The sequence below is a fragment of the Acidimicrobiia bacterium genome, from assembly GCA_040881685.1.
Lineage (GTDB): Bacteria > Actinomycetota > Acidimicrobiia > IMCC26256 > PALSA-555 > SHVJ01.
Genome location: JBBECS010000009.1, coordinates 1 through 41,325, shown reverse-complemented (window position 1 = coordinate 41,325; position 41,325 = coordinate 1). Strand labels below are relative to the sequence as shown.

The window sequence follows — 41,325 nt, the reverse complement described above, 5'->3', positions numbered from 1 at the left end:
AGTGGTGGTGAGTCGGTCGTACGCCGGATTCTGTTCGGACACTTGCGTATCCGTGACGGCCATCCCTCTGGGCCGGCAGTTGCCTGACGGCTCTAGCGGTCTACCCGGGAGTGTCTGCGTGCGGGCCGCACTCTCCCTGTCTGACCTTGCTCCCGATGGGGTTTGCCGAGCCACCCGGGTCACCCCGGATGCTGGTGCGCTCTTACCGCACCGTTTCACCCTTGCCTGTGCGGATCACTCCGGAGACTGACCCGCCATCGGCGGTCTGTTCTCTGCGGCACTTTCCTGCGGGTCACCCCGACTGGGTGTTACCCAGCACCGTGCCCTGTGGAGTCCGGACGTTCCTCGGACCGCTTCACCTCCATGGAGGATCGCGGTACGCGGCCGCCTGGCCGACTCACCACCGCCACCAGTGTCCCATGTCCAGCGGCCGGGCGACACCGACAATGCGTCAGCGGTGCTGCGGGAAGCCGAGGTCGATCTGCGATGACGCGGGGTCGGGCCACCGGGCCGTCACGACCTTGCCGCGGGTATAGAAGTGGATGCCCTCAGGGCCGTAGATGTGGGTGTCGCCGAAGAGCGAGCTCTTCCAGCCGCCGAAGCTGTAGTAGCTGACCGGCACCGGGATCGGCACGTTCACGCCCACCATGCCGACCTGCACCTCGGACTGGAACCGACGGGCGGCACCGCCGTCGCGAGTGAAGATCGCCACGCCGTTGCCGTACGGGTTGTCGTTGACCATCCCGATCGCTTCGTCGTAGCTGTCGACCCGCACGACCGACAGCACCGGGCCGAAGATCTCGTCGTCGTACAGCTTCATGCCTGGCCGCACGTGATCGACGACTGAGCAGCCGATGAAGAACCCGTCGCCGCTCGGTCCGCTCGATCGCCCGTCGACCACCACGGTCGCGCCTTCGCCGGCAGCGCCCTCGACGTACGCGGCGGCGCGGTCCCGCAGCTCGCGCGTGACGAGCGGGCCCATCTCGGCCGACGGATCGTCACCGGCGCCGACCTTCACCTGCGAGATGCGCGCGGCGATCGCCGCGACGAGGTCGTCGGCGACCGCGCCGACAGCGACCACCACCGAGATCGCCATGCACCGCTGGCCCGCTGACCCGAACCCAGCCGAGATCGCCGCGTCGGCCGCCATGTCGATGTCGGCGTCGGGGAGCACCACCATGTGGTTCTTCGCGCCCCCGAGCGCCTGGACGCGTTTGTTGTGACGCGTGCCGGTCTCGTACACGTGGCGGGCGACGGGCGTGGAGCCCACGAAGGACACCGCGGCGATGTCGGGGTGCTCGAGGATGCGGTTCACGGCCACCGCGTCACCCATCACGACGTTGAGCACCCCGTCGGGCACACCCGCGCGCTTCACGAGATCGGCGATCACCAGGGACGCCGAAGGGTCCTTCTCCGACGGCTTGAGCACGAACGTGTTCCCACAGGCGATGGCGTTGGCCAGCATCCACAGCGGGACCATCGCCGGGAAGTTGAACGGTGTGATCCCGGCGACGACGCCGAGCGGCTGGCGGATCGAGTACACGTCGACGCCGGTGGCGGCTTGCTCGGAGAACCCGCCCTTCAGCAGCACCGGGATGCCGCAGGCAAACTCGACGTTCTCGATCCCGCGGGCGACCTCCCCCAGGGCGTCGGAGAGCACCTTCCCGTGCTCCGCGCTGACGGCCGACGCCAGCTCCTTCCGGTTGCCGTCGAGCAGCTCCCGGAGCCGGAACAACAACTCGGCGCGGGCCGACAGGGGCGTTGCTCCCCAGCCGGCAGACGCGGCCCTCGCCACGGCGACCGCTCGATCCACCTCTTCTGCCGAAGCGAGCGCGACTGCCGCGGTCTGCTCGCCGGTCGCCGGATTGAACACCGGTGCGGTGCGCTCCGACCCCTCGACCAGGCCCCCGTCGATCCAATGGCCGATGTGCCGCACCGCGCTCGCCATGCCGCGCAGTCTACGGACGAGTGGTGACGCGCGTTCCGGCCTCGTGACCTTTGAGATCCACCTCGAACCACACCGTCTTGCCGTCGTTCGGGATCGGATCGACACCCCAGCGGGCAGCCAGCTGATCGACGATCCGCAGACCATAGCCACCGACATCGGGCGTCTGCGTGAGCACCGGCATGGTCTTGCCGGTATCGGTGACCTCGACCCGGACCGTCCGGGCGTCGACCGCCACTCGCAGCATGATCTCGGTCGCGGCATGCCGAACTGCGTTGGTGACGAGCTCGCTGGTGAGCAACTCCGTGAGGCGAACCTCGTCGTCGGCGTCCCACACGGCCAGCATGCGGCGGACGATCGAGCGAGCTCGAGCCGGGCTGACGTCCACCGCGGCCAGCTCCTGGCTCACCTGCTGGGTCATCACCTGCTGCACCCTTCGGGCACCGATCGCATACGCGTCGTTATGCCCCATTCTCGCTTCCCGTGAACAGGCGATCGGGGCACCTAGGCGCCGGGGACGAGCACCTCTCCGGCGGCCCGTTCCCCTGATTGGGCCGCGCCGTCCATGTAGCCGTTCCACACCGACGCGGTCTCGGTTCCGGCCCAGTGCAATCGGCCCACGGGGGTGCGCAACGCGAGCCCGAACTGGGTCCACACCCCGGTCGGGAAGTGAGCCCCGTAGCAACCGCGTGTCCACTCTTCGGCCGACCAGTCGAGATCCACGTAGTCGATCGGCGTCGCGGCTCGCGGTCCGAAGAACTCCGCCAGCGAAGCAAGGACCGCCGCCCGACGTTCGTCAGCCGGCAGGCGGCCCAACGTTCGGGCGTGCGCGGCCTCGAGGAAGGCCAACAGCACTCCGGGGGCACCCGACGGGGGCGAGTTGTCGAACACGATCTTCACGGGGCCGCGATCGCCAGTGGCCTGGCCGGTGAGGCCGTCTGCCCGCCAGAACGGCTCGTCGTAGACCGCGTGACACTTGATGACCGACCCCATCGGCAGGCGTTGCGTGAGCTGATCGCGCCCCGGCGGCAGGGCGGGCTCGTACCAGATGCGGGCAGCAAGCGCGGGCGGCACGGCGACAATGGCATGTCGTGCGGCGACCTCGACGCTGTCGGCGTGCACCGTGACGTGGTCGACTGCGTGGTCGATCCGCCGCACCGGCTGGCCGAGCCTGACTCGTTCACCGAGCGCGGCGGCAAGCCCCAACGGGACCAGCTGCGAACCGCCGACGACGCGGTCCTGCTGCGCGCCACCGCGGGTGCCGGAGATCACGTCCACTCCCCCGCCCGAGCCGGTGTAGAAGAGCGCGTGCAGCAGCGAGAAGTCGGTGGGCTCGGCCGCGAAGACCCCCTGGCGTAGAGCGAGAACAGCTCGCGCGCGCCGCGGGTGGCCGTGTTGCGGCCGATCCACGAGTCGAACGTCTGGCCATCCCAGGCAGCGGCCCGCGCCGCGTTCCATGGGGTCTCGAGCGGTACACGCTTGGCCATGCGGTCGAACCGGGTCTGCGCCTGGGCCATGTCGGCCAGCACGACGGGGCTGATGCGGGGGATGGTCCCCTGGTAGCGAGACGATCGCCCGCCGAAGCGCAGGACGTGCTCGCCCTCGTCGTAGGTGGGGAACGTGGCGAGACCGAGGTCACGAACGAGACGCTCCATGCGCAGTTGCGTGGGCCCGAGCCACTGACCGCCCAGCTCCACGACCGTGCCGTCGGCAAGAGAGTGGTTCCACACCCGGCCGCCCACCCGGTCGCGCGCCTCGGGGACGATCACCTCGCGGCCGGCGGCCACGAGGTCGCGTGCCGCGATCAACCCGGCGATTCCTGCCCCCACCACACACACATCGGCGTCGACACGCTCAGCCATGGCGTGACCCTAGGTTTGGTCGCGCTCGCTCGTGGTCGGGGTACCCGACCCCGACCCTTCGGGCCCGCTCGCCTGCTCACCAGAGGGCGAACCCTCTACGCTGCGGCCGTGCCTGAAGCTGCCCTCGCGGTCGCCGAGCATGCGCTGCTGGACGAGCGCCGACGCCTCACGCGCGCCGAAGCCGGTGCGGTCGCGGCGATTCCTCTCGACCGGATGCCCGACGTGGTCGCACTGGCACACCGCGTCCGTCTCGAGTGGTGCGGTCCGGAGGTGGAGCTCGAGAGCCTCATCAATGCCAAGTCGGGCGCGTGTCCCGAGGACTGCGCGTTCTGCTCCCAGTCCGCTCGGTTCGCCACCGACGTGGACGTCTATCCGTTCCTCGATCTCGACGAGGTTCTCGGTGCGGCCCGAGCCACGCGCGCCGCGGGGGCCACGCAGTTCTGCATCGTGGTCGCAGTGCGCGGTCCTGAGGAGCGGCTGCTGCGCAAGGTGATCGACGCGGTGAATGCGGTGCACGACGAGACCGGACTCGAAGTGGCGTGCTCGCTGGGGCTGCTCAACAAAGAGCAGGCCGACCGGCTCGCCGCTGCCGGCGTCCGCCGCTACAACCACAACCTCGAGACGTGTCGCGAGGTGTTCCCGCGCATCTGCACGACGCATTCATATGACGACCGCGTCGAGACGGCCCGCCTGGCGATCGATGCGGGCATGGAGCTGTGCTGCGGCGGCATCCTCGGGATGGGCGAGACGCTCGAGCAACGGGTGGACTTCGCGTTCGAGCTCCGCGAGCTCGCCCCGTGCGAGGTTCCGATCAACCTGCTCGACCCGCGCCCAGGCACGCCGCTCGCCGACGAGTCGCTGCTGTCACCGCGCGAAGCGCTCCAGGCGATCGCACTGTTCCGACTGATCCTCCCCGACGCGTGGCTGCGCCTCGCCGGTGGCCGTGAGCGCGTGCTCGGCGAGCTCCAAGCGATGGGCCTGCTCGCGGGTGCCAACGCGCTGATCGTCGGCAACTACCTCACCACGACCGGCCGCGACGCCGAAGCCGACCTCGCGCTGCTCGACGCGCTCGGCATGCCGGTGGCCGATGGTCCCGGTGAAGGTCGGTTCATCGTGGACGCCAACGGCGCCCACGCCCGCCCAGCCCGCACCACCATCCCCGTCGCCGCTGAGTAGCGGGGGTTTGGAGGTGTTCAGCTCAGTCGGGCGGGTGTCGCTCTGGCTGGACGTCGGCAAGCTCGGGCCGCAGCGTGTGGGGCTCCCATCTTGTGGCCCACTTCTCCTCGAAGCGCTGCTGGTTGGCGTCCCAGAGCGCTTCGAGATCACCTGACGGGAGCAGCTGGAACGCAGCTTGTCCGACATGGTGGACGAACGCATCTTCGGCGCAGATCACCCGGTAGCCGGCGAGCCGCGTTCGGTGTGAGTAATCGTCGTCCTCGAACCACCCGACACCGAAGCGCTCGTCGAGGGGGCCGACGCCCTCGAACACATCACGGCGCAGGGCCACGCAATACATCGCCGCGACGCGGATGTCGAAGGATCGGCCGTCATGCGCACGTCGACGCTGCACCGCGAACTCCTCCATCTCATCGAGATCCGTGTACGACACCGGGATCCTCGATTCGTTGCCCGAGGAGTTGGTACTCGCTACGACAAGACCAACGTCTGTGTCCTCGAGATGTCGCAAGAGAGGTGCTTGCCAACCACTCGGCACCACGGTGTCGTTGTTGAGGATCACGATTACATCGCCGCGAGCGAGCGCGAGTCCTTGGTTCACCCCGGCCGCGAAGCCCACGTTGTCGTCATTGATCACGACACGAACCCGGTCGTCGTTGACTGCGCATTGCCGGAGGTACTCGGGAGTCGCGTCGCCCGATGCGTTGTCGACAACGATCAGCTCGAAGCTCGGATGGGTCGTGTTCACGAGCACGCTCTCGATGCACTGTCGATTGAGCTCGAAGTTGCCGTACGTGACCACGACGATGCTGAGCATTCCCAGTACCTCTGCGATCGCGCTCTCGATGACCTCGTAGCGCGCCTGCCAGTCGTTGGCCCGAGCGACGTCGATGCGACCGTCGCGCTTGGCAACATCGTCTTCGGTCACGGCAGCGTCTATAAAAGAGAGGAACTGGTCGCGATTCCGGGCCAGCGAGACGTGCTCTGCATAGGCCTCGAGCTCGGGCATCCAGGTCGACACGACCGGCTTCCCGCCACTGAGGTACTCGTAGAACTTCACCGGGTCGGTGGCTGCGGTGATGTCGTTAACGAGGAACGGGATGATACACACGTCGAAGCGAGCGAGGTGGGCGGGGATCTCCTCGTACGGGCGCTGACCCAACAGGCGCACGTTCGGGAGCTTCTTGACCGCGCGCACGTCGATCTCAGGCGCGCCGACGAGCACGAACGTGTACGCCGGTCGCTCACGCGCGGCCCAGGCCACCAGTCCGAGGTCAAGCCACTCGGAGATGGCACCGAAGTATCCGATTACGGGCCCATCGACGTCATCCAGCTCGGACGGCCCGGGGTCACTGGCGAAGCGGTCGAAGTCGGTCGCGTTCCGGGCGAGCACCACCGGTGGTCCGGCGGCAGCCCATTTCTCGAGCAGCCGCTTGCCACTCACGACCACGATGTCGGCGGAGGCCGCGAGGCTCGTCTCTTCGTCGATCACCGATTCGGAGATGCCCGGGAACCCGCTCCACTCGTCCATGCAGTCGTACACGACGTTCCAGCCGAATCGCTGGCGCACGAGGGCCGCGACCGGCCGCCACGTCGGGATCTGCACAAGTGCCACCGCGAGCGAGATGTCGTGCTCGGAACGGAGCGCGGCGAGCGAGTCGGCCACCGCGCTCGCGATCGTCGGATCGATCGGCTGCTCGTACACGCGCGGGTGCATGCGGGTGGTGACGGTGACGCCCCACACTTTCTCGCGCAGCTCAGCCAGCTCGTACGCGCGCTCCCCCGGCGGGAGGAAACCCGACATCCGCACGTAGAAGACGCGGTGGCCATTGTCGGCGAACTTCGAGGCGATCTGCTGGGGCCGCTGCCAGCGCGAGTCCCAGTCGATGATCGAGAGGCAGACCACATCATGCTTGGCAGCCCGATGTGTCCGCAGCGGTGAAGCCGATTGAAGTGGCGTGGGCGGTCGTGCGGGCTCGGTGAGCCGACGCCGTATGGCCCGGAACGCGCGTACACGGGCCCGCAGCAGCCGGTACCGGTCCACGGCCCGCCACGCGCGTGATCCCTTGATCTCCGTGAGCTCGGTCTCGATCGCCGCGAGGCCTCGAGCTTCGAGCTCGGCCTCCTTGCGTGCGGCCTCGACGCGGAGCGCCGCGATGTCATCCTCGCGGCGGCGGATGACCCCATCGCGGTCACGGATTGCCCGCCCGCGGCGCGCCAGCTCATGCTCGAGCTCCTGGTGGCGGAGCCACAGCTGGCGGTGCACGCTCGGACTCAGCCGCCCGACCAATGCGAGCGTCTCGGGAGACCGCGGCGTCGTCGCGTTGGACTCGGGTGCCAATGCGAGGTGCTTCGGCTCGCCGATGTGCACGGTGTCGGCTCTCGCTCCGAGCGCCTCGACGGCTGACCTCGACGCGTCGTCGACGACGCTCACGACTGTTGCCAGCTCGAAGACGGCCCGCGCGAGTCCACGGCTTGGCTCCGCAGACACGTCACCGATCGATGCGCCGAGAACCCAGAGCGGGCGGTCCACGATCGCGGCAACGCATGCGAGCCCGGCCGCAAACGCCACGCCCGACGCATCCTCACCGACTAGGTCGCCGTCGCCAGAGTTGTCGATCGACTCGTTCGTGAAGCACATCGGGCCGATGATCACCGCATCGGCTGCGAAGGCAGCGGCGATCAGTGAGCCTTTGTCGGTCGCGGCAATCACGCGCGCTGGGGTGTCGGCGAGCGCGTCAGCTGGATTGAACGACGCCACGACTTTCTCGACATCGGGCAGCAAGTCGTCGACGCGTCGTACGAAGTCGAGTGTTCGGCTGCGCCGATCGACATCGTCGGAGCGGGCGTCGAGTGCGGGTGCGACGAGCACCAGCCGGCGAGAAGTCGTGGGAGAACTCATCGTCTATGGGCGTGTCTGCCCGGCGCGAGACTACAGGCCGAGGTTGTCACCATGTGGTGACGGAGCACCAGGTGAGAGGGGTCAACAGTCGTGCGGGTTCGAGCGCTGTGTGTGCTGGGCACGCGACCCGAAGCGATCAAGCTCGGACCCGTCGTGCGGGCGCTCCAACAACGTCACGAGGAGAGCGACGACATCGAAGTGCGCGTCTGCGCTACCGCGCAGCACCGCGAACTGTTGGACGAAGGGCTCCGACCATTCGGCATCGTGCCCGATCATGATCTCGACGTCATGCGCCCAGACCAGCACCCGGCGAGCGTCGCCGCAGCTGTGCTCGAACGCCTCCCTGCCGTGCTCATGGCCGATGAGCCCACTTGGGTCGTGGTGCAGGGCGACACGGTGAGCGCAGCGGCGGCGGCGCTCGCCGCGTTCTACTGCGGGGTGAGGGTTGCCCACGTCGAAGCCGGGCTGCGCACCACCCACAAGTGGCGACCGTATCCCGAGGAGCTCAGCCGACGCGTCATCACGACGGTCGCCGATCTGCACTTCGCGCCCACGGAACGAGCACGCGGCGCATTGCTCCATGAGAACGTGAACGACGCCGACATCGTCGTGACAGGGAATCCGGTTGTCGACGCGGTGCGTTTCGTGCTCGAGCACCACCAACGACCTGAGCGGAGCACCGCCGCCGGTCACCGACAGGTGCTGGTGACGATGCACCGGCGCGAGAGCTTCGGCGATCCCTTGCAGCGAATGTGCGAAGCGGTGCGCACGATCGCTGAATCGGGAGGCGACGACGTCGCCGTACTGCTGCCCGTCCACCCGAACCCAATCGTTGGCGACACGGTTCGTCGTGTGCTCGCCGCCGTTCCGAACGTGACGCTCGTTGACCCACTCGACTATGTATCGATGGTGCACGCTTTGGCTGCGAGCGATCTCGTGCTCACCGACTCGGGCGGTGTCCAGGAAGAGGCGTGCGCGCTCGGCATCCCCACGTTGGTGCTGCGGGAGGAGACCGAGCGTCTCGAAGGCGTGGAGTCCGGAAGTCTCGAGCTGGTCGGCACCGACACCGCGTTGATCGTCGAGCGCGCGATCGCGAAGCTCGCCGCCGCGCCAACCACGGGTCAGCTCGCGGCGGAGACGCCGTTCGGCGACGGCAATGCCTCGACGCGAATCGTCGACGCGCTCATCAGTCGCGCGCAAATCTGGTCTCGTTGAAGGAGAGGATGCTCGGACCGGGGCCGATGCGCGTGATAGAGGCCAGGTCGAGCCGCATTCGCCATGCGATCTCCGGGCCGACGCCGAGTGCCCATGCCACCGCGGCTTTGATGGGTGACACGTGACTCACCGCGACGACCAGGCCGTCGCCCGCGCGTTCCAGCAGCGCTTCGGCGCACGTTCCCGCGCGCGCCAGCACCGAGGTCAGGCTCTCACCACCCGGCGGCGCGAACGACGGGTCGGCGCGCCACCTGCGCATCTCGTCTGCGGGCACATCGTCGAAGCCCCGCTCGTCCCACTCGCCGTAGTCGATCTCGATGAGTCGCTCGTCATGCTCGATCTCGAGGCCGAAGGGTTCGGCGATGGCCGTGGCGGTCTCGACGGCGCGACGAAGCGGGCTCGTGAGCACCGCAATCGGCGGCGACCCAGCAGCGAAGCCAGTCCCGAGCGCGGACGCCTGGGCGCGACCAGTCTCGGTGAGCGGAGGGTCAGCCCGCCCGAGAAGACGACCGGCGCGATTCGTGGCCGTCTCGCCGTGGCGTACGAACGCGATCACGGCTCGCGGCTCTCGCGCAGCCGGCCGCTGCGCGCGAACTCCGCACGCGGGCCGGGCCGAAACAAGTCGAACTGACCGACGACCCACCACAGCGCAAACAGCCCGATCAGCTCCTCGAGCACCACCGCCCACCACGCCGGGAGCAACGACTCGGCACCAAAGTTGGTGCCGAAGCCGGGCCACCAGAACACGTCGTCGGCGGTGAACGCGCCCGAGAGGACCAACCCGCAGAAGATGCCGATCGGCACACACAGGAGGCGGCGGCGCACCAGGCGCGAGCGACCGATCGTGCCAACCATCACGATGGCCAACAGCGCAACAGGGAAGACGAGCGTGTGTCCGAACGCCAGATGCCCGACCGGCAGGTCGACGACCAATGGCAGCAACGCGCCGAGCGCGACGAGGCGGTAGTCGATCCCGCTGCTGCGAAAGATGTTGGCGACGAGCAGCACCGAGACGCCCACGTACCAGAGGAGCATTTCGCTCTCCCCGATCAGTCCGCGGCGTCGAGCGCGGCGTTCACGAGCAGGTCGGCGTCGGTGTTCTCCTCTCGCGGCACGTGCGCGAGGTCGACCTCGTCGTACTCGGCCAGCAGGGCCAGCGCTTGCGCGTGAAGCGGGCGAAGGTGCGCTGTCTTCACCTTCCACTTGCCCTCGAGCTGGCGGATCACGAGCAACGAATCGGCCCGTACGCGAACGGCGCGTGCGGGGAACGCCTGAGCCGCCTCGAGCCCGGCGATGATTGCGCGGTACTCGGCCACGTTGCTGGTCGCCACACCGATGCGTTCGCTCACGGACGCGAGGCGCGTCGGCGGGTCCGTATCCCCGTCGAGCACGACCGCGCCGATCGCGGCTGGCCCCGGATTTCCGCGCGCCCCGCCGTCACTGTAGATCTGGATCGCGTCGCGACGGGTCACGGGATCAGGATCGAGCCGCAGTTGTCGCAATAGGTGACCGTTCCGGCTGGCGCTTTGCGGATCCGCTCGACTTCGGTCGCGGGGATCGTGAGGTGGCAGGCCTGGCACGTGTTGCCGACGAGCCGGGCCGCACCAACGCCGTTGGCCTTTGCCCGGCGCTGCTCGTAGTCAGCGAGCAGGTCGTTGTCGACGCCGGCGGCCAGCGCATCGCGTGCGCCGCGCTCCCCCGTCGCCTCGCCGTCGATCTCGGCCTCGGCCGCTGAAAGTGCGTCCAGCGCGGCAATCACCGCACCCTCGGTGCGCTCGATCTCTTGCTCGAGGCGTGCGACTTCGCCGTCGAGCGGCTCGCGACGCTCCATTGTCGCGAGCTGAAGGTCTTCGGTCTCCTGCTGACGGCGACGAAGCCCCTGCACGTCGGACTGGAGCGCCTGGAGGTCGCGAGGGGACGAGATCTCGCCTGAATAGAGGCGTCGTTCGTGGTCTTCGGCTTGTGTGGCGAAGGACTGGGCTTCTTGGTCGAGGCGACGCTCCTCCGCGAGCACTTCGTCGCGCGCCGCACGAGCGCGGTCGAGCTGGGCCTGGAGCGCAGCGACCTCGGCCTCGGCCGCGGCCAGCGCGGCGCGTTCGGGCAGCGTGTCGCGCCGGTGACGGAGTCGATCGAGCGCGAGGTCGCGCTCCTGGAGATCGAGCAGGGGTTCGAGCGACGTCACCGTGCCGACGCTATGCGCGCCGACGGCGACGGGTCACGGATCGCAGTCCGGATCGCTGGGATCGGAGTCCGGTGGAACACACTTCGGTGCAGTGGTCGACGTCGTCGGCGGGAGCGTCGGCAACGTGTTGATGATGACGGTGGGTGGGATCTGCGTCGGGATCGTGCTCTGGCCGGGGAAGAGTCCGTTGAACGTGGCCACGCGGCCGTTCTCGGTGATGAACGCGGCCGAGCGCGCGCAGAACGGGCCGGGCGGGGGGAACTGGAGCACCGGCTCACCGGTCAGCGCGGCATCCATGTACCGCTTGAAGATCCGCGCCGGGATGCCACCTCCGAAACCGGCACCAGGGATGCGGGCGAGCGGGCTGCCGTGCCAGATGAACGTGGCGAGTTGCGGCGTGAAGCCGAGGAAGTTGGCGTCGGCCAAATTGTCGGTGGTGCCGGTCTTGCCGGCCGTGGGGCGGTCGTTCAGGCGGGCCGCGGTACCGGTGCCACCGCTGACCACGCCGCGCATGAGGTCGGTCTCGCACGCCGCGGCGTTGGCCGAGATGGCACGGGAGGACACGAGGTTCTTGGCGTCGAACACCACTTCGCCGTCGGGCGCCACGATCTTGCTCACGAACGTGGGCGTGCGGTGGATGCCGCCGCTGGCGATCGTCGCCGTGACCGTGGCCATCTCGAGTGCGGTCGTCTCGATCGTGCCCAACGTGAGCGTGAGGATCGGCTTGAGCGTGTTTTGCGTGATCCCCATCTTCTGCGCGGTGTCCATCACCCTCTGGAAGCCGGCCGCCAGCTCCATCCGGGCGAACGCGCAGTTCACGGAACTCGCGGTCGCAGCGCGCATCGTCATCGGGCCACCGCCACCGCCCTCAGCGTTGATCGTGCGGCCGTACTGCTTGAACTCGCACGGCGAAGCCCCGTTGACGATGTCGGCGGGTGAGAAACCAGACTCGAGCCCGGCAGCGAGCGTGATGACCTTCCACGTCGACCCCGACTGACGACCCGGGTAGCTGGTCGCGATGTTGTACTCGCTGTTCTCGAAGCCCGGGCCGGCCACCATCGCCTTCACGTAGCCGTTGCGCGGGTCGATCGACACCAGGGAGGCAGTGAAGCCGTCGGCCCCGGTCGGGAGGATCGAGTCGACCGCGTTCTGCGCGTCGGCCTGGAGCTTCGGGTCCAACGTCGCGTAGATCTTCAGCCCACCCGTGAGCACCTTCTGCCTGCGTTCCTTTGGCGTGGAGCCGAGCACTTCGAAAATCGGGTCGGTGAAGAGTCGGTCTTGCACCTCCTCACCCCACGAGGTGCGCGGTCGCAGCTCGGGCGGCGGCTTGAGGGCTGGGTTCGGCAGCGGCTCGAGGTTCGCAGCGTCGGCCTGCGCCTGGGTGATGTACTCCTCCTCGACCATGTTCTCGAGCGCCAGCTCGCGCCGCAGCTTCGCCCGCTCGGGGTACAAGAACGGGTTGTTGCCCTCGGGGTTCGAGATGAGCCCGGCGAGCAACGCGGCCTGGCCGATGCTGACGTTCGCCAGATCGGTGGACGACACGGGGCCGAAGGGCGACGCGTTGAGGAAGAAGCGCTCGACGGCCGACTTCACGCCGTACGAGCCTTGCCCGAAGTAGACGGTGTTGAGGTACTGCTCGAGGATCTCGCGCTTCGAGAACTTCTCGTTGAGCTGGAGGGCGAGGATGATCTCGCGGATCTTGCGGTTGATATCTCGCTTGTTGGACAGGATCCGGTTCTTCACGAGCTGCTGGCTGATCGTGGAGCCACCTTGCACGATTCCGCCCTCGGTGAGGTTCTTGATGAAGGCGCGCAGGGTGCCGTTGAGGTCGACGCCGTTGTTCCGCCAGAACGTCTTGTCCTCCCCCGCGACCACCGCGTTCTGCAGGACCTCGGGGACCGCGTCGAGGTCGACCGGCTCACGGTTCTCGAGACCGAGCACGGCGAGCACCCGGTTGTCGGCGTCGTAGATCGTGGAGCGCTGGGCAAGGTCGGACAGCTCCCCGATCTTCGTGGACTCGTAGAAGCTGGCGCCCCCGAGCAGATCGGCCCCCGGGATCAGCGCCGCGAGGCACGCACCGACGGACACACCACCGATGACGACGGTGATGAAGAAGGCGCGAAGGGCTTGGGGCAGGCGACGCATGAGGCCCTCCATGGTGGCATACAAGAGAGGGGTTCCCGAGTCGGGGCCCATCGTCCGGAAGCGCGGCGCCGCAGCGGAGCGGGGGCGCTCGCCAGCGAGCGAACGCCCGCGGCCGGGGTATCCCCGGCCGCAGAAAGCGAGCGAAGAAGGCTGTCACACCTCGTCGGTAGCCTCCGGTGCGTGTCGGGCTCCGGTGGCCTCCTGCTCGTACCTCATGGTTTGGCCGCGCGCGAGGCGTTGGCCGTCGTTGTTGCCGAGCTCCAGAGCGATGATCCGCTCGCCCCGGTCACGGTCGCCGTCCCGTCCACCTATGCCGCGCTGTCGCTACGACGCGGCCTGGGGGCGCAGCGCGGGTTCGTGAACGTGCGCTTCCTCGCCCTGGCCCGGGTTGCCGAGCTCCTGGGCGCGCCCTTCCTCGCGGAGCCGAATCGGCGACCGCTCACCCCGGCGCTTGCCCTCGGCGCGATCCGCACCGCGCTGGCCGAGGACCCCGGCGACTTCGGCCCAGTGGCTCGCCACCCAGCGACCGTGCGCAGCCTCGCGTCGACGTTCGCCGAGCTCCGCGAGCTGGACGACGACGCGCTCTCCCGGCTCGCCACCGGCGGCGGTAGAGCCCCCACCGTTGTGCGCCTCTACCGGCGAGTGCGCGATCTCACCCGTGACTACTACGACGACGAAGACCAGCTCGCGGCAGCAACCGCCGTGGTCGCATCCGATGGGCGGGGGCTCACCGACATCGGCACGCTCGTGCTGCATCTCCCGCAGGCGCTCAGCCCCGCGGGCGTGGCGTTCGTAGCCGCATTCGGCGAGCGCGGCCGTGCACGCGCCGTGCTCGGCTTCACCGGCGATCCTGTCGTCGACGCCGGCACGCATGCGCTCGCAGCACGCCTTACGCCCGCGCTCGGACCGCCGCAACCGCCGCCGAGCGGGCCGCCGATGCACCCACCGTTCGGGTCCGTCGTGGTGTCGTGCCCCGATGCGGATGAAGAAGTCCGGACCGTGGTGCGAGACGTCCTCGCGCGCGTCGAGGCCGGTACGCCACTGCACCGCATGGCCGTCACGTACCGGCTGTCCGAGCCCTACGCCCGGCTGCTCCACGAGCACTTCGACGCCGCGGGCATCCCCGCGCACGGTCCATCACCGCGGCGTCTGCGCGACACCGCGGCCGGGCGCGCGCTGCTTGGTCTCCTCATGCTCGAAGGCACGGGATTTCGTCGCGACGCCGTGATGGAGGTGCTCACGAGCGCTCCGCTCATCGAGCGCGCGGGCGGGAAGCGGGTTCCCGGCCCCCGCTGGGACCGGCTGTCGTGCGCGGCCAACATCGTGGGCGGGCTCGACGAATGGCGGCTGCGGCTCGAGCGTCACGCGGCCGATCGACGCGCCCTGCTGGAGCGCCGCGCGCAAGCCGACGGCGCGCTCTTCGCCATCGATGCACCCGACCGGGTGCTCGACGATTGCGAGCGGCTGACGGCGTTCGTCACCGACCTCGCGGCTCAGCTCACGCCGCCTGGTGGTGCCGACTGGCGCGCGCTCTCCGACTGGGCCGTGCAGCTGCTCGAGCGTTACGTGGGTCGCACGTTGCCCGCAGCCGCGCCCGATGCGGAGCAGGTTGCGCTTGATCGCGTGCGCGCCGTCGTCGAGGGTCTCGCCGGACTCGACGCGCTCGATGCTCCGGCATCCGCGGCCGCGTTGCGTGCGGCCCTCGAAGAGGAGCTGGACGTGAGCGTCGGACACACCGGTACGTTCGGCGACGGCGTGCTGATCGCGCCGGTCGGAGCGGTGCTGGGCACCGATTACGCCGCGCTCTTCGTCGTGGGCATGAGCGAGGGCACATTCCCACCTCCAGCGCGCGACGACCCGGTGCTCCCGGATGCGGAGCGCGATCGCGTCGACAGCGCGTTGGCGCGCCGCCCAGAGCGACGGTTGCAGGAACGCGCGGCGTTCCTCGCCGCGCTGGCGAGCGGCGCCTGGCGTGCCCTCTCGTACGCCCGCGCCGACACCCGGGCGCAACGAGCCGTGCGCCCAGCCGCATGGCTCCTCGAGACCGCCGCGGCCCACGCAGACCGCCTCGTCGCCGCGCACGAGCTCGAGCCAGCCACGGAAGCGGCGAGTGAAGCCATCGGAGCCGGATGGCTGCGCATCGTCGCGTCGTTCGACGACGCGGTGCGCGCCACGGCGACCCCCGCCTCGCTCCAGGAGCACGACGTCCAGTCGCTCCTGCGCACCAACGGGTCGCGCCTGCGTCACCCGCTGGTCCGCGCCGAGCCCCGGCTCGGGGCCGGTCTCCGCTGCGTGCGGGCGCGCACGAGTCGCCATCTCGACACTTGGGATGGGGTCGTCGACACGCGCTTCGTCAAGGTGCCCGGTGAAGATGCCGTGCTTTCGCCGACCGCGCTCGAGACCTGGGCTCGTTGCCCGTTCCGGTATCTCCTCGGTCGCGTGCTCCGAGTGGAGGCGCTCGAGCGACCCGAGGCACGCGACCGGATCTCGCCGCGCCACCGCGGCACGCTCATCCACGAGGTGCTCGAGGTGTTCCTCACGGCACATCCTCGTGAGTCACCGGAACAGCCGTGGTCGCCCTCGGAGCGGGCCGAGCTGCGCGCGATGGCCGAGGCCGTGTGTGACAGCTTCGAGCGCTTGGGGCTGACCGGTCGGCCGGTCTTGTGGACCCTCGACCGTTCACGGATCCTGCGGGAGCTCGACCGTGTGCTCGACACCGACGAGTCGGTTCGGGCCAGTCGTGGTCTCGTGCCACACGCGATGGAGCTGGGTTTCGGCAACCCGGACGACGAGCTGCCCCCCGTGCGCTTCGAGCTGTCAACCGGCGTGTCGGTCGCGTTCCGGGGTCGCATCGACCGCGTCGACCGCGACCGAGACGGTCACCTCGAAGTGTTCGACTACAAGACCGGGAACGCCAATATCACCTCCGACGATCTGCTCGCGGATCCTGTCGACGGAGGAACGCGCCTCCAGCTCGCGCTCTACGCGCTCGCAGTACGTGAGGGCGAGCCCGATCGACCCGTGCGAGCGTCCTACTGGTTCACGCGCAGCGCCGGAGACGCAGCGGTTCAGGGCTTCGAGCTCGACGCCGATGCGGAGGAGCGGGTGCGCTTCGTCCTCGACCTCGTCGCCGAGGAGATCACGGAAGGGCATTTCCCCGCCTACCCCGGTGTCGACAACTACATGTTCGGTCCCGACAGCTGCCGGTATTGCGACTACGACCGGTTGTGCCCGCGAGATCGGGTCCGGCGCTTCGAGCGCCGCCGCGAAGATCCGGCACTCGACGGCATCCTCTCGCTTCGCGAGCCGTCCGATGACGACGAAGTCGCGGAGGACCCCTCGTGAGCGCTGCCGACCTCGACGCGCGCCATGACATCGCCTCAAGTCTTGGCGAGAACCTGTTCGTGGAAGCCGGCGCCGGCACGGGCAAGACGCACGAGCTCGTCGGACGCGTGGTCGGCCTCGTAGCTCGGGGCACCGACATCCGGCGCCTCGCCGTCATCACGTTCACCGAGGCCGCCGCGGCCGAGCTCCGTGAGCGGGTCCGCGAGCAGCTCGCCCGAGAGGCGATCGCGAGCGCCGATGCCGAGCGACGCACGCGCTGCGAGGCCGCATTGGCCGCGATCGACGACGCAGCGATCGGCACGCTGCACGGGTTTGCGCAGCGCACGCTCGCCGAGTTCCCGGTGGAGGCGGGTCTACCGCCGGGGTTCGAGGTGCTCGACGAGATCGAGTCCGACGTCGCCTTCACCGAACGTTGGGCTCGCTTCCTCGACCGACTGTTCGCCGACGACGCCACCGCGACCGCGATCGCGACTGTCACCGTCCTCGAGATCGGGCTGCGGCCGTTCGAGGGCATCGCGCGGACGCTCGGCTCGAGCTGGGACTTGGCTCGCGAGTGGGCGCCGGCGCCAGAGCCGGTGCCGACGTTCGACCCGGCGCCCGTGCTCGAGCGCATGCGCGCCGCAACCGCTTTGGCGTCGAAGTGTGGCATCGAGGGCGACACCCTGCTCACGTTCCTCCGCGAAGTCGAAGCCCGCGCCCACCAGGTCGAGGCTGCGCTCGACGAGCTCGAAGCCCTCGAGCTGCTCATGCCCAAGAAGCTGACGAGCGGCAACCGCGGCAAGAAGGACAGCTGGCACGGCGCCAAGGACGAAGTGGTCGCGTGTCTCAACGAGGCAGAGCACGCGCGCATCGCCGCGATCGACCGCGTGCGCGGCCCGGCCGTGCGAACGTTGCTCGGCGCGGTGGCACAGCACGTACGTGACTCGGTCGAGGAGCGGCGGCGCGACGGCCGCATCGACTTCCACGACCTGCTGGTGATGTCGGTCGAGCTGCTGCGCTCGTCACCCGTAGCGCGCGCTCGGCTGCACGAGCGGTACGAGCACCTGCTCCTCGACGAGTTCCAAGACACCGACCCGCTCCAGATCGAGCTCGCGGTCCTCATCGCGTCCCCCGACGCGGATTCCGGATCGAAACCGTGGTCGGACTGCAGCGTCGTCCCCGGTCGGATCTTCGTCGTTGGCGACCCGAAACAGTCGATCTACCGGTTCCGCCGCGCCGACATCGAGCTGTACCGCTTGGTCGGCGAGGTCCTCGGCGACCGCGAGGGCACACGGCGCGCGCTCACCACCAGCTTTCGCGCCCGTCCGGGGATCGTCGCGTTCGTCAACGAGGTGTTCGAGCCGTTGATGAGCGACGACACACCCTTGCAAGCGCTCTACCACCCCCTCATCCCCGACCGCGATCCGTGCGCTGCGACACCCGAGCCGGTGCGGACGTTCGGCACCGCCGCACCCAAGGGCACCGATCTGGACCAGCTGCGCCGCACCGAAGCGCGCGAGCTCGCCGCGATCGTGCGTCGGGTGCGAGACGAGCGCTGGCAGGTGCGGGACCGAGCCGTCGACGGCGGCACTCGCGACGCCCATTTCGCCGACATCGCGATCTTGCTCCCCACGCGGGCAACGCTCTCCTACCTCGAAGAGGCACTCGACGAGGCCGACGTGCCCACACGCATCGAGAGCCAGTCGCTCGTCTTCGCCACCGCCGAGGTCGAAGAGCTGCTCCATGTGCTCCAGGCCGCCGACGACCCGGTCGATGAGGTGGCGATCGTCGCCGCACTCCGGTCACCGGGCTTCGCGTGCACCGACACCGAGCTCGTCGAGTTCGCGCGCGCCGGCGGTTCCTGGGACTACCGGGTTTCTCCCCCACCAGCGCTCCCGCCCGATCATGCGGTCGTCGACGGTCTGGGTGCGCTCCTCGCCCTGCACGAACGACGGTGGTGGGACGGCGTGAGCGAGCTCGTCGAACGCGTGATCCGTGAACGGCGGCTGCTTGAGCTCGCGGTCGAGCGTCGACGGCCGCGCGATCACTGGCGCCGATTGCGCTTCGTGGCCGACGCGGCACGGGCGTACGCCGACCGGGGCGGCACAAGCCTGCGCGGCTTCGTGCAGTGGGCACAGCGGCAGGCCGACGAGGAGGCACGCGCCGTCGAGGTGATCGTGCCTGAGCCCGACGACGACGCGGTCCGCGTGCTCACCGTTCACGGTGCCAAGGGCTTGGAGTTCCCCGTCGTTCTGCTCACTGGGCTGGGCCTCATCGAGCAAGCCCGGCCTGGCGTCGTGCTCTTCGGAGACGACGGCCCCGAGATGCAGGTCGGGCGCCAGGCGGTTGCGTATGTGAGCCCAGGGTTCGAGGCACTCAAGCAGCGCGAGGTCGAGGCATGGCGCGCCGAGCAGATCCGTCTCCTCTACGTCGCGCTGACCCGCGCCGAGGACCACCTCGTGATCAGCATGCACCGACGCGAAGGTGACACATGCCTCGGCAACCATCTCGCCGTCGCCGCCAGCTCGCGTCCGGAGCTCACGGGGAGCGCGGCGGGTCGCGTCACGCGCGACTCGGCGCAGGACGACGAGCACGACGTTGTCCGCACCGACCGAGCCTCGTGGATCGCAGCCCGCCACGAGCAGATCGCGACGAACCGCCGCGCGCCAGTGGTCGCCGCGACCACGCTGGCTCGCGTGGCCGCCGACGCGCGGGAGCCCGGGCTCGAGAAGGGTGAGACCGACGCGACGGAGACACCACCGTGGCGCCGTGGGCGCGCCGGCACCGCGCTCGGGCGCGCCGTGCACGCCGTGCTCCAGACCGTCGACCTCGCGACGGGCGACGGGCTGGACGCCACCGCCCGCGCCCAAGCACTGGCGGAGGCCATCCCGGGGCGGGAAAGCGAGATCCGCGCGCTCGTCGAGAGCGTCCTCGCTTCGTCCACCGTGCGAACAGCGACCGTCGCTGGTGCGCGCTGCTGGCGGGAGGTGCCGGTCGCGGCGCCGGTTGCCGGAACGCTCGTCGAGGGCTTCATCGACCTCCTCATCGAGGACGCCGACGGCTTCACGGTGGTCGACTACAAGACCGACCGGGCGCCGTCGGAAGAGGCGCTTGACACCGCCCTTGCGCGCTACTCCCCGCAAGGGGCGGCGTATGCGCTGGCGCTCGAGGCGGTGCTGGGGCGACCGGTCAATCGGTGCGTGTTCGTGTTCGCCCGGTCGGGGGGCGCTGTGGAACGGGAGGTGCCCGACTTGCGATCGGCCGTAGCGGCCGTCCGGGCCCAGGTCCTGGGGCCTCAACCCGAGGCCGCAATTTGACGATGAACCCACGTGCACTACACCAGAGCCCTCTCGGACCTCCGAGTCTGGATGTGTCACCTGTGCTCGATCGCGGGTGGCGTCGGCGACGAGGCTGACGACGGAGCGGCGTACGCCGTGCCGGTGGGTTCCGTGCCGCCGCTCGAGCCCATCCGGGCCGTCGGCAAGCCGTACCGCCTCGGGTAGTCGCCACTAGCCTGCGCCGCCGTGGCGTGGGACTTCTCGACCGATCCGGCGTTCCAGGCCGAGCTCGAATGGATGGACTCGTTCGTGCGGGCCGAGATCGAACCGTTGGACGCGCTCTGGGGTGACCTCGCGTACGTGCCCCTCGACGCGCGGCTCCGCATGATCGTCGACCCACTCAAGGACCAGGTCCGGGCGCGTGGGTTGTGGGCCTGTCACCTCGGCCCTGAGCTGGGCGGCCAGGGCTTCGGCCAGCTCAAGCTCGGGTTGATGAACGAGATCCTCGGGCGATCTTCGTGGGCACCGATCGTGTTCGGCACCCAAGCGCCCGACACGGGCAACGCCGAGATCATCGCCCACTACGGCACCGACGATCAGAAGCGGCGGTATCTCCAGCCGCTGCTCGACGGCGAGATCTTCTCCTGTTACTCGATGACCGAGCCGCAGGGTGGCTCGGATCCGTCGTTGTTCCGGACGCGTGCCGTGCGCGACGGCGACGAGTGGGTCATCACCGGGGAGAAGTTCTTCTCGTCGAACTTCTCGTCGGCCGCCTTCGTCATCGTGATGGTGATCACCGACCCCGACGTGCCCGTGTACCAGGGCTCGTCGATGTTTCTGGTGCCCACCGACACACCCGGACTCGACGTGGTCCGGTACCTCGGCACCGGAGACGAGCCCATCGGCACGGGCATGCACGCATACATGCGATACAACGACGTGCGCGTCCCGGCCGACAACCTCTTGGGTGGCGAAGGCCAGGGATTTGCGATCGCGCAGACCCGACTCGGCGGTGGGCGCATCCACCACGCGATGCGAACGGTCGCCCAGTGCCGGCAGGCCTTCGACATGCTCTGCGAGCGCGCGTTGAGTCGCGAGACCCGTACGGGAATCCTCGGTGACAAGCAGTTCGTACAGGGCTACATCGCCGACTCGTATGCGGAGATCGAGCAGTTCCGGCTGTTCGTGCTCTACACGGCGTGGCTCATCGACCAGAAGACGACGGCGGGAGCCCGCAAGGAGATTGCCGCGGCGAAGTACACGGCGGCCAAGGTGCTCCACGACGTGGTGCAACGCGCGGTGCAGGTGCACGGTGCGTTGGGCGTCTCGAACGAGATGCCGTTGAGCAGGCTCTGGCAAATCGCGGCCATGCAGGGTGTGATGGACGGACCGAACGAGGTGCACAAGGTGACGGTTGCGCGTCAGATCCTCAAGGACTGCCGACCCGCACCTGACGAGTGGCCCAGTCGCCATCTCCCGCGCACGATCGCGGCCGCGCAGGCCAAGTTCGCCGACTTACTCGAGCACGACGTGGGCAATCTGTAGCCTCTACTGTCGAAGTGACCATCGACGCACCGACTCAGGACGCGACAACAGCGCAGGCACGCGCTCCTCGGCGCGCTCGGCATGGCTCGCCCGCCGCCGGTGATGGCAACAAGTTGGCTCACTTGCGTGCCCTCGACGGGTTGCGCGGCGTGGCCGTGCTCGCGGTGGTGTTGTTTCACTTCTCCCCCGAGATCGCGCCAGGAGGTTTCCTCGGGGTCGACATCTTCTTCGTGCTCAGCGGGTTCTTGATCACCAGCCTGCTGGTCAACGAACTCGAACGATCTCGCCGCATCTCGCTGCGGCAGTTCTGGATTCGCCGGGCCCGGCGGCTGCTCCCGGCGCTGTTCCTGGTCCTCGCCGTGGTCGGCTTCTACGCGCTGCTGGTGGCCACGAAGGTCGCCGCGCACAACATGGCTGAGGACGGCCTGGCCGCACTCGGCTATGTCGCCAACTGGCACTTCATCGCGTCGGGCCAGGCATACGTCGAGCAGTTCATCCAGCAGGCGCCGAGCCCGCTGCGCCATACGTGGTCCCTCGCGATCGAAGAGCAGTTCTACTTGCTGTGGCCTTTGGCAGTCGCCGGGATCGGAGCGCTCGTGGCGCGCACGCAGAGCCGCAAGGCGCAACGAACGGCTCGCGCGCGTCGTCGCTTCCGCCGTGCCCTCGTCGTGATGTGCGTGGTGCTTGGCGCGTTGTCGCTGCTCGAGATGATCGCGCTCTTCGACGCGCGCGACCCCGACCGCGTCTACTACGGCACCGACACGCGGGCGTTCCTTCTTCTGATCGGCGCTGCGCTCGGTGCGTTGACGGCCGGCGCGCTCGGGGTCGCTCGTCGCGCGCCGCGGACGTTGCTGATCGTGGCCGGATGCGCCGCCTCACTGGCGCTCGTCACCGCTATGGCCATCATCGACACCACCGACACCTGGATCTACCAAGGCGGCTACGGCGCGATCGCCGTGCTCATCGCGGTCGTCCTCGTCGCCGCCGCGCAACCGGGATCGAACCCGTTAGCGCGCGTGTTCGAAGGCCGACCCCTGGTCGGGCTCGGGCTGATCTCGTACGGCGTGTACCTCTGGCATTGGCCCGTCGTCGTCTGGCTGAACCAGGACGAAACCGGACTCGACGGCGTCGCGCTCTTCTCGCTCCGCGCCGTCATCACGCTCACGGTGTCGCTCGCGAGCTACTGGCTCGTCGAGCAGCCCATCCGGCGCGGCCAGTGGCCGCGTTGGACCACCCGACGCGGCCTCGTCCCGGTCCTCACGGCGATCATCCTCGCCGTGCTACTCGCCATCCCCGTGGCCGCGTTCCCATCCATTGCCGCACCGCCCAAGGTGAACCCATCGCGCTCGAGCGAGGAGACCGCCGTCGGTTATGCGGCAGCACCGCACTGTGACGGGCCGCTCGACACTCCCCCACCCGTCGAGGCCGGCGTACCGCCCGCGGCCGACGGGAAGGGAAAGCGTCCCCTCGTGCAGCTGGCAGGGAACTCGGTTGCCGTGGAGCTGGTTCCCTGCCTTGCCGCCATCGTCGAGGACCATGGTGGCGCGTTCGAGAGCGTCGCCCACAGCGCCGCCCCACCGTGCACGTTGCTGCCGAAGCTCCGCGAGCAGGTGAACGACCCGGCGACCCGTCCCGATGTCGCGATCTGGTTCGCGTTCGACTGGTTCTTCGACAACAGCACGTGCAACAAGGACTGGGAGCTGCAAGTCCGCGAAGCGATCCGCATCTGGAGGGCCGCCGATGTCGAGGTGTACCTCGCGCCGATCGTCCCCAACGTGGTGCCCTCGCCCGATCCCAACGTCTACAAGGTGGTCGGCAACGGCGTGACCGTCGACGCGCCCGCGCAGACCCCTCAGTTCCAGCTCTGGGCCGCCGAGGATCCCGACCACATCACCGTGCTGGATCCCGGGATCTTCATTCGCGACGCCAACGGCGCGTACCAGTGGCGGATGCCCTGCCTGTCCGGCGGCGAGCCCGGGTGCACTGCCGACGGCACCATCGGCGTCCGCTACGTCGATGGCTTCCACTTCTGCGACGACCCGGCGTGGGACGGCACACACTGCGCCATCACCCATGCCGGCGGGGCACGCCGGGTCGCGGCCGCCATGGCATCGCAGATCGTCGAGCTGTTGGCGAGCTCGAACGGCAAGCCCGCGTCGTAGCGCGACACCCGAACAGCTACGCGGCCGGGTTCTCCGCGAGGACCAGGAACTGCTTGCCCAGCAGTCGCCAGGCGACCGGCATGCGAAGGTACGCGCGCACGAGCAGCCGCGACTGGGGCATGCGGCTCCTGAACGAGTACGGGATGAAGCGCGGGATCGTTCGTGTGATCTCGAAGCCTGCGCTGTACAGGTGCTCTTCGACGGCACCGTGCGTGAGAGCCAGGGTGTGGTCGGCGCAGTCGAAGTAGTCCCGCGAGCAGTAACGGAAGTTCGGCCCCATCACGGCGATGCGACCCGACGGCGTCAAGCAGCCGCGCATGCGGCGGAGGAACCGAGCCACGTCGTCCTGCGTCGGCAGGTGCTCGAGCAGGTTCGACACGAACACACCGTCGAAGTGCGCCTCGGGCAGATCCACGAACCGTGCGTCGCCGATGACCACCTTCACACCGGGGTCCCGTACCGTCTCGTCGTACTCGATGTTGTCGACGACCCAACGCTCGCGCGCCGCGACTGCGTTGATGAACTCGCCCCGACCCGCGGCCGGATCGAGCACTCGCTGCGGTGAACCGAGCCATCGGTGGATCGTGGGCGCGAGCTCGTTCCACACGGCCTGTCGGGACCCCTGGTCGACGTGCCGGAACCGATACGCGTACAGGCGTTGGTAGTCGATGCCGGGAACGTCGCTCGACGTATCGGGCCCACTCACCGTCTGGATGCTACGGCGGTGCCGCTCTTCGGCGCCGGACGGCGGCGGCGGCGTACGCTTGTGCCCCATGGCAAGGGTCTCTGTCCACTACCAGTCGCGGGCGGAATGAGCAGTTCGCGCTTCTCGGTCGACGTCGCGGTGGTGGGCGGCTGTGGTCACGTGGGGCTTCCGTTCGCGCTCGTAAGCGCAGATCGCGGGCTCGACGTCACACTCTTCGACGTCAACGCGATCGCGGTCGACAAGGTCAACGCCGGGATCCTGCCCTTCGAGGAGCGCGGCGCGGTCAAGGTGCTCGCACGCGTGCTCGAGGCGGGCCGTCTGCGGGCGACGACCGACCCGGCACTCGTTGCCCACGCGGAGCATGTCGTGGTCGTGATCGGCACCCCGATCGACGAGCACCTCAACCCCGATCTCAAGGCGATGCAGGTGGCGATCGCGGAGATCGCCGAGAGCCTGGTCGACGGCCAGCTTCTCGTACTTCGGAGCACCGTGTACCCCGGTGTCACCGCGATGGTGGAGAACCTCGTCGCACGCCTCGGGGTCGACGTCGACGTCGCCTTCTGTCCGGAGCGCATTGCCGAGGGTGAGGCGATGACCGAGCTCTGTGAGCTACCCCAGATCATCGCGGCTCGCACGGAACGGGCCTCCGAGCGCGCCACGAAGCTGCTGCGCGTGCTGACCGACGACATGGTGTACCTGGAGCCGGAGGAAGCGGAGCTTGCCAAGCTGTTCACGAACACCTGGCGGTACATCAAATTCGCCACCGCCAACCAGCTCTACATGATGGCCAACGACTTCGGCCTCGACTACGAGCGCATCCGCTCGGCCCTCACCTACAACTACCCCCGGGCCGCAGACCTGCCACGCGCCGGATTTGCCGCCGGACCCTGCCTGTTCAAGGACACGATGCAGCTCGCGGCGTTCAACAACAACAACTTCCAGCTCGGTCAGGCCAGCGTCAACACCAATGAAGGCCTCCCTCTCTACGTGGTGGCCCGGCTCGAGCGCAGGTACGACCTCGCGAGCATGACCGTCGGCATCCTCGGGATGTCGTTCAAGGCCGAGTCCGACGACATTCGGTCGAGCCTCAGCTACAAGCTGAAGCGCATCTTGGGGTTCAAGGCCGAACGCGTGCTGACCACCGATCCCTACGTGACCATCGATCCATCGCTCGTGCCCCTCGACGAAGTGCTGCGCGAGGCCGATCTCCTCATCATCGGCGCACCGCACCGCGCGTACCGTGACATCGAGACCGAGGTCCCGATTGTGGACATCTGGAACCTGCGAGACCGCGGCGTCCAGGTATGAACGAGCTTGAAACACCGCGGGTCTCGGTGGTGATCCCGGTCAAGAACGAAGGCGAGACCATCATCTGGTGCCTCGACCGCATCGTCGAGGGGGTCGAGCTGCCGTTCGAGATCCTGGTCGTGTACGACGACGATGCCGACACCACACTCCCGTTCCTCGAGAAGTACTCGGCTGCTGACTCCCGCGTCATCCCGGTCATGAACACGCTCGGGGCTGGGCCGGCGCGCGCCATCCGGTGCGGCATAGACCAGACGCGCGCGCCAGTCGCCGTCGTGACGATGGCCGACGGCAGTGACGACGCCGAGCAGATCGACGAACTGTGCAAGCTCGTGGAGCGAGGTGTCGTCATCGCCGCGGCTTCTCGCTACATGAGTGGTGGCCAGCAGATCGGCGGATCACCGTTCAAGACCTTCCTGTCGAACTTCGCGGGGCTGACGCTGTACTGGCTCGCGCGAGTCGGCACGCGCGACGCGACGAACTCGTTCAAGGCGTACTCCACCAACTTCGTACGCGATGTGGGCATCCAGTCGGAGACCGGTTTCGAGATCGGGATCGAGCTGGTGGCCAAGGCACGGCGACTCCGGCTCCGAACCGCGGAGATCCCCACGATCTGGCTCGAGCGCGCGAAGGGCACGTCGAACTTCAAGGTGCTGCGATGGCTCCCGCGCTACTTGCGGTGGTACCGCTTCGCGTTCGGGCGGAAGCTGTCGATCGGTCAGCTGCGAAGGGCCACGGGAGAAGCACGTTGACCGGCGACCAGAGGGTCCTCGTGACCGGTGCAGCCGGCTTCATCGGCGGATACGTCGTCGAGGAGCTGCTGGCGCGCGGCTACCAGGTCATCGGCATCGACAACCACTCCAAGTACGGGAAGATCGCGAAGTCCTACGACGATCATCCCGACTACCAGCTGATCGAGGGCGACGCCCGCGATGTCGAGCTGATGACCGAGACGTTGCGCAACTGCGACCACTTCATCGCCGGGGCCGCGCTCATCGGTGGCATCTCCTACTTTCACACGTTCGGGTACGACCTCCTGGCGACCAACGAGCGGATCATGGCCTCGTCGTGCGACGCCGCGATCGTCGCGCATCGGGAAGGACGCCTTCGCAAGGTCACGTACATGAGCTCGTCGATGGTCTTCGAGTCGGCCGACTCGTGGCCGTCGTACGAGGGCCAAGAGCGCGAGATCCCGCCGCCGATCTCCTCGTACGGCTTCCAGAAGCTCGCGGTCGAGTACTACGCGCGAGCTGCCCATACCCAGTACGAGCTGCCGTACACGATCTGCCGGCCGTTCAACTGCGTGGGCATCGGCGAGATCCGGGCCCGATCCGACGTCGAGGTGCTGAGCGGCAACATCAAGCTCGCCATGAGCCACGTCGTGCCGGACCTCATCCAGAAGATCGTCAAGGGCCAGGACCCGCTCCACATCCTCGGCGAGGGCAACCAGATCCGTCATTACACCTACGGCGGTGACCTGGCCAAGGGCACCGTCACCGCGATGGAACACCCCGACGCGCTCAACGACGACTTCAACCTCTCGACAGCGCAGTCGACGACGGTGCTGGAGCTCGCGGAGAGCATCTGGCATCGACTCCGCGGTCCCGACGCCCCCTTTCGGTACGTCACGGGAAGGGCGTTCGAGTACGACGTGCAGAAGCGGGTCCCTTCGGTCGAGAAGGCACGTCGCGTGCTCGGCTTCGAGGCAACGACGACGCTCGACGAGATGCTTGACGAGGTCGTGCCCTGGGTTGTCGACGCGATCGACAACGGCTTGATCTGAGTCGACGGCGCCAGTGATCGGAGGGTTCGTCGCTCGGCTGCGCTCGACGTCTCGCGCCGATGCCATGCGAATCGCGGTGTGGGTCGCGTTCCCGCTCGCGGGGATGCTCTGGATCGCGACGTGGTACCAGGACCATTGGTACTACTACGACGAGTGGACGATGATCGACAAGTCGCTCGGTTCGTGGACCGAGATGTTCTCCGGTCATCAAGGGCACCTCGAGGTGCCGTCGTACATCTTGTACCGGCTGCAACGTGCGTGGTTCGGGCTGGAGGGGCACCAGCTCATCTGGGTTGCATTCATGGCCAGCGTTGCGGCGATGCAGATCGGAATTGCCCTGGTGCTGCGCCGTTTGGGCGTACCCACATTGCTCGCGCTTCTCGCGGCACTCGTCGTCACGTACTTCGGACCCGGTGGACAAAATGTGGTGTGGGAGTTCCAGCTCGGGATCAACTTCTGCCTCGCCGCGTGTTTCTTCGCGGCGTATGTGGTACTGGGTGATCAAAGGACACCGAAGTCCGCGACGTTGATCGCGGCCCTATTGGTACTCGCGATTGCGGCGGACAGCGGAGTCGCGATCATCGGCGGCGTGTTCGTGACCGTTCTCCTCGCCTTCCTCTGGCCGATGCGTTTCGTGGTTGCCAGCCTCTGGGCTCCAGCGCTGGTCGGCCTTGGGTGGCTGATGTTCGGTGACCAGGGAGTTCAGGTGTCGGCATCGTTCGACACGATGTTCAAGTTCGCGACGAGGTTGTTCCTCGTCTCGGCGGGCGGACTCATCGGGGGCGGTGAGACGCGCTCAGTCGTCGAGCTCACGCCGGCGAATCCGACGATCCCACTTGATCGCACATGGGTAGGAGCCATCGCCCTTGCCACCGCCACGGGTTGTGTGCTGTTCGGCGCGCTACGACACCGTCTCGACCGGCGCACCATCATCGGACTCGGCGCCGGGCTCGCCGCGGCCGCGTTCGGCACCGCCGCGCTCGCAAGAGGACGTTCGTTCCTCATCGCTCCGTCACAGCTTCCCGGATCCAGGTACGTGCAATGGATCGCGATGTTCCTGCTGCTGGCCTTCGCGCCGGCGATCGTCGCCTCGTTGCGTTCACCCCGGGAGCAGCTGAACCGAGTCGCTGGCGCCGCGGCGGTGGCCGGGTTGGTCGGCGTCTTCGTGTTGAACCTCGGGCAGTTCAACCCGGTCCGACAGTTCAGCGAGGACTGGGCCGCCCAGGTGAAGGCTTCCGTACAACAGGTGGTGACCGTGCTGGACGACGGTTGCGGCAGCGGACGCCGCGTGGCCGGGAACGCCATGCCGAGCCCCGACCTTGCACCACAGATCAACGTCGCGCTCCTCCAAGACCTCATGGCTGATGGCGCCCTGCCCCGCCGCTTCGGCATCCCCGCGCCGAAGGAGATGCTCGGTATCGTGTGTCGGCCGGCGCGTGCCGGCGCCGATCGGGACGAAGCTACACCGTGACTGCGCGTGATCCCCGAACGTTGGCGGACGAGCTTGTCGAGTCAGGCCGGCTGCTCGAGGCCATCGAGGCTCTGACCATCGCCAACCGCGCGCGCCGCGACCCGGGAATCGAAGTGCGCCTGGTCGAGCTCCGGCTTGCGGCTGTCGCGCACCTCGGCCCGTCGAGCGGCCCGCGGAGATGGCCTCCCAAGACCAAGGACCGCTTCCGGGGCGCCGCCAATCCGCCCGAGATCACGCCAGGGGAGCTCACGCCCGATGCGCTCCGCAGTGGGATCTTCCGGCACGGATGCATCCTCGTCCGCGGTCTTGCCAGTCAACCGCGCGTCGAAGGCCTGATCGACAACATCGAGCATGCGATCGCGGCTCATGATGCCCACGCGCAGGGCACACCGCTCGCCGAGGTGACGCCGTGGTTCGTGCCCTTCGACCCCGGGCCTGGACACATCATCCCCCGGCAATGGGGACGCGCGGGCGGTGGCGTGCTCGCCGTCGACTCACCGCCCGTGTTGTTCGACGTGATCGAGGCGTTCGAGGAGATCGGTATCGGGGACCTCGTGAACGGCTTTTTGGGAGAGCCACCGGTGATGCTCGCCCAGAAGTGGACGCTGCGGCGTGCGCGCGAAGAGGAGAGCTACCCGGTCTGGCACCAGGATGGCGCATTCATGGGGCGCGATATCCGCAGCGTTGATATCTGGCTCTCGTTGTCACACTGCGGCGTCGACGCACCCGGCCTCGACTTGGTGTCCCGTCGACTCGACCAGATCGTCGCCGTCGGCACTGAGGATGCGCGCTTCGACTGGTGCGTCGCAGACAGCGTTGCCGAAGAGGTCGCGCGCGGAGAGGTGGCAAGCCCGGTCTTTGCGCCGGGCGACGCGCTGATGTTCGACCACATGCTCTTGCATCGCACCGCGTTGCGTCCAGAGATGACACGCGACCGATACGCGATCGAAGCATGGTTCGCTTCCCCATCCAACTACCCGGACGACCAGATCGCGATCGCCTACTGACTGGAACTCGTAACTTGCTGATCCATCGCCGCCACGCACGAGTCCGTCGGCACGCCGAGGCGCTCGTCGTCGAGGGTCGATTCGCCGAGGCCATCGATCTCCTGACCAACGCGAACAGAGTGCGACCCCATCCCGAGATCGAGGCGCGCCTGCTGGAGCTTCGTCGTGATGGTTTGGGAGGCGCGACGGCGGCCGCTGCCGCGTCGTGGCCTCCACACGTGCCGGATCGCTTCAGCAACGAGGCGAACATCCCCGAGGTGACCCGCGACCAGCTCACCTCCGAGTTGCTGCTCAGCGGGATCCTCCACCACGGCTGCCTCCTGGTCCGCGGGCTCATCGGCCCTGAGCGGGTCCACCAGCTGGTCGACGACATCGACCGAGCGTTCGCGGCATACGACGCCCACGCGAACGGAGCGCCGGTGTCACAGACTGCACCGTGGTTCGTGCGCTTCGACCCCGGGCCGGACCACGAGATCCACAGAGAGTGGATTCGTGGCGGTGACGGCGTGTTGGCGGCCGACTCACCACGGGCGTTCTTCGACGTCGTAGAGACGTTCGAGGAGATCGGGATGCGCAGCCTGCTGACCGACTACCTCGGGGAACAACCGCTGCTGCTCGCGATGAAGACGACCCTCCGTCGCGTCGAGCCACGCGGCAACCCGGACTGGCACCAGGACGGTGCGTTCATGGGCGCCGGGATCCGGAGTGTGGACGTCTGGGTCTCACTCTCACACTGCGGAGTGGACGCGCCCGGCCTTGACCTCGTCGGGCGGCGGCTCGACGGGATCATCGACCCTGGCACGAGTGGCGCCGGGTTCGATTGGAGTGTCGGTGCATCGACGGTCAGCCAGCTCGCCCCAGAGGGCATCGTCCAGCCCATCTTCGAGCCCGGCGACGCGCTGCTCTTCGACCACCTGCTCCTGCACCGCACCGGTGTGCACCCGGGCATGACGCAAGATCGCTACGCGATCGAAGCCTGGTTCGCCGCGCCGTCGTCGTATCCGGCTGATCAGCTCGCGATCGCCTACTGAGCCGGATTCGTCCTGCGATATCCTGCGCCCGGTGGCGTCGAGCGTGAACAGCATCACTATCGACGAGCTCGTGGCTGCCGGGCGCTTCCGCGAAGCAATCAATGCGTTGACGAGCGAGAACCGGCGTCGGCGTAACCCTGACGTCGAGGCCCGCCTCGTGGCGCTGCGACGGGATGCACCGATCCCCGAGGGTCCCCCTCACCGGGGTGGACGTTGGCCATCCAAGACCCGAGACCGATTCCGCCATGTTCGTGGGATTCCGGAGGTCACGCGTGACCAGCTCACGACGAAGGTGCTGCGGAGCGGGATCCTGCACCACGGATGCCTCCTCGTTCGAGGGCTCATCGAACAACCACGGGTCGACCAGTTCGTCACCGACATTGACCGCGCCTACGCAGGGTACGACGCGTACGTGAAGGGTGCGCCGGCGTCCGACACGGCCCCATGGTTCGTACCTTTCGAGCCTCGGGCCGGCGAAGAGGTCCCACGCGAGTGGATCCACGAAGGCCAAGGCATCCTGGCCGTCGACTCGCCGCGAACGATCTTCGACGTGATCGAGGCGTTCGACGAGATCGGCGTCCGCGACCTCGTGACGTCGTATCTGGGCGAAGCGCCGCTGCTCCTCGCGAGCAAGTGGACATTGCGCCGGGTCGAACCTACGGGCACCCCGGACTGGCACCAGGACGGCGCGTTCCTCGGCGCACACATCCACAGCATCAATGTGTGGCTCGCGCTCTCGCACTGCGGACTGGATGCTCCCGGTCTCGACATCGTCGGCCGACGACTCGACTCGATCGTCGAGGTCGGGACCAACGGTGCCACGTTCGACTGGAGCGTCGGAGAAGGCACGGTGCGAGAGCTTGGTGGCGCGATGCGTCCGATGTTCGCACCCGGCGACGCATTGCTCTTCGATCACATGCTCTTGCACCGGACTGCCGTCGATCCCGGTATGACCCGGGCGCGATACGCGATCGAAGCGTGGTTCGCTGCGCCATCGGCGTACCCATCAACGGCGCTACCGATCGCATACTGAAAGGCCCGCGCGTGAAATCCGAGCCAATCGACGATCGCCAGGACGGTTGGGTTGAACATGAGTGGGGCTCGCTGGCGATCCCCACTCGTTCAGCCCGAGGTGTCTACAACGTGCTCTCCCTCTTTCTCATCGCCCGCTGGGGCTTCGACAAGCACCGGATCCATCCCAGCTATCAGATGAACTGGCGGAGGAAGTTCAAGCTCGCCTACCGCATGTACCGCAACACCAGAAAGGTGAGGACGGGCACCTCGTACAAGGCGCACCTCGCGATGGCCGCGAAGCTTCTCGAGATCCCGCCCGAGACGGCCGGTGTCGTCGTTGAGTGCGGCTGTTGGCTCGGCGGCTCGACGGTCAACCTGTCGCTGATCTGCGACATCGTCGGACGCGACCTGATCGTGTACGACTCGTTCGAGGGTCTTCCTGTCGCCGAGCCCGGTGACCACCATGCCAAACCCGAGAGTCGAAGCATGTTCCGCGGCGATCTCGAACGTGTCCAGGAGAACGTGCGACGTCATGGGGTCATCGGGCGATGCCAGTTCCGTAAGGGATGGTTCAACGAGACGCTTCCCTCGCATACCGAACCCGTCGTGTTGTGCTTCCTGGACGTCGACTTTCAGGCGAGCCTCCACGACTGCATCGTGAATCTCTGGCCGCGCCTCACCGAACAGGGCTACGTGTTCGTCGACGAGTTCATGTACCTCGACTACTGCGCGCTCTTCTTCTCGGAGCGGTTCTGGAAGCAGTACTTCGACGCGCCGCCACCCGGCCTCATGGGCGCGGGCACCGGCGTGGGCGTGGGTCAGCACTACCTTGGACCGTTCGACTGGTCCACCGACCCGACGAGCGTCGCCTACACCCGGAAGGACTTCTATGGCCTCTGGGACTACGTGCGCGAGGAGCGTGAGTCTTAGGGCGTCACCGCGTCCGGCGCCAGAACACGCCGGTCCAGTCGACCTCTTCGATCGGCTCGGCGATGCCGTGCGCGGCACGAAAGTCCTCAATCGCCTGCTTGCAGGGCGCCAGCGCGAAGTCGTCGACGATGAGGAACCCACCAACCGAGAGTTGCGGATAGAGATGTGTCAAGACGTCCATCGTCGACTCGTACATGTCGCCGTCGAGACGGATGATGGACCAGGTTCGATCGTGCACGGTCGGGAGCGTGTCCTTGAACCAGCCTTCGAGGAACTGCACCCGCTCGTCGAGCAAGCCATACAGCGAGAAGTTGTTCGCTACTTCGTCGCGCGAGACTGCGAGGGCGTCCAACGTGTGGAAGCGGTCTCCTTCGTCAGCTGGATACTCGTCGGCGTTCGGTGACGGGAGTCCTTGAAACGAGTCCGCTGCGTAGACGACGCGATCGCGATCGCCGTAGGCCTCGAGCAAGCCGCGCATGAAGATCGCGACACCGCCGCGCCACACGCCAGCCTCGATGAGATCGCCAGCAATGCCGTCATCGAGAATGCGCTCGTAGCACTGTTGGATGTTGTCGAGCCGGTCGAGTCCGACCATGGTCTGACCGAACTGCGGCCAGTCACGGCCCATCTCCCGCTGGCGGCGAAGACTTTCCTGATCGTTGAGGTCGAGCTCACCGCGCGCGATCTGGCCGAGTACCGACTGCCGAACATCTTCGGGATCGAGATAGTCATTGATCGACCGTGAGTCGAGCGGCGTGTAGAGCGTGTGCATGACTGCTCGCTTGAGGATCGTGAGGTAGAGATCCCGAAGGCGCGATGCGTCGTCGGCCGGTGCGTTCCGTCGCAGGTTCGCCGTCATTCGCTGCCGCGACCGCGACCGCGAAGTCGCGAGTACAACGCGCGGAGCGGACGTGTCCACCGGAAGAGCTTCGTGTTCCGCATCAGCTCGAGCTGGGCTTGCGCAGACTCTGGGTCAAGCACGACTCCGAGGGAAGCTTCACGACGAGCCCGCTTGAGGGCGGCAAGCTCCTTGCGGCGAGCGGCGTCGACCGTCTCGAGGTCCCGGATCCGTCGCGCCAGTTGCTCGGCGTCACGAGCCTCCACCATGGAACCCGCCGGGCCGACCGCGTGAGCGGAATCGACGGGTGCATTGGCCTCTCGCAGGCGACGGAGGTTGTCGGCAGCCACGGACCACTCGTTCTCGAGCACCGGACCCGGTACGTTCAGCGCGTCGTCGAACGTGAGGCTCGCGAAGCGCTCCACCAACTTCTCGTACTCGTCCCGCAGCACGGTCGACGTCGAGTCGAGACCACCGACCACCGTGAGCCCGCTCGGCGGCGTTCGGATCGTGAACCACGACAAATCGGGACGCACATCGGCCAAGCAGTGCAGGAGCTTCCACACGTCGCCGGTGTAGAACTCGTGCACCCGCTCGGCTTGTTGTGTGGTCTCGTCGAACGGGATCATGTCGTGTAAAAGCACGATCGTGCCCGGGTCGGAGACCGCTTCGACGTTGGCAAAGTCCTCGAGCACCGCAGGGAACTCGTGCAAACCGTCGATGAACACAAGGGAGGGCGCGCCGCCTCCGAACACTGACCGCAGGTCGCGCTGGAAGAACTGGGTCGATGTCTCCCGATAGAGGTGGAGCTCGACGGAGATCAGCTCACGGATCTGTGGATCGGGGTCGACCCCGATGGCAACCGTCGGTGGGCGAGCGAGCGCAAGCGACTCACCGGTGAACACGCCGATCTCGAGGTACGAGGCGGGGTTCAACTGCTCGTGTATGCGCGAAATCCGGTCGTAATAGCCCGGCCCCGGCATTCGGAGCCGACTCAGCCCTTCGTATGCGGCCGCGAGGCGCGGCTCGTTTGTCAACGCCTCGCGGAAATGCGCTTCAGCATCCGCGACGGCACCGGCCCCTTCACACGCGAGCCCATTATCGAGAAAGAACTGCGCCCGCTCCGGACGCGAGAGTTGCTCGAGCGGACGGTGCGTCGCGATGCACGACAAAAGTGGGGTTACGTCGCGAGCCGACGGATCAGCGGCTCGAGCCAAGCGGGCGAAGTGCTGCGCTTCGGTCGCGCGTCCTTGACGAGCCGCCGCGCCGGCGCGCGCCGACCATTGCGCGGCGAACTCGTTCGAATCGGTTTCGGGATCGGGAAGCGGCACTGGCGGGATCACCGGCGGTGGGAGCCGTTTCGTCGCGTGCAACATCGTGCTCACGGAGTATCCGAACCGCGGCCACAGCACCTCTGGGAGCGGCCCCAAGTAGATTGGGTCGGGCAGCGGTGGGTGCTCGTAGAGCGTGCGCCCACTGATCGCCTCGTACTCGGCCCGCCAACGCTGCATCTTCTCGTCGATCGCTCCAGCCGAGACGTTTGTCGCGATGCCGCCGTGGATCTGATGGAACGTGCCCTCTCCGAGGAGGATGACCCAGCCCAGGTCGTCTCGGTCAGCGGCGCGCTGAAGTGTGTCGTGGTTCACTAATCCGCCGCCCGGTGACGCGAAGCGCTCGTCGAAGCCACCGAGCTCGGTCCACACACTCGCCGGCAGGAACAAGCCATTGCTCTCGAAGACGCCGAGGAACCAACCCTCGACGGAAGACTCGTCGAGGGAGCTGATCTCGAACAGCCGGTAGCCGTCGGCCGGCCAGTCGATCGACTCGAGGAGCGCATCTTCGTCGGCCTTGGTCCAGCCCGCGTCGAGCGCGTAGCGCTGGAAGTCGAAGCCGAGGTACCAACCGAGCGACACGACCGCTGACCTCGGGTGAACTCGACTGCCGACGAGCGCGTAGTGCACGAAGCCTGGTGTCACCAGACGCGCCCCGTCGACCAGCACGCCGATGGCGTCGCCGCGCGCCTCCCGCAACCCGCGGTTGACGGCCGGTGCTGGCGACGGCGACGCGTCGTCGATGCGCACCAAGCGAAACTGACCGTCGAGCCCATCGAACACCGACGGATCGACGGGTGTAGGTGAACCGTTGTCGACGACGACGACCTCGTAGTCGGACGCGTTCACCCCGCGCTGGTACCCGACGGAGAGCGATTGCAGCGTGCGCGGGAGCTCGCGTTCGATGTTGTACGCGACAACGACGAGAGAGAGCGGGGGTGTCACGCCGGGCAAAGATACACGCCCAGCCGCGGATTCACGGAGTGCCAGCTAGCCGCGTGTGCGTTTCGGTCCTGGGTACCCGCCGCCGCCGAACGCTTCGTCGACCGCGTCACGGTCGACCATGCCGTTTGCATCCTTCGGCAACGCGTCCGTGAACTCGACCAGCTTCGGCTTCTTGTACGACGCGATGTTGCGCTTGCAGTGGACGATGATCTCGTCCTCCGTGACTTGCCGGTCGGCGACGCACACCACAACCGCCTTCACGCTCTGATCCCAAACCGGATCGGGCACACCGATCACACACACCTCGGCCACAGCTGCGTGCTGCGTGATCGCTGCCTCGACCTCGGCGGGATAGATGTTCTCGACCCCCGACTTGATCATCGTGGTCATGGGTCCGATGAACGTGAGCGAGCCGTCGGCCTCACGGCGACCGAGGTCAAAGGTGTGGTGCCAACCTCCGCGTTGGCGGTGCGCGTTGACCTCGGGGCGGTGTAGGTAGCCGACCATCGCGGTCGGACCCCGCACGACGATCTCACCCACTTCGCCTGGGGGGAGCTCCTGGTCGTCCTCGTCGACGATGCGGAGCTGCGCGACGGGGAGCGTGCGACCGTGCGTCCCCTCGTGCTCGCCACCGATGCCGCGGAACGTGACGAGGCCGTTCACCTCGGTCTGGCCGTATCCCCCGGCATTCCGGCTCCACGGCGTCGTCTCCGCGCTGACCATCTTGTTCCACTCGGGAGTGCCGGGCAGACGCAGGCTCGTCAGGTCGTAACGGCCGTCGCGATTCAACTCGACGATGCGGTCCATGATGTTCCCCACCACGTAACCCGTGGTGCATCGCTCGGCGTCGACGAGTCGACAGAAGCCCTCCGCATCGAAGCGGGGCATGAACACGTTCGTGCCGCCTTGCTGGAACGTGGCCATGGTGGTCATGAAGCTGCCCACATGGAACAACGGCCCGGAGTTGAGGTAGATCGCGTCGCTGTCGAGCCGCTGCAAGAGCGCTACCTGCATATTCTCGATGATGAACCCGAGATGGCTCAGCAGTGCGCCGTTCGGGCGGCCACCAAACGCGGCGGTATAGATGGTGAGCACGGCAGACATCGGATCGACGTCCACATCAGGGTCCGTCGTCGCGCCGGAACCGAGGAACGACTCGAAGGTGCCGTCGCCATGGGCGTCGTGTTGGAGCCAGAGGGCTGGCGAGGTGATCGACCCGCGCGCCTCGCGAACGGCGTCGCCGATCTCCTCGTCTTGCCACATCACGACGCGCGCGTCCACGTCCTCGATCTGGAAGGCGAGCTCGGGTGCGGTCTGACGCCAGTTCGCCGGCACCACGATGCCGCCGAGCTTCGCGACCGCGAACAGGCACTCGAACAAGCGATGGCAGTTCTGGCCAAGCCAGAGCACGCGGTCACCGGGTTGGAAGCCGACACCGAGCAAGGCGTTGGCGAGCCGGTTCACCCGCTCGTCGAGCTCGGGATAGGTCCAGCGCTCACCGCCGCAGACGACGGCCGTCCGCTGCGGGAATCGACGCCGGTTCTCTCGAAGCAGATCGCCGAGCGTCAGCGAGTGCAGCCGGTCCAATGTCCCGCTCTTTGCGCTACGCGCGGGGCCGCTCGGGCCACGGCTCGCTACGTCGCAGGGTACCTGCGCCGCGGACGCTCGCCTCTGGCTTCATTGCGGAATCACACGCGGGTCGGAGCGACCGCACGCGCAGACCTCGGTGACGATCTCGCCCTGTACGGCGGTGTGGAGCCGGTCGATCGTCGCGGCGCGCGGCTTCCGGGCACTGATCAGCACCTCGCCGCGTTCCGAGTCGAGCTCCCACTCGTCACCGTCGACGTGTGCCCCCTGGAGCTGATCGCATTCCACCGCGACCGTGGGGCCGACATGCAGCCACCAACGAGGTGAGAGTCCGGCGTCGCGCAGGCGTTCGTACGCGCCTGCTCGTGCAGAGAGCACCGGAACCTTGGCGAAGATGTCGGCGTACGCATGGCCGAGGTCGTCGAGCCCGTCGAGCACGTCGGTGTTGATGCCGAGCACCACGTCGTACTGCATCGCACGAAGGAACATCGCGGTGCGGAAGGCATCGAAACGGCTGGCGTCGGCGAGCGAGAACTGCGCCTTGCTGACCAGCAGCGCGATCTGCACCGGCCAGTACTGGGCCGCCTCGGAGAGCATCGAGAGCACGAGCGCACGCTTCTTCTTTTGCAGCCCGAGTGACGCCACCGCCTTCATGGCGGTCGAGATGTCGCGACCGTGGTCGTCTTGCGACACCGCGTACGCCGGCATCTGGTCGCCAACGCGGAACGAGCCGACGCCCCAGAGCGGCGCTGGCAACGGTTTCGCTTCGGTGGTCATCGCTTGGCCACGCGCGGGATCTTGTGGGGAGGTCCGAGCCGCAGGAGCTCGTCGTTGGGTACGAGCTCGATCTGTGGAGTCACGCCGGTCAGCTCGCTCACGGCGCCGATCAGCCGGTCACCCAGCTCGGCGGGCTGCTTCGTCGAACCGTCGTGACCAACGCGCAGGCGCAGCGTGTCCATCTGCGGCGCGGTCCGGATGATCTGGAACAAGCCCATCGCGGTCTCGTCGAAGCGCTCGACCGCTTCCCACACGTCCATGGGCAACACCGAGCGGCCGTCGACGATGACCTCGTCGCCCTTGCGACCCGCGGTTCTGATCCGACCATGTGTGCGACCACACCCGCACCGCTCGCGGGTGAGCTCGACCAGGTCGTCGGAGCGGAAGCGAACGAGCGGCATCGTCCGATTGTCGAGCGCGGTCACGACGAGCTCTCCTCGTGTGCCGTCGGGCACAGTGTCGGTGCCGTCGGGATCCAGGTGCTCGGCCAGCACCGAGTCTTCCCAGAAGTGGCAACCGTCGTGCTCGCGACACTCTGTGGCGGCCCCCGCGTCGCCCACCGCCGTGTGCTCGAAGCCCGCGACTCCCCATTCCTCGAGCAGCTTGCGCGATCGCGTGCCCAGTGGCTCGCCACCGTGGACGATCCCGTGGTAGCTCGACATCACCTCGCGCGGATCCACCTTCATGTCGTCGCACACGCGGGCGAGCTCGCTGATCAACACATTGCTGAAGTTATAGAGGCAGGTGGGACGCAGCTCCAGCGACAGCTCCACAAAGCGCGGGAGCTCAACCGGCGTGTGGTCGAGGAACACCGGGACCGCGCCGAGGCTCTGGACCATCGCGTAGAAGGCACCCCGGAACGTGAAGAGGATGCACGTGAAGTAGTCGCCCGGGCGTGTGCCGATCTCGTAGAACTCGCGCACGAGCGCCGGCGTTGTGTCTTCGCGCGCTCCGCCCCACACTTCAGGCACGAGCGTGGGGTCGCCCGTGGTGCCCGACGTGGACGTGATCGCGGTCAGCTCCGACTCGTCGAAGCAGAGCAAACCGCCGTACGGGTCGCCCCGGTCGTCTCGAAAGACCCTGATGGCGTCTTTGCTGATGAACGGTGCCCGCTCGCGATAGTCGTCGAGCGACTTGATGTCGCGGGGGTGCACCCCGGCCTCGGTCCACGTCGAGTTGATCAGCGCCGAACGTTCGTACGCGTACGGCAGCAGGTCGAGGAGCTTCGCCTCCTGGATCGCCTCCAGATCGGCTCGCGCCATCGTCTCGATTTCGGGATGAAGGTAGCGATCGCTGTCGACGGGCGGCGCGCTCACCGGCGTGACCCTATCCGCGGGCAATAGCGTGGTGCCCATGGCGTTGTTCACGATCTCGGCCGACTCGCACGTCACCGAGCCGGGCGAATGCTATGAGCGCATCGATCCCGCGTTCGCTGCTCGTCGACCCGTTGCCGCAACGGATGAGACCATGGGCGCGGTCATCGACATCGACAACGGGCGCACTCGCATCCCCTACGGCATGATCGCCGCCGCGGGACGACCGGCGGAGTCGATCCACCCGTTCACGTACGTCGGCTGGGACGAGCTCCACGCCGGCGGTTGGGACCCCGCGGCTCGCCTCGTCGAGCAGGATCGCGACGGTGTCACCACGGAGGTGCTGTACCCGTCGGTCGGCATGTTGCTCTGCAACCATCCCGATGTCGACTACAAGAAGGCATGCTTCGACGCGTACAACCTCTGGATCACCGAGTTCCAGAACCACGCGCCCGACCGCCTCGTCGGACTCGGGCAGACGGCGCTGCGCAGCGTGGACGAGGGCATCGACGACCTGCGCGCCATCGTCAGCCTCGGCCTGCGCGGCGCGATGCTCCCTGGCTACGCCGGCTGTCACGCCGACGGCGACTATGACGACCGCCGCTGGGATCCGCTGTGGGAGACCGCGGTGGAGCTCGACCTGCCGCTGTCGTTCCACATCCTCACTACGGGCACGGACGACATGACCGGCGGGAGATTCCGCGGTCCCAAGATGAACAGCTTCCTCGGCATCATCCGCGGGTGTCAGGACATCATCGGCACGCTCATCTTCGGTGGGGTGTTCGAGCGACATCCGGATCTGCGCGTCGTGTGCGTCGAAGCCGACGCCGGCTGGGTGCCGCATTGGATGTACCGCGCCGACCACGCCTTCGACCGTCATCGCAATTGGCTCACCGCCGATCTCACTCGTCCCCCGAGTGAGTACTTCCGTGAAAACGTGTACGTGACGTTCCAGGACGACTTCGTTGCGTTCCGGATCACCGACCTGTTGAACCCCGAACGACTCATGTGGGCGAACGACCATCCACACAGCGATGCCACGTGGCCCGAGTCGCAAGCCGTGGTCGCTGAGCACACGGCCGATCTCTCACCGAAGGTGCGCGACGACATCCTGTGGCGCAACTGCGCGCGTCTCTACAACCTCGACGTGCGTCCCTGACCCCGGAATAGCCGGGTGAGAGGCGCACCCAAAGCCCGAGTCTGAGAGAACGCTGAGAGGCCCGCGGTCGGGCTTCAGCGTGCATTCAGGTAGCCATTGCAGAGTGCGGGTGCCCCCGACGAAAGGACACCCCAGCAATGGAGACTCCCCGAAAGGCCCACCGCCTCGGCAGATTTGCCGTGGCGATGGTCATGGGTACCGCGCTCGTCGGCGCACTCGCGCCGGCGGCGTTCGCCCAGGACAGCAACGAGAGCGACCCCCCGGCCGCCGAGGGACGACCTCAGCGACCGCAGCTCACCGATGAGCAGAAGGCCTGCCTCGAAGAGCAGGGCGTCGTCAAGCCCGAGCCGAACGCAGACGGCACCCGCCCTCGTCCCACCGACGAGCAGCGT

Annotated in this window: 30 protein-coding genes, 1 other RNA gene and 2 pseudogenes; 17 read left to right on the top strand and 16 right to left on the bottom strand. The window is 67.7% G+C overall.

Going from position 1 to position 41,325, the window contains the following annotated elements:
* Nucleotides 1-4: 4 nt before the first annotated feature.
* The 4 genes and pseudogenes from rnpB to WEE69_02470 all read right to left on the bottom strand — a co-directional run bounded on the left by rnpB (nt 5) and on the right by WEE69_02470 (nt 3,807).
* Nucleotides 5-400: RNase P RNA component class A (rnpB, locus tag WEE69_02485), an RNA gene on the bottom strand.
* A 51-nt stretch (nt 401-451) separates the two neighbouring features.
* Nucleotides 452-1,948, bottom strand: a complete 1,497-nt coding sequence (locus WEE69_02480) for a CoA-acylating methylmalonate-semialdehyde dehydrogenase (GenBank protein ID MEX1144155.1) — start codon at nt 1,946-1,948, stop codon at nt 452-454.
* A gap of 10 nt (nt 1,949-1,958) precedes the next feature.
* Nucleotides 1,959-2,417 (bottom strand): ATP-binding protein, encoded by a 459-nt coding sequence (locus WEE69_02475; GenBank protein MEX1144154.1) that lies wholly within the window; start codon nt 2,415-2,417, stop codon nt 1,959-1,961.
* Nucleotides 2,418-2,449: 32 nt separating this feature from the next.
* Nucleotides 2,450-3,807 (bottom strand): annotated as a pseudogene (locus tag WEE69_02470) (flavin monoamine oxidase family protein).
* 108 nt (nt 3,808-3,915) lie between these two features.
* On the opposite strand from WEE69_02470, the pseudogene bioB reads away from it, so the two are divergent.
* Nucleotides 3,916-4,890: pseudogene (gene bioB, locus WEE69_02465) on the top strand (biotin synthase BioB).
* A gap of 115 nt (nt 4,891-5,005) precedes the next feature.
* Here bioB and WEE69_02460 read toward each other — a convergent pair.
* The gene (locus tag WEE69_02460; protein MEX1144153.1) at nt 5,006-7,855 is read right to left on the bottom strand and encodes a glycosyltransferase; all 2,850 of its coding nucleotides are present in this window, start codon (nt 7,853-7,855) and stop codon (nt 5,006-5,008) included.
* Nucleotides 7,856-7,975: 120 nt separating this feature from the next.
* On the opposite strand from WEE69_02460, the gene wecB reads away from it, so the two are divergent.
* Nucleotides 7,976-9,100, top strand: coding sequence for a UDP-N-acetylglucosamine 2-epimerase (non-hydrolyzing) (wecB, locus tag WEE69_02455; GenBank protein MEX1144152.1), 1,125 nt, complete (start codon nt 7,976-7,978; stop codon nt 9,098-9,100).
* Here wecB and WEE69_02450 read toward each other — a convergent pair.
* From WEE69_02450 to WEE69_02430, 5 genes are read right to left on the bottom strand one after another with little or no spacing between them, the layout of a single operon-like run.
* On the bottom strand, nt 9,072-9,656 hold the full coding sequence (locus tag WEE69_02450) for a histidine phosphatase family protein (GenBank protein MEX1144151.1): 585 nt from the start codon (nt 9,654-9,656) through the stop codon (nt 9,072-9,074). The genes wecB and WEE69_02450 overlap by 29 nt on opposite strands.
* Nucleotides 9,653-10,135 (bottom strand): hypothetical protein, encoded by a 483-nt coding sequence (locus WEE69_02445; protein ID MEX1144150.1) that lies wholly within the window; start codon nt 10,133-10,135, stop codon nt 9,653-9,655. The genes WEE69_02450 and WEE69_02445 overlap by 4 nt, the downstream gene beginning before the upstream one ends.
* Nucleotides 10,136-10,149: 14 nt before the next feature.
* A complete protein-coding gene (locus WEE69_02440; GenBank protein ID MEX1144149.1) occupies nt 10,150-10,572 on the bottom strand; it encodes a ribonuclease HI family protein in 423 nt (140 codons plus the stop codon).
* Nucleotides 10,569-11,282 carry a C4-type zinc ribbon domain-containing protein gene (locus WEE69_02435; protein ID MEX1144148.1) on the bottom strand — a complete coding sequence of 238 codons (714 nt, stop codon included), beginning with the start codon at nt 11,280-11,282 and terminating at the stop codon, nt 10,569-10,571. The genes WEE69_02440 and WEE69_02435 overlap by 4 nt, the downstream gene beginning before the upstream one ends.
* A gap of 33 nt (nt 11,283-11,315) precedes the next feature.
* On the bottom strand, nt 11,316-13,439 hold the full coding sequence (locus WEE69_02430) for a transglycosylase domain-containing protein (protein ID MEX1144147.1): 2,124 nt from the start codon (nt 13,437-13,439) through the stop codon (nt 11,316-11,318).
* Nucleotides 13,440-13,607: 168 nt separating this feature from the next.
* Here WEE69_02430 and WEE69_02425 point away from each other — a divergent pair, with 168 nt between their 5' ends.
* Genes WEE69_02425 through WEE69_02405 form a run of 5 tightly spaced genes read left to right on the top strand, consistent with a single transcriptional unit; the run spans nt 13,608 to nt 23,736 of the window.
* Nucleotides 13,608-16,772 (top strand): PD-(D/E)XK nuclease family protein, encoded by a 3,165-nt coding sequence (locus WEE69_02425; GenBank protein ID MEX1144146.1) that lies wholly within the window; start codon nt 13,608-13,610, stop codon nt 16,770-16,772.
* Entirely contained in the window at nt 16,769-20,068 is a 3,300-nt protein-coding gene (locus WEE69_02420) for a UvrD-helicase domain-containing protein (protein ID MEX1144145.1), read from the top strand. Before WEE69_02425 ends, WEE69_02420 begins: the two co-directional genes overlap by 4 nt.
* A 12-nt stretch (nt 20,069-20,080) precedes the next feature.
* Complete coding sequence (locus WEE69_02415; GenBank protein ID MEX1144144.1) at nt 20,081-20,254, top strand: hypothetical protein; 174 nt, start codon at nt 20,081-20,083, stop codon at nt 20,252-20,254.
* A 21-nt stretch (nt 20,255-20,275) separates the two neighbouring features.
* Nucleotides 20,276-21,574: an acyl-CoA dehydrogenase family protein gene (locus tag WEE69_02410; GenBank protein ID MEX1144143.1), complete on the top strand. Its 1,299-nt coding sequence runs from the start codon at nt 20,276-20,278 to the stop codon at nt 21,572-21,574.
* 14 nt (nt 21,575-21,588) lie between these two features.
* Nucleotides 21,589-23,736 (top strand): acyltransferase, encoded by a 2,148-nt coding sequence (locus tag WEE69_02405; GenBank protein MEX1144142.1) that lies wholly within the window; start codon nt 21,589-21,591, stop codon nt 23,734-23,736.
* A 16-nt stretch (nt 23,737-23,752) separates the two neighbouring features.
* Here the strand turns inward: WEE69_02405 and WEE69_02400 are convergent, their stop codons facing one another.
* On the bottom strand, nt 23,753-24,442 hold the full coding sequence (locus WEE69_02400; protein ID MEX1144141.1) for a methyltransferase domain-containing protein: 690 nt from the start codon (nt 24,440-24,442) through the stop codon (nt 23,753-23,755).
* Nucleotides 24,443-24,547: 105 nt separating this feature from the next.
* Between WEE69_02400 and WEE69_02395 the strand changes: the two genes are divergently transcribed.
* The 8 genes from WEE69_02395 to WEE69_02360 all read left to right on the top strand — a co-directional run bounded on the left by WEE69_02395 (nt 24,548) and on the right by WEE69_02360 (nt 32,983).
* Entirely contained in the window at nt 24,548-25,750 is a 1,203-nt protein-coding gene (locus tag WEE69_02395; GenBank protein MEX1144140.1) for a nucleotide sugar dehydrogenase, read from the top strand.
* Entirely contained in the window at nt 25,747-26,499 is a 753-nt protein-coding gene (locus tag WEE69_02390; GenBank protein ID MEX1144139.1) for a glycosyltransferase family 2 protein, read from the top strand. The genes WEE69_02395 and WEE69_02390 overlap by 4 nt, the downstream gene beginning before the upstream one ends.
* Nucleotides 26,496-27,530, top strand: a complete 1,035-nt coding sequence (locus WEE69_02385; protein MEX1144138.1) for an NAD(P)-dependent oxidoreductase — start codon at nt 26,496-26,498, stop codon at nt 27,528-27,530. Before WEE69_02390 ends, WEE69_02385 begins: the two co-directional genes overlap by 4 nt.
* Nucleotides 27,531-27,594: 64 nt before the next feature.
* Nucleotides 27,595-29,001 carry a hypothetical protein gene (locus WEE69_02380; GenBank protein ID MEX1144137.1) on the top strand — a complete coding sequence of 469 codons (1,407 nt, stop codon included), beginning with the start codon at nt 27,595-27,597 and terminating at the stop codon, nt 28,999-29,001.
* The gene (locus WEE69_02375) at nt 28,998-30,008 is read left to right on the top strand and encodes a hypothetical protein (GenBank protein ID MEX1144136.1); all 1,011 of its coding nucleotides are present in this window, start codon (nt 28,998-29,000) and stop codon (nt 30,006-30,008) included. The genes WEE69_02380 and WEE69_02375 overlap by 4 nt, the downstream gene beginning before the upstream one ends.
* 14 nt (nt 30,009-30,022) lie before the next feature.
* Nucleotides 30,023-31,039 carry a phytanoyl-CoA dioxygenase family protein gene (locus WEE69_02370; protein MEX1144135.1) on the top strand — a complete coding sequence of 339 codons (1,017 nt, stop codon included), beginning with the start codon at nt 30,023-30,025 and terminating at the stop codon, nt 31,037-31,039.
* Nucleotides 31,040-31,070: 31 nt separating this feature from the next.
* Nucleotides 31,071-32,072 carry a phytanoyl-CoA dioxygenase family protein gene (locus tag WEE69_02365; protein MEX1144134.1) on the top strand — a complete coding sequence of 334 codons (1,002 nt, stop codon included), beginning with the start codon at nt 31,071-31,073 and terminating at the stop codon, nt 32,070-32,072.
* An 11-nt stretch (nt 32,073-32,083) separates the two neighbouring features.
* Nucleotides 32,084-32,983: a TylF/MycF/NovP-related O-methyltransferase gene (locus WEE69_02360; GenBank protein MEX1144133.1), complete on the top strand. Its 900-nt coding sequence runs from the start codon at nt 32,084-32,086 to the stop codon at nt 32,981-32,983.
* A gap of 4 nt (nt 32,984-32,987) precedes the next feature.
* Here WEE69_02360 and WEE69_02355 read toward each other — a convergent pair whose 3' ends face one another.
* From WEE69_02355 to WEE69_02335, 5 genes are all read right to left on the bottom strand, one after another.
* On the bottom strand, nt 32,988-33,842 hold the full coding sequence (locus tag WEE69_02355) for a TylF/MycF/NovP-related O-methyltransferase (GenBank protein ID MEX1144132.1): 855 nt from the start codon (nt 33,840-33,842) through the stop codon (nt 32,988-32,990).
* The gene (locus tag WEE69_02350) at nt 33,839-36,097 is read right to left on the bottom strand and encodes a class I SAM-dependent methyltransferase (GenBank protein ID MEX1144131.1); all 2,259 of its coding nucleotides are present in this window, start codon (nt 36,095-36,097) and stop codon (nt 33,839-33,841) included. Before WEE69_02350 ends, WEE69_02355 begins: the two co-directional genes overlap by 4 nt.
* A gap of 45 nt (nt 36,098-36,142) precedes the next feature.
* The gene (locus WEE69_02345; protein MEX1144130.1) at nt 36,143-37,684 is read right to left on the bottom strand and encodes an AMP-binding protein; all 1,542 of its coding nucleotides are present in this window, start codon (nt 37,682-37,684) and stop codon (nt 36,143-36,145) included.
* Between the two features lie 90 nt (nt 37,685-37,774).
* Nucleotides 37,775-38,461, bottom strand: a complete 687-nt coding sequence (locus WEE69_02340; GenBank protein ID MEX1144129.1) for a hypothetical protein — start codon at nt 38,459-38,461, stop codon at nt 37,775-37,777.
* Nucleotides 38,458-39,777 carry a phenylacetate--CoA ligase family protein gene (locus WEE69_02335; protein ID MEX1144128.1) on the bottom strand — a complete coding sequence of 440 codons (1,320 nt, stop codon included), beginning with the start codon at nt 39,775-39,777 and terminating at the stop codon, nt 38,458-38,460. Before WEE69_02335 ends, WEE69_02340 begins: the two co-directional genes overlap by 4 nt.
* 37 nt (nt 39,778-39,814) lie before the next feature.
* On the opposite strand from WEE69_02335, the gene WEE69_02330 reads away from it, so the two are divergent.
* Together WEE69_02330 and WEE69_02325 are read left to right on the top strand one after the other, a co-directional pair.
* Nucleotides 39,815-40,933 (top strand): amidohydrolase family protein, encoded by a 1,119-nt coding sequence (locus tag WEE69_02330; GenBank protein MEX1144127.1) that lies wholly within the window; start codon nt 39,815-39,817, stop codon nt 40,931-40,933.
* A 137-nt stretch (nt 40,934-41,070) separates the two neighbouring features.
* Nucleotides 41,071-41,325 (top strand): hypothetical protein (locus WEE69_02325; GenBank protein MEX1144126.1); only part of this gene is annotated, 255 nt, incomplete at its 3' end.

Bases quoted from the DNA above. Each gene is read 5' to 3' on its own strand.
- WEE69_02480 (MEX1144155.1), bottom strand. From the start codon at position 1,948: ATGGCGAGCGCGGTGCGGCACATCGGCCATTGGATCGACGGGGGCCTG.
- WEE69_02475 (MEX1144154.1), bottom strand. From the start codon at position 2,417: ATGGGGCATAACGACGCGTATGCGATCGGTGCCCGAAGGGTGCAGCAG.
- WEE69_02340 (MEX1144129.1), bottom strand. From the start codon at position 38,461: ATGACCACCGAAGCGAAACCGTTGCCAGCGCCGCTCTGGGGCGTCGGC.
- WEE69_02355 (MEX1144132.1), bottom strand. From the start codon at position 33,842: ATGACGGCGAACCTGCGACGGAACGCACCGGCCGACGACGCATCGCGC.
- WEE69_02430 (MEX1144147.1), bottom strand. From the start codon at position 13,439: ATGGAGGGCCTCATGCGTCGCCTGCCCCAAGCCCTTCGCGCCTTCTTC.
- WEE69_02390 (MEX1144139.1), top strand. From the start codon at position 25,747: ATGAACGAGCTTGAAACACCGCGGGTCTCGGTGGTGATCCCGGTCAAG.
- WEE69_02330 (MEX1144127.1), top strand. From the start codon at position 39,815: ATGGCGTTGTTCACGATCTCGGCCGACTCGCACGTCACCGAGCCGGGC.
- WEE69_02380 (MEX1144137.1), top strand. From the start codon at position 27,595: ATGCGAATCGCGGTGTGGGTCGCGTTCCCGCTCGCGGGGATGCTCTGG.
- WEE69_02395 (MEX1144140.1), top strand. From the start codon at position 24,548: ATGAGCAGTTCGCGCTTCTCGGTCGACGTCGCGGTGGTGGGCGGCTGT.
- WEE69_02445 (MEX1144150.1), bottom strand. From the start codon at position 10,135: ATGCTCCTCTGGTACGTGGGCGTCTCGGTGCTGCTCGTCGCCAACATC.